Raw genomic sequence first — 56,834 nt, 5'->3', positions numbered from 1 at the left:
GTCCGGGGATGACCCCGGTGCGCCGGGCCGGGCGCAGGCTCCGGGCGATGTCCGGCGGCCCGGGCAGGACGTAGGTGGGGATGGGTGTGCTCATGACTGCGCTCCAGACCGTCAGTCGGCGGTCCGGCCGAGCTGGACGTTCTCCAGGACGCCCGCCGCGTCCGGGACCAGGATGGCCATCGAGTAGTAGGCGGTGACCAGGTAGTTGATGACGGCCTGCTCGTTGACGCCCATGAAGCGGACGTTCAGGCCCGGCTGGAACTCCTCCGGGATGCCGGTCTGGTAGAGGCCGACGACGCCCTGGTCCGCCTCGCCGGTGCGCAGCGCGATGATGCTGCTGGTGTGGTCGTCATTGATCGGGATCTTGCTGCACGGATAGATCGGGACGCCGCGCCAGGCCGGGACCTCGTGCCCGTCGACGCTCGCGGTGCCGGGGACCAGGCCGCGCCGGTTGCACTGGCGGAAGAAGGCCGCGATCGCCTTGGGATGCGCCAGGAACACCTTGGTCTTGCGGCGCATGGACAGCAGTTCGTCCATGTCGTCCGGGGTCGGCGGGCCGGTGAAGGAGCTGATCCGCTGCCCGTAGTCGATGTTGTGCAGCAGCCCGAACTCGCGGTTGTTGACCAGTTCCCACTCCTGGCGCTCGCGGATCTCCTCGACCGTGAGGCGCAGCTGCTGCTGGGTCTGGTCCATCGGGTTGTTGTAGAGGTCGGCGACCCTGGTGTGCACCCGCAGCACGGTCTGGGTGAGCGACAACTCGTATTCCCGCGGGGCGAGTTCGTAGTCCACGAAGCCGCCGGCCAGGGTCTCCTCGCCGACATGGCCGGCCTGCACCGGGACCTCGGCTTCGCCCTTGCGGTTCATCGGCAGCCGCTGCCGGTCGGCGTACGCCCGCAGATGGGCGCCCAGCGACGGCGCCCGGTCCATGACCTCTTCGACGACGGCCCAGGGCAGCGTCAGCACCACGCCCGCGGTCTCCGCCCGGACCGAGGTGAGCCACAGCGGATCCGACTGCCCGACCGCCTCGTCGCCCATCTGGTCGCCGTCGGTGACGACCCCGACGATCTCCTCCTCGCCGTACTTGCCTTCCGCGTACCGGGTGAACCGGCCGTGCACCACCAGATACGCCTCGGTGACCGGCTGACCGGCCTCGAACAGCACCTGCCCGGCGCGCACGTCGCGGCTCTGGAAGCGGCCGGCGATCTCCGTCAGCACGTCCAGGTCGTCGTAGCCGCGCAGGATCGGCAGTTCGGTGAGCGTGCGGGGGATGACCCGGATGTCGTCCCCGCCGTTCTGCTCGAAGCTCACCCGGCCGCGTCCGGTGCGCAGTTGGAGGCGCCGGTTGACCCGATAGGCACCGCCCTTGACGTCCACCCACGGCAGTGTCTTCAGCAGCCACCGGGAAGTGATGGCCTGCATCTGCGGTTCGGTCTTGGTGGTCGTGGCGAGCTGACGTGCCGCTCGCGTGCTCAGGCTGGTGAGCTGCCGGTCGGCGGTCGGATCGGGGTCGGGCTCGTCGACGGCGGAACCGACGACGCTGTCCGGTGTGGACACATTCCCTCCAGCGGAGAGGTGAACAGGGAGGCCTGAAGAGTCGGTGGTGCGCGAGTTGACGGTGCGCAGGGACAAGCCAAACAGCCGAGATGATCTCCGGATACGGCGCAAAGGGGGCGGTTGCGTGCCGTGGTTGCGTAAACCCGTTGTCAGGGGTGGAAAAGGGCGCGTCGCATGATCATGCGCCGGTCGCCCGCTCTTGTGCCCGGCACCGGTGGGGTTGGACTCAGGAAAGGTCGTTCACCAGCACCGCGGCCCCGTCGAAGCGGCCGGCCTTCAGGTCCCGCAGGGCCCGGGGCGCCGCGGAGAGCGGATAGGCGTGCGTGGTCGCGCGGACGGCGTACCGGGCGGCCAGCGCGAGGAACTCCCGCCCGTCCGCCCGGGTGTTGGAGGTGACGCTGCGCAGCTCCTTCTCGTAGAACAGCTCGGTCTCGTAGCGCAGCGGGGGTACGTCGGTCAGATGGATGCCGGCGACGGCCAGTACCCCGCCCCGGTCCAGCGCGCGCAGTGCGACAGGGACCAGCTCACCGGCCGGGGCGAACAGGATCGCGGCGTCCAGCGGCTGCGGGGGCCGGTCCGTGAGGCCGCACGCCGAGGCGGCACCCAGGCCGAGGGCCAGCTCGCGGGCGGCGGGCTCCCGGGTGACCACGTGCACGATGGCGCCCTCGGCGAGCGCCACCTGCGCGCACAGATGGGCGCTGCCGCCGAAGCCGTACAGCCCGAGCCGGCCGCCCGGCGGGAGCGAGGTCCGCCGCAGCGCGCGGAAGCCGATGATCCCGGCGCACAGCAGCGGCGCCGCCGCCACGTCGTCCAGGGCGCCCGGCAGCGGGTAGGCGAAGGCGGCCGGGACGGTGGTGTACTCGGCGTAGCCGCCGTCGGTGTCCCAGCCGGTGTACTCCGAGCGCGGGCACAGGTTCTCGGCGCCCCGCGCGCAGTACGCGCACACCCCGTCCGTGCGCCGCAGCCAGGCCACGCCCACCCGGTCGCCCACGGTGAGGCCCCGCACGCCGGATCCGGCCCCCTCGACCACGCCGACGACCTCGTGCCCGGGGGTCACCCCCGCCCGGCGCGCCGGCAGGTCGCCCTCGGTGACATGCAGGTCGGTCCGGCACACCCCGCAGGCCCGCACCCGCACCAGCAGCTCGTCGGGGCCGGGCACCGGCACCGGCCGCTCCACGAGCCGCAGCGGGTCCTGCGTGACCGGTCCGGGCCGCACCACCGACCAGGCACGCATCGTCGCCCGTGTCATCGCGTCCGCCCTTCAGAAGGCAGCGGTCCCCCGCCTCCAGTGTCCCGGCGGCCGGGCCGCTCGGCGCGCGGGCCGGCGGCGGGATGACTAGCGTGAGCCTCGGGCACTGCGCCCGAGGCGGGGACCATCCGTACGGGACACACACCAGGAGGGCCGCGAGCATGGCCGTGCAACCCGAGGGAACGCCCTGTTGGGCCGATGCGATGTTCAGCGACGTCGAGGGGGCCAAGCGCTTCTACAGCGACGTCCTCGGCTGGACCTTCGGCGAGTCGTCGTCGGAGTACGGCAACTACACGCAGGCCTACGCGGGCGGCAAGGCGGTGGCCGCGGTCGTCCCGCCCATGCCCGGACAGGAGGGCCAGTCGCAGTGGTGCCTGTACTTCGCCTCGCCGGACGCCGCCGCCACCGCCGGGAAGATCCGGGAGAACGGCGGCGAGGTGTTGATGGAGCCGATGCAGGTCGGCGACTTCGGCACGATGTGCCTGGCCCGGGAGCCCAGCGGAGCCGTCTTCGGCGTCTGGCAGGCCGGCACCCACGAGGGCTTCGAGGCCGTCGCGACCCCGGGCGCCTACTGCTGGGCGGAGGTCTTCACCCGGGAGCCCGAGAAGGCTGACACCTTCCTGTCGGCCGTCTTCCCGTACCGGATGAAGCAGATGCAGGACCAGGCCGTCGACTTCCGGATGTTCGACGTGGGTGACGACACCGTTCTCGGCCGGATGAAGATGACCGACGACTTCCCGCCCGAGGTGCCCTCGTACATCAACGTCTATTTCACCGTCGACGACTGCGACCAGGCCGTGGAGCGTGCCGTCAAGCTCGGCGGAGTCCTCCGCTTCGGGCCGATGACCAGCCCCTTCGGCCGGTTCGCGGCCCTGAGCGACCCGCAGGGCGCCGACTTCTCCGTGATCGACATCACGACCACGCAGGGCGAGATGCCGACGGCCACCGACGTCTGACCGGCCGGCCGCGCGGGGGCCGCCCTCCGCGCTGCGCCCGTCGCCGGACGCGGCACGGGCGCCCGCGCGGTCATGGCATGATCGTGGACATGCGTGAACGTGTGGTGGCCGCGTGCGACGGGGCTTCGAAGGGAAACCCCGGACCGGCCGGATGGGCGTGGGTGGTCTCCGACGACGAGCGGACCGCCGCCCGCTGGGAGGCGGGCCCGCTCGGCCGCGCCACCAACAACGTCGCCGAACTGACGGCCCTGGAGCGGCTGCTCACGGCCGTCGCGCCGGATGTGCCGCTGGAGATCCGGATGGACTCCCAGTACGCGATGAAGGCCGTCACCACCTGGCTGCCGGGCTGGAAGCGCAACGGCTGGAAGACCTCGGCCGGCAAGCCGGTCGCCAACCAGGAGCTGGTCGTGCGCATCGACGAGCTGCTCGACGGCCGGTCGGTGGAGTTCCGCTACGTCCCCGCCCACCAGGTCGACGGCGACCCGCTGAACGACTTCGCCGACCGTGCCGCCAGCCAGGCCGCCTCCGTCCAGGAGCCGGCCGGCAGCGCGGTCGGCTCTCCCGAACCGCCCGCGTCGCCCGACACCCCGAAGGCCGGGGCCGCCCCACGCAAGAAGGCGCCCCGCCGCACCGGCGGCGCGGCGTCCTCCCGCACCATCAAGGCGAAGTTCCCCGGCCGCTGCCCGTGCGGCCGCTCCTACGCGGCCGGCGAGTCCATCGCCAAGAACGCGCAGGGCTGGGGCCACCCGGAGTGCCGTACGGCCGAGGCCTGAGGGGCCGTCCTCAGCTGTCGAAGGTGTAGAACTTCGTGTGGTCCAGCAGATCCGCCGGACGCACGTCGTTCCACGGCTTCATCGTCTCGTCCAGGTCGACGACGTCCGGTGTGCCGCCGGTCGGCGCGTAGCCCGCGCCCGGGTGGCGGCGCTGCCACTGCGCCCACAGCTTGTCGACGTAGGCGTGGTGCAGCCAGAACACCGGGTCGTTGGGGGAGACCCCGGTGGCCATCTGCCCGCCGACCCAGACATGGACCCGGTTGTGCAGATTGACCCCGCGCCACCCCTCCAGGTTGTTGCGGAACCCGTCCGAGGCGCTGTTGTACGGCGCCATGTCGTACGTCGGTATCGACAGCACCGACTCCACCTCCGCGGGCGTCGGCAGCTCGCGCACGGCCGTGCCGAGCGAGCGGCGCAGGAACGAACGGCCGTCCACGCGTATGGTCATCGGCCAGTTGCCGGCCGACGCGGAGAACGGGCCGTCCATCACCCGGCCGTCCGCGCTGCGCCCGGTGCCGCCGAGGAAGTCCGGCGCCCACAGCGCGGCACGTGTCGTGCGGTCGGTGCTCCAGTCCCAGTACGGCAGCGCGACCGAGGAGTCCACCGACTGCAGCGCCTGCTCGAAGTCGAGCAGGAATCTGCGGTGCCAGGGCAGGAAGGACGGCGAGCGGTGGCCGGTCCGCTCGCCGCTGTCGGTGTCCGACATGATGAACTCGTTGTGCGTGCGGACGAACTCGTCGTAGCGCCCGTTGCGCTTGAGCTCCAGCACGGCGCCTACGAAGCGCTTCTTCTCGTCGGTGGTCAGGGCGGCCTGGTTCTTGCGTACGGTCATGGTGCGCGATGCTCCGAAAGTCCTTGCGGGGGCGGTCAGTTGGTGGGGAAGGGCAGCAGCGGGGCGCCCTGCAGCTCGTCCACCGCGGCACGGGCGGCGGCGCGCGGGGTGGCCATCGGGTCGTAGTGGCTGACGACGCTGATCCAGCTGCCGTCGGCATTGCGCATCACGTGCAGCGGGACACCGTCGATCAACACCTCGAATCCGCCGCCGTGTTCGTGGTGGTGACCCCCGCCGCTCATCGGACGGCCCTGTATCCGGCGGCCCTTGTAGACCTCGTCGAAGGTCGAGGGGGGCTGCGGCATCGGCATCGGGTGGTCGTGGCCCGCGGCCGAGGCCGCGGGTGCCGCGAGGGCGGCGACGGCGGCCGTCGTGGCGAGGGCGGCCGTCGCGGTGAGCGCGCGGCGGCGGGTGATGTCGGGCATGCGGTCCTCCTGGAGGGTGTTCCGGTGGTGACGACGCATGCCTATCGGGGGCTGGGGGACCGGAAGAAATCGCCCGGAACCGGTTGGCTATGATCCGGACAATTGCCCACATGTCGTACAGTGTTGAACCAAGATGATCTTGCTGGGGGTGAGGGAGGTTTCGCCCCGGAACGGGGAATTCCTTGCCGCGGCGGCCGTGATTCCGGTGATCCTTCTCGCCCGCCGTCCGTTCGAGTGGCCCGGCTCACCACGGCAAACTGGCGCGATCGCGGAACCCGCACGCGCTGCTACCCTGCGGAGCCGTCCGAACACTTTGAGTGACTCTCAGGGGGTTTCTGTTCCATGCCCGTGCCCGACTCGTTCGACCAGAGCTCCTCCGGCTACAGCCTGCAGCGCGCCTACTGGCTGGCCCGCGCGGCCGATCTCGCCTACAAGGACCGTGCCACCATCGAGGACCAGGCCGCGAAGTGGGGCTTCGACCGGGTGCGGCACCACGAGACCCGGTTCACCCCGCCGTTCCCGCTGCAGGACACCCAGGCGTACACGATGGCCGGCGACCGGATGATCGTCATCGCGTTCCGGGGCACCGAACCCGCGCAGATCAAGGACTGGCTCTCCGACGCCACGACCCCGCCGAGCCCCGGGCCCGGCGGGAACGGCTACGTCCACCACGGCTTCGCCGAGGCCCTGCGCTCGGTGTACCCGGAGGTCGTCGACGCCGTCGCGGAACTGCGCGGCGACGGCCAAAGCGTGTATCTCGCCGGACACAGCCTGGGCGGGGCGCTCGCGATGCTGGCCGGCGCCCGGATGTATCTGGAGGACCCGCACCTGGCGGCGGACGGCGTGTACACCTACGGCCAGCCGCGTACCTGCGACCGGCTGCTCGCCGAGGCCTTCCACCAGGGGTTCGGCGGCCGGATGTACCGCTTCGTCAACAACAACGACATCGTTCCCCAGCTGCCGCCCGAGCCCGTGTTCACGCATGTCCGGGCCCTGCGCTACATCGACTCCGGCGGCAGGCTGCACGAGAGCATGCCGATGTTCTCGGCCCTCGCGGACCGGGCCAAGGGGTTGGCCTCCGACGCCTTCGCACCCGCCTCCGACGGCATCCGCGACCACTTCATGCGCAACTACCTGTCCGCCCTGGAGAAGAACCTCGCCTGAGGGGTGCACGGAGGCGCGGGAAACATTGGTGAATGGCGATTCACTCGATAGGGTGAATTGTCATTCACCGAGCAGCCGTGCCGTCCACAGGAGCGCCGATGGACCAGCCCGCCCCGATACCCCAGCCACCAGCCGCGGCGCCCTCGCTGCGGGACCGGCTCACCATCCCGGTGCTGGCGTCGGGCGGCATCCTCATGGCGGTCATGCAGACCGTCGTCGTCCCCCTGCTGCCGGACCTGCCGCGGCTCACCGGCGCGTCCGCCGCGACCGTCTCGTGGACGGTCACCGCCACCCTGCTGTCCGGCGCCGTCCTCACCCCGGTGCTCGGCCGGGCCGGCGACATGTACGGCAAGCGCCGGGTGCTGATCTGCGCGCTCGCCCTCATGACCGTCGGCTCCGTGCTGTGCGCCCTGACCTCGGACATCGGCGTGCTGATCGCCGCCCGCGCGCTGCAGGGCGCCGCCGCCTCCGTCGTACCGCTGTCGATCAGCATCCTGCGTGACGAACTCCCGCCCGAGCGGCGCGGCTCGGCCGTGGCGCTGATGAGTTCCACCGTCGGCATCGGCGCGGCGCTCGGCCTGCCGCTCGCCGCGCTCGTCGTCCAGTACGCCGACTGGCACACCATGTTCTGGCTGACCGGCGCCCTGGGCGCGGCGGGCGTCGCGGCGACCTGGTGGGCGGTCAAGGAGTCGCCCGTGCGCGAGCCCGGCCGCTTCGACGTGCCCGGCGCGCTGGGCCTGACCGCCGGACTGGTCTGCCTGCTGCTCGGCGTGTCGCAGGGCGGCACCTGGGGCTGGGGGAGCGCCCGCGTCCTCGGGCTGTTCCTGGCGGCCGTCGTCGTCCTCGCCCTGTGGTGGTGGCAGCAACTGCGCACCCGGCGGCCGCTGGTCGACCTGCGGCTGGTCTCCCGGCCCCGGGTCGGCCTGTCGCACGTGGCCGCCCTGCTGACCGGGTTCGCCTTCTACGCCAACTCGCTGGTCACCGCCCAGCTGGTGCAGGCGCCGAAGGCGACCGGCTACGGCCTCGGCCTGTCGATCGTCGCCACCGGCCTGTGCCTGCTGCCCGGCGGTGTGACCATGCTGCTGCTCTCGCCGCTGTCGGCCCGCATCTCCGCCGCGCGGGGACCGCGGATCACCCTCGCGCTGGGCGCCGCCGTCATCGCCTGCGGCTACGCCGTCCGCATCGCCGACAGCCGCGACCTGTGGATGATCATCCTGGGGGCCACCGTCGTGGCGACCGGGACCACCCTCGCCTACTCCGCGCTGCCGACCCTCATCCTGCGGGCCGTCCCGGCCGCGCAGACCGCCTCCGCCAACGGCGTCAACGTCCTCATGCGCACCATCGGCCAGGCCACCTCCAGCGCCGCCGTCGCCGCCGTCCTCGTCCACCACAGCAGCCCCGTCGGCGGCGTCCCGATCCCCACCCTGCACGGCTATCGGCTCGCCTTCGCGATGGCGGGCGTCGTCGCCCTCGTGGCCTGCGCGGCCGCGCTGACCATCCCGGGCGACGGCCCCGCGGACGACACCCGCCCTGCCGGCGCCGCCGAGGGCGCCCGCGACGAGGCGCTGGAGGGAGCGTGAACGCGGCGCGCACCCGGCCCGGCACCACCGCCCCGGCACGCCGTGACGCCGAGGAGACGAAGGCCGCCATCCTCACGGCCGCCCGCCATCTGCTGGCCCGGCACGCACACGCCGACATCACGCTCAAGGCGGTCGCCGAACGGGCCGGAGTCAGCCCGCCGTTGATCGTGAAGTACTTCGGCAACAAGGACACCCTGTTCGCCCGCGTGATGTCCTTCGACACCGACGCGGACGCCCTGCTGGACGCGCCGCTCGCCGACCTCGGCCGGCACATGGCCCGGCACGTCGTCGCCAGCCAGCGCGAGCGCGGCACCGACCCGCTGCTGCGCATCGCCTTCGCCCCGCTGCACGGCGACCACGGCGACATCCTGCGCGCCAACTTCCGCGCCCAGGTGACCGATCGCCTCGCCGCCCGGCTCACCGGCGCCGACGCGGGCCTGCGCGCCGAACTCGCCGTCGCCGCGCTCGTCGGCCTCGGCGTGATGTACGGCATCGCCCGCGGCCCGCGCCTGCGCGCGAGCGACATCGACACCATCGCCGACCGCTACGGAGCGCTCGTGCAATCCCAGTTGACCCCCGGGACCTGAGGACTGGTCAGTCCAGGAGCCGGTCCAGGAAGGCGTTGCCGAACACCCGGTGGGGGTCCAGTCGGTCCAGGGTCGCCACCGCCTGCCTCCACACCGAGGGCCCGAAGGCCGCGGGCACGGCAGTGCCGAGCACCTCCTCGTCGCTCCAGGCGGCGTCGGTCGTGTAGCCCCACCCCTTGGACCACTCCACGCGGGTGAGGGCGTGCCCGCCGTCGCAGGTGTCCAGCAGGAACCGCTCCAGCTCGCGCAGGAACGCCTCGGCGTACGGGGTGCCGGGCAGGGTCAGCACGTCCAGCCACACCGCCGAGTCCCACTCGGGGCGGTCCGCGTACGGCCGCAGCGCGGACAGCAGGGGCGCCTGCGCGCCCGGTACGCCGGTGTCGCACGGGTGGTCGAGACCGCTGACCCGGATCTCCACCGGGCCGTTGACCGGGAAGCGGCCCCGTGCCGCGTACGCGGTCAGCAGCTCCCGGTAGTACCGCGTGAACTCGTGCACCACCCGCTGCACTCCGGCCCGCGCGGTGAGCACCGCGTACCCGCTCGCGGTCACCCGCAGCGTGGTCGGCCGCACGTACAGCAGCGTGTTCTTCGACGGTCCCCACAGATCGGCACAGTCCGTGGCCGCGAGCCCCAGCGAGGCCACGGCCAGCTGCGCCGCCCCGAGTTCCGGCGCCAGGTACCAGGCGGCGTCCGCGACCAGGCGCCCCACCAGATCGGCCACGGGCGTCGGCACGCTGTCGGAGAAGGGGTAGTTGTACGGCGCGGTGACGTGCCGTGAGCCGGTCGGCCGCACCGGAGCGAGGCTCCATTCCTTCAGCCACGGGAACTCGGTGAAGGCGAACCAGATCGCCTCGACCCGGCCCGACCGCCGCAGCCGGCTCTCCAGGGTGCGACCGCCGGAGCCGGGCGCCGCGAACAGCTCGCGGGCCGGGATGTCGGTGCGGCTGACACAGCGCAGCGGGGTGTCCGGGCCGACCCGCAGCACCACCTCGGTGACGAGGGCCCGGCCGAGATGCGTGAGCAGCGCGGCGCAGTCCGCCTCCTCGCGGCGGAAGGTCCGCAGGCCGTACGCCCCTTTGCCCGCGTCCCACACCACCGCCGTCAGTTCCAGGACACGATTGCTGAGCGAGCCGTACGTGCTGCCCGGCAGGGGGCGTTCGCCGTCGGCCGGCACGGCGGTGCCGTGCGCGTCGATCGCCAGGGCGCCGCCCAGGGTCAGATCGCCCGGCGCGGGCGTCGCGGTGAGGCCCAGCCCGTGCCCCTCCAGGAACGTCAGCAGCGCCTCCAGGGTGACTCCGGCGCCGGCCCGGACCGCCGAGTCCGACTCCAGCGTCGGCCCGGTCGGATGCGCGGCCATGTCCACCAGCAGGACACGGCTGTCCGCCCCCGTCCCCTCGGTGATCGTCAGCGGCGACCAGCCGTGGGAGCGACCCCGCGCCCGGACCCGCCAGCCGCTGCGCCACGCCCAGTCGACCACGGCGAGCACCTGCTGCGGTCCGGTCGGCGCGCAGGCCCACAGCCCGTCCGCGGTGATCTCACCCGCCCAGTTGCGGTACGCCGAGCGGTACAGCGCCACCCGCGCCGGAAAGCCGGGGAGTTCGGCCGCGGCCACGGCCCGGTCAGCCGTCCCCAGCACCGGTACGGCGGCCAGCCCGGCAGCGCCGCGGAGCAGGCCGCGCCGGCTCAGCGGACCCGAACCGACGCTCAGGGGAGGGGAGTTGTCCATGGAGCGATCGATCACGTGGTCACGCTAGGGGCCGCCGCGCGCTTCCCCCGCGCCGTGTCGACGCATCTCACCCGCGCGGGTGAAAGGCACGCCGGACGCCCGCCGGAGCGGGCCGTTCCGGCGGCCCCGGGCGCCGGGTGACAGACTGACACCATGGACGAACGCGCATTCAGCAGGTCGGGTCAGTGGGCATCGGTGATCGGTCTCGGCACATGGCAGCTGGGCGCCGACTGGGGCGAGGTGGACGACAAGGAGGCCCTGTCCGTCCTCGAGGCGGCGGCCGAGGCCGGGGTCACCTTCTTCGACACGGCCGACGTGTACGGCGACGGACGCAGCGAGGAGACCATCGCCTCGTTCCTGCTGGGCCGGCCCGACCTGCACGTGATGGTGGCGACCAAGATGGGCCGCCGCGTCGACCAGATCCCCGAGAACTACGTGCTGGACAACTTCCGCGCCTGGAACGACCGTTCGCGCCGCAACCTCGGCGTCGACCGCATCGACCTGGTTCAGCTGCACTGCCCGCCCACGTCCGTCTACTCCGACGACGCGGTGTTCGACGCCCTGGACACCCTCGTCGAGGAGGAGCGCGTCGCGGCCTACGGCGTCAGCGTGGAGACCTGCGCCCAGGCACTGACCGCGATCGCCCGGCCGAACGTGGCGAGCGTACAGATCATCCTCAACCCGTTCCGCATGAAGCCCCTGTACGAGGTGGTGCCCGCCGCCCGCGAGGCCGGGGTCGGCATCATCGCGCGCGTGCCGCTCGCCTCCGGCCTGCTGTCCGGCAAGTACACCAGGGACACGGTGTTCGCGGCCGACGACCACCGCACCTTCAACCGGCACGGCGAGGCCTTCGACCAGGGCGAGACCTTCTCCGGCGTCGACTACGGGAGCGGTGTCGAGGCCGCCGCCGAGTTCGCCGCGCTCACCCCCGAGGGATACACCCCGGCCCAGCTGGCGCTGCGCTGGATCGCCGAGCAGGACGGTGTCACCACGGTGATCCCCGGCGCCCGCAACCCGGAGCAGGCCCGTGCGAACGCGGCCGCCGCCAAGCTGCCGCCGCTGCCCCCGCAGACGTTCACCGCGATCCGCGAGCTGTACGAACGGCGGATCAGGGCCCAGGTCGAATCCCGCTGGTAGGCACCCCGACGGGCGCCGTTTGAACGGACGGCCGGAGGGTTACACGCAATCGCATGACGCAGGACGGACGGCGCACGGGGCGTGACGAGACCGAGGAGGAGCGGGCCGACCGGATGTGGGTCGAACTCATCCAGGAGGTCCGCGTCGCCCAGACGGGCGTGCAGATCCTCTTCGGCTTCCTGCTGACCGTCGTCTTCCAGCAGAAGTACGCCCAGCTCGGCCCCGCCGACCAGAGCATCTACATCGGGACCGTCGTGGTGGGCGCGTGCGCGACCGGAGCCCTCATCGGACCGGTGTCCCTGCACCGCCTGGTGGCCGGCCGCCGGGTGAAGCCGCAGGCGGTGCGGCTGGCGTCCCGGATGACGTCCGTCGGCCTGATCATGCTCCTGGTGACGATGGCCTCGTCCGTGCTGCTGATCCTGCGGGTGGCCACGCGCGACGGCTATGTGCCGTATCTGGTGGCGGCCGTCGTCGTCTGGTACCTGGTCTGCTGGTACGGCCTGCCGCTGTGGGCGCGGCGCAGGCACCCGGCGGATGCCAGTGATCGTCAGGAGCGGCGGTGACGCTCCGGCACGACCGGGAAGAAGCCCCGCGTCAGGCGCCCCACGCCGACACGGCGGGGCCGACGGCCCTCACGCCGCCCCGTGGTGGGCCCGGCCGGAGCGCGCGGGCACGAGTACGGCCGCTCAGCCCGCGGCGAGGATCTCGGCCAGCAGCTCGTCGACCGGCACGTGTTCGCGGCCCCGCGGGACGACCCGGTGGGTCTCCCGCAGGAACGCGGCGACCGCGGGCGCCCAGGCGAACACCATCGCGTGGTGCCGGCCGCCGTCCGGCCGGACGGCCCCGAGGAACTCCATGCACAGCTCGTGCCATGCACCGGACCCGGCCGGCCGCAGCCGCACGTCCCCGGTGCCGACCGGCCGCAGCAGACCGTCGGCGAGCATCTCCCGGTCCAGCCGCCAGCAGGCCAGCACCCGCCCGTCGTGGCCGAAGACGGCGGTGACGGCGAACGGGTCGGCGCAGTCGTAGCCGAGATGGGCGAACACCGGACACCCGCCGGTGCCTTCCGCACGCAGCTCCACCACCAGGGTGTGGTGCACGGACGAGTTCACGCGAGGGGCCTCCGGCGACGATCGGCTCAGGATTCTCTCGTACCCAGTGCCGCCCGCAACGAGTACTCCGAGCCGCCCCGAACGCTCACTCCTGCGAAGGATTGCGGCCGGTTCCGCGCAGCGCGGCCAGACAGCCGCCGATGGCCTGCTGGAGTTCCTCCAGCCGCTCGACCATGTCGTCCTCGTAGAAGTCCTGGGCGTCGTCGAAGGTCAGCTCCTCGAACGCCTTGGTCGCCTTCTGCAGGCTGCTGTAGAACTTCGTCCGCCGCTCCTGGACACGCAGTTCGGGGTCGGCCTCGACCGTCTCGACGACGAGCGACTTCATGGTGTCGTAGGCCTCGGCGGCCCACCCGCCGGTGTCCTCGCCGTCCTCCAGCTCGTCGATCAGCGACAGATGGCGCTCGGCCTCCTCGCGCAGCTCCACCGGGGCGTCGACGGTCTGCCCTGCCGGGGTCCTGATCTGCCCGGACTCGGCGATCTGCCGGACGTAGCCGATCCGGTCGGCGGACCGGCTCTCGGTCGCGACGGCCTTCTTCAGGTCGTCGGTCCGTACGACGTCACGCGCCAGCTCCGCCTGCAGCTCGGGGTCCTCGCGCACCCGGTCCAGCAGGGCCGCGCGCGCCGCGCGGGCGGTGGAGGGGTCGGCGAGGATCGCGGCGCGCAGCGCCGTCGGGTTCTCGGCGACCTCCAGCGCCTTGGTGGGGCGGATGCCCTCGGCCTCGGCGGCCTCGGCGATCGCGGTGCCGCGCTCGGAGGTCGCGCTGTTGCGGGAGACGTAGTAGCTCAACCACACGTCCGCGTCCGGCAGTTCCACGTCCTGCCCGGGCTGGAGGGCCTCGAAGTGCGGCACCATCCCGTCGTCGGCGGCCCGGTCCCAGGCCTTGTAGTAGCGCATGACGCGCTCCGGGGAGCAGTCGGCGAGCTGGGCGAACTCCTTCGCCGACACCTTCGGCGTCTCTGCGGCGGCCTGCCCGCCGGGCCGCACACTGCGGGCCACCAGCAGCGCGAAGGCCCAGCTTCCGGCGCGGGCGTAGCCGCCGAACGCACGGGCGTCACGCGCCACCAGGTCGGACAGCGGCGGTGCGGCCGGTGCGGACGTCTCGGACGGGTCGATGACCAGGGTCACGGGTGACTCTCCTGCGAGCATGTTCAGGGGACTGCGAGGATCTTCGAAGGCCCGCCCCCGGGAAGCGGACGCGGACGCGAAAGCCTATCGGGCCTCGGTCAGTCCTCGGGCGCGCGGAACGTCTGCAGGATCGTCTTCAGCGCCAGCCGGTTCGCGGCGTCGTCCCAGGCCGCGGCCGGCGTGGTGAAGCGCAGCGAGAGGCCGTCGCCGCCGCCCGGCAGGAGACCGCGCCCGAGGGTGTGCACCCGCGCGCTCCCCGTCCGGGCCAGCCACTCCAGGTCGGCGGCCCTGTGGCCCTGGTAGGTGGTGGCCCGGACGGTGCCGACGCGCTGATAGCCGGGGAGCCGCGCCAGCTCCGGTTCGACGTCGTCCCGCCAGATCGCGACCGGGTCCGGGCCCACGTGCTCGCTGTGCGTGACGGCGAGGGTGGGGCCGGCGCCGCCGTGGCCGAAGGTGATGCGGTAGGCGCCGGTGACACGGGAGGTGACCAGCCGCCGCCAGCCGTCGGGCAGGGCGACGGAGAAGCCCTCCGGGGCGCTGTAGCGGTGGTAGCCGGCCGGCAGGGCGGGCGCGGTCGGGGCGGTCGGCGTGGGGCTCGCCGAGGGCGTCGGGGCGGCGCCTGTGCCTCGGCCGCCGGGGCCGGCCGAGGCGGTGGCGTGGTCCGGTGGCCGCGCGGCGGTGGTGCCCGGCAGGTGGTGGGTCGCGGCCAGGACGGCGGCGGCGACCGTGACCACGGCCAGTGCGGTCCCGGCCGCCGACGCCCGTCCGCTCCGCTCCCGCCCGGCCGCGCGCACCCTGCGGTACGCGCCGCGCAACCGGGGCACCGGTGCCGGTTCCCGGTCGGCGTCGGGGTCCTCGTCGAGGGTCCGGACCAGCGCCTCGCGGACCACCGGCCGGCTCAACCGCTCCCGTGAGCTCTTGCGCAGCAGACCCTGCACGACCTGGGTGAGCGGACCCGTGCGCAGCGGGGCGCGCAGCGGCAGCCGGTCCACGGCCTCCAGGGTGGCGTCGGGCCGGCCGCGGTCCCGGAACGGCGGGCGCCCCTCCACCGCCGTGTACAGCAGCGCGCCCAGCGCCCACAGGTCGGCCGCCGGTCCGACGCGCTCGTCGCGGGCCTGCTCCGGCGAGGCGTACGACGGAGCCGTGAGCCGCGGCACCAGGGTCGCGCCGGCCAGCCCGAACCCGGTGACGACGACGGGGCCGCCGTCCCGCACGAACACCTGGCCGGGGCTCAGCTCGCCGTGTGTGATGCCCGCGTCGTGCGCGGCCTGGAGCACATCGAGCAGCTGCAGGCCGATCCGGGCCGCCCGTACCGCGTCGAACGCGCCCTCGCGGTCGAGGAGTTCGGCGAGCGGCGTGCCGTCGATCCACTCGGTGACCGTCCACAGGGCGCCGGCCTCCACCACCGCGTCGACGACCGCCGCGACCTGGCCGGGACACAGCAGCCGCATCGTCTCGGACGTCCGTACGACGCGGGCGGTGACCCGGCGTGCGGCGTCGTCCCCGCACGAGTCCGGCAGGGCGGTCCGGGCGACCAGCCGGGGCTGCTCGGCGGCCACGTCCTCGGCGAACCACCACAGGCGGTTCGTCTCGCGGGCGAAGACCTCCAGGAGCCGGTAGCGGCCGGCGACCAACTCGTGTGCGAAGACGTGCGCCTTGACCATGGTCATCCCTCGCTGAGAACCCCTGTCGTGTGTCTCACAGGGGTACGCGGCTCACGCGGGGGTGCGTTCAAAGAATCCGTGACTGGCGCGCCTTCCTGCCTTTCATTCAATTCTCCCAAACGGCCCGCGAGTTGGGGATGGCCGCACAGGCAACCGTTCGACCTGCGGGTAACCGAGGGTAGATGCCCGGATGCGGCCAGGACTCACAGCAGTGCGAACCGGTCGGCCCACCCGGTGAGTTCGCGTGGTGTCGTATTGCCGCCGCACACCACGAGTCCGATCCGGGCGCCGTCGCCGACCCGTGCCGCCACCTGCCGGGCCGCCGACAGCAGACAGCCCGCGGCCGGCTCGGCCCAGACCTTGGCGTGGTCGGCGAGGTCGAGACAGCCCTGCACCGCGTCCCGGTCCGAAACCACCAGCACCTCCTCGACCAGCGCGGACACATGGTCGTACGTCAGCTGGGAGACGGACGGCGCGCTGAGCGTGGTCACCACGGACGACAGCGGCACGGGCACCGGGCCGCCCGCCTTCAGCGCGGCCGACATGGCCTCGGCCCCCTCGGTCTCCACACCCCACACGCGCACCCCGGGACGCCGGGCGGCGAGGGCCGCCGCGACCCCGGCGATCAGCCCGCCGCCCCCGATGCTGACGACGACGTCCGTCAGCCGCGCCCCCTCGATCGTCTCGACGTCCTCGGCCAGCTCCAGCCCGACCGTGCCCTGTCCGGCGATCACCACCGGGTCGTCGAACGGGTGGACCAGGGTCAGCCCCTCGTCCCGCAACCGCGTCACCAGCTGGAACGCGCTGTCCATGCCGTCGGTCAGCCGCACCGACGCCCCCGCCTCCCGGACGAGCGCGAGGGAACGCGCGGGCGCGGTACGGGGCATGACCACGGTCGCCTTCACATCGAGGGCGGCGGCCATCACCGCGAGGGCGATGCCGTGGTTGCCGCCGCTGACCGCGACCACGCCCGCCGCGCGCTCGGCCGCGCCGAGCGAGAGCAGCTTGGCCGTCGCCCCGCGCGCCTTGAACGAGCCGGTGCGCTGGAGCAGTTCGAGCTTGGCGATCACCGGGACCCCGAGCAGCGCGGTCAGACCCGGGCTCGCCACGGTCGGTGTCCGCACGACCTGTCCGGCGATCCGCTCCGCCGCTGCTTCGATCTCCTGGATGCCGATCAAGGTGCTCCACCCTTCCGGCGCGGGGGTGGGAGCCGCGCCGATCGCACCCTGACCCGCGCGCACCGCCGGGGTCAACACGGTTTCACCGGGCGAACGCGCAGGGCCACCGCTCGCGGTCACAGGTCGCGGTCCACCAGATGGTCCAGCAACCGGAACAGGTCCCGGGCTGCCCCGGCGGCCAGGGGCGCCTGTGCCAGCAGGGTCCGGGCGGCGGCCGTGTGCGTCCGGGCCTCGGCCAGTGCCGCGGTTCGGCCGCCCGCCGCCTCGATCAGCGCGGCGGCCTCCTCGGCCCGCTCCGGCGCGTCGAGCAGTTCGGGCAGCCCACGGGCCTCGGGGGAGCCGAGCGCGGCCAGCACGGGGTACGTCCTCTTGCGCTCCCGCAGATCGCCGCCCACGGGCTTGCCGGTGACCGCCGGATCGCCCCACAGCCCCAGTACGTCGTCGACCAGTTGGAAGGCGACGCCGAGATGGCGTCCGGCCCGGTCCAGCGCGTCGGCCGTGGCTTGGTCCGCCCCGCCGAGCACGGCGCCCAGCGCGGCGGCGCAGCCCAGCAGCGCGCCCGTCTTGCCCTCCGCCATCGCCCGGTACTCCCCGGGCGTCACCCGCTCCGGGCCGGTGCACGGACGGGTGGCGAACAGCAGGTCGTCGGCCTGCCCGTGCACCAGATCGGCGAGCGCCGCCGACAGCAGCCGCACGGTGCCGGCGCTCTGCGGAGCGGCGGCGAGGGTCTCCACCGCGAGCGCGAACAGGGCGTCGCCGGCGAGCACGGCCGGGCCCGTGCCGTACGCCTTCCACACGGCGGGGCGACGACGCCGGGTCGGGTCGCCGTCCATGATGTCGTCGTGCAGCAGCGAGAAGGCGTGGACCAGTTCCACCGCCACCGCCGCGGGGACGCCGGCCCGCCCGTCGGCGCCCGCGGCCTCGGCGCCGAGCACCGCCAGCGCCTGCCGTACGCCCTTGCCGCCCGGCGCGACGGCGGGCGCCCCGCCGACCTCGCACCAGCCGAAGGAGTACCCGGCCATCTCGGCCATCCACGGATGCAGCCGGCCCACCGCCTCGCGCAGCGCCGGCCGCACCAGGTCACGGCAGCGGGCGAGGACCTCGGGCGCCGACGGCGGGGCTTCGAGCGCGGTCATCGGGCGACCACGGCCGCGTCGAGGCCGAACTCCTCCTGGGCCCGGGACACCATCTCGCGGGCGTGCTTCAGCCCGCTGCGTTCCAACGTCCGGGCCAGATCGGCGAGTTCGGCCGCCGTCTCGGCGCGGTCCCGGCCCAGCTGCGCCAGCGACTTGGCGAGCCCCAGCCGGGCGAGCGCCTCGCCGCGCGGCTCGCTCATCGCACGGAACTCCTCCAGCGCCCGCTCGTACAGCTCCCGCGCCTGCGCGTAGCGCCCGGCCCGGTACAGGACGTTGCCGCGCATCTTGTGGTTGTAGGCCAGCGCGCTGGAGAGGTTCATCGCCCGGCAGCCGGCCTCCGCCTGCGACAGCAGCTCCAGCGCCCCCTCGGTGTCCTTGTCGCGCACCGAGAGGATGTCGGCGAGTCCGCGCAGCGCCCAGGCGTGCCCGCGCCGGTCCTCCGCCTTCTCGGCTATGCGCGCCGCCTCCTCGAACAGCGCGTACGCCCGGTCGTGGTCGCCGGTGTTGCGGTGCATCTGCGCGATGCCCTCCAGCGCCCACACGGTGTGCCGGGCCTCCCCGCGCCTGCGCGCCTCGGCCAGCAGCTGCTCGTGCAGCCGGCCGACCGCCGCGTAGTCGCCCTGGATCCGGCCGGTCTCCGCGAGCCCGGCCAGTGAGTAGCCGCGGACGACGACGTCCCCGCCGCGCTCGCCGAGTTCCGCCGCGAGCCCGAGCAGCCGCCAGGCCAGCGGGAAGGCCCCGCGCTGGCGGGCGAGGGTGCCGCCGCTCCACAGGGCCCACGCCATCGCCGCCGTGTCGCCGGCCGTACGGGCGGCGCGGTAGCTGGCCTTCCAGGCCCGGTCGGCGTCCTCGACATGACCGAGCCGCCGGTGTGCCTCGGCGACGGCGAGCCCGCAGCGGGCCGCCTCGGCGGGGCGTCCGGACCGTTCGGCCTCACGCAGCTTCTCGATGCCCTCCGCCAGCACATCGACCAGCGAGGAGTTCACGGACAGAGTGGTGAGGGCGCCCTGGTACTCGGGAGCGAAAGCCTTGCCGTACATGCGTGCCTTTCTATGCACGACGTGTATACATCTTGGGTATACATCACGTGTATAGGGTGCGGGGAATACGCCCCGGCCGAATCGACCGGGGCGTGTCGGTCTGTTGTGGATCAAGACGCAGGTACGGCGAGGAGGGTTGCCCGTGCCGTGTGGATCACCCTGTGAAGGTTCAGTGCTGCTGGGTCTTCTGCGGGGTCGCCTCGCTCGGCCGCACCACGACGAAGCCCTCGCCCTGGAGCATCAGCTGCACCGCCTCGCCCGAGCCGCCGCGCAGCATCGAGCCGATGGACTGGGACCGGTGCAGCGAGGTCTGCAGATGTGCGGTCCAGCCGACCACCGCGTCCGTGTCGGCGTACACCGGGGACCCTGCGGTGACCGGGATGACCAGCGGATTGCCCTCGCAGACCAGACCGAGCCGGCCCTGCCCGCCGAACACGCTGTTGAACAGGCCGCCGCCGGCGATGCCCGACCCCTTCACCGTCTTGATCTCGTACGAGAGCGAGGCGTCGAAACACAGGACGTTGCGGCCGTTGACCGTGAACTGGTCGCCGGGCTCGACCTCGACGACGAAGCAGTTCTGCGCCTCGTGCGCGAACCAGGCCTCGCCCTGTCCGCGCACCGTCATGAGAGGCAGCCCCTCGCCGGTGACGGCACGCTTCAGCATGCCGCCGACCCCCTGCCCCTTGCGTTCGAACTGGAGGCTGCCCCGGTAGGCGACCATCGCGCCCTGGCGGGCGTACATGTCGCCGTTCACGGCGTACTTGATGCACTTGGCGTTCTCGACGGACATGCCCGGCTCCACGGCCGGCCGCACCACGTGCGCACTGGAAAAGAGATCACCCTTCATGCAGGGCATGGTGTCCCGGACGGTGCCCTTCCGCCAAGATCGCGGAAAGTGCCCGGTCAGCCACCGAACAGCTGGGTCCAGTAGGTGCCCGCCCGGCCGCCGCCCGCGAAGCCGACGCCGATGTGGCCGAACTCCCGCTTCAGGATGTTGGCGCGATGGCCGGGACTGTTCATCCAGCCGTCCACGACCTCGGCGGGGGAGCGCTGGCCGCAGGCGATGTTCTCGCCGACGGTGCGCAGCCGGGACCCCGCGGCGGCGGCCCGGTCCCAGGGCTGGGAGCCGTCGGGGGCGGTGTGGTCGTAGAAGTCGCGGGCCACCATGTCCGCGCAGTGCGCCTGCGCGGCGACGGTGAGCAGCGGGTCCACCGTCAGCGGCGGGAGCCCGGCCCGGCCGCGCTCGGTGTTCGTGAGCGCGACGACCTCGGCGGCCGTGTGCGACAGCGCGTCCGGGGTGAGCGGAGCGGCCCACAGCGCGGTCCAGTACCGGTCGCCGGCGTCGGCGCGGGCCAGGGCGGCGTGCCGAAAGGCCGGGTCGAGCAGGGTGCGCCGGGGCCGTGGCGAGTCCAGGCAGTACTCCACGAACTCGGCCGGGGAGCGCGGGCCGGACACGAGGTGCTCGCCCACGGCGACGTAGGCGTACCCGGCGGCGGTGATCCGCTGGTGCACCGAGACGCCGTCCCGCCCCTCGGCGCCGAGCCGCCCGGCGTCCGCCATGGCCCGGGCGTGGGACCGCGCGGCGGAGCCGAGCCGCGGATCGGGGCCGACGGCCGGCGAACCGGCCCGCGCTCGGGCCGAGTTGACCAGGCGCAGGAACTCGTCCGCCGGGCCGTCGGCCGAGCCGTCCGCGAGTCGGCCGGAGGCCGGGCCGGGGCGGGGGCCGGTCACGGTGGCCGTGGTGGGTGCGGCGGGTCCGGTGGGTGCAGCGGGTGCGGCGGGTCCGGCGACGGCGGACGTCGTCTGCACGGCATCGTCCAAGACGTCCACCCCGAAGTCCCGGGCGAGCCCGGCCAGTCCGTCCGCGTAGCCCTGCCCGACCGCCCGCAGCTTCCAGCCGATGCCCGGGCGCAGATACAGCTCGGCGAGCAGCAGTACGGTCTCCGGGCCGAGGCGCGGCGGAGTGAACCGGGCGATCGCCCGCCCGGAGCCGTCCGCGACCTCCAGCCGGGGCGCGGGCAGCCGTCCGAGCGGCGTCCCGGGCTCGGCGGCGCTCAGCACCACCGTGACCCGGCCTGCACCCCCGCGCAGTCGGGCCGGTTCCACGACCAGAGCGTCGTCGCGCAGTCGGACACCCGGCGCCCGGGGCTGGTTGTAGAACACGAAGTCGGCGTCGGACCCGACCCTGCCGTCCGCGCCGCCGACGAGCCCGGACACGTCGAAGGGCCCGGCCACGCGCAGCAGTACCGCGCCGGCGGGCAGCGGCACATTGCCCCCGGCGACCAGCTCGGTCGTCACGCAGAGGACAACGCCCGCACCTCGGGAGGAAGTTCCCGCGAACCGGCATGAAAGGGGCGCCGATCCCCGATCGGGGTGCCGAGGGCTCGGCGAACACCCCCCGCGTCGGTGCGATATCGGTCACATTCCGGCCCTGGAACCCGGGGGAATGAGCCAACGTCTCCACAGTCGACACACAGTTGGTCAGCTGGTGATCACTCTGTGGTGCACATTCGTAAAGGATTGTCATAGAAGATCGCGAAATCGATCATTCCGTCTTTACGTGCACATGACGGATCCGTAAAGGTACGCCTCGGGGCCCGACCAGCCCCCGTGACGCCGAACCGCGTCATGTCCCAAGGCGGTTGGTGATCCCCGCTGCCTTCCATCGAAGGAACTCTGATCCTTGCGTAGACCGCACATACGCAGCGTCGCTGTCGCCATCGCGGTGACGACGGCTGCCACGGGCCTTGCCGGTACGGCTTTCGCGGGTCCCGACACGGGGGTGGAGCGGTCCTCGGCCTCCACCACCTCGAACGCCACCGCGGTGGTGGAGGCGGCCCGCACGGCCGCCTTCGCCCACACCGCGGCGACCGGCGTCTCCCAGGGCGACGAACTGCACGCCCAGGACGTGATGGCCGACCCCGAGGGCGCCCGGCACGTCCGGTTCGTCCGCACGCACGACGGCATGCCCGTCCTCGGTGGTGACCTCGTCGTCCACCTCGACCACAAGCTGGCGTACACGGGCGTGACCCGGGCCGCCGACCAGGCCGTCAAGCCGGCCACCACCCGGGCCAAGCTGACCGCGGGCCAGGCCGCCGCCAAGGCCGCCCAGGCGGCGAAGGGCGAGGCCGACAGCGCACAGCTCGTCGTCGACGCGCGCGGCGGCGCCGCCGCCCTGGCCTACCAGGTCACGGTGACCGACGAGCAGGGCACCAACACCGTCGTCGTCGACGCCGTCACCGGCAAGGTGCGCAGCAACACCCCCGACAGCGACGAGTTCCTGTCGCCGAAGCTGCTCGCGAACCTGCGCAAGCACGGTGAGACGCTCGACCCGGCGACCGGCGCCGCCTCGGCCTCCCCCGAGGCCGGCCTGCTCGGATCCGGCGTCTCCGGCGCCACGCGCTACCCGTCGGCGGCGAGCGGCACCGGCAAGACCCTCTTCGTGGGCAGCGTCGGCCTGACCACCACGCAGACCTCGCGCGGCCACTACCAGCTCAAGGACCCGAGCCGGTACGGCACCGAGACGCGCGACGCCAAGGGCAAGACCACCGAGAAGTTCAGCTCGGGCACCGCGTTCACCGGCACCACCAACGTGTGGGGCAACGGCACCACCAGCAACCGGGCCAGCGCCGCCGCGGACGCCCAGTACGGCATCACCAAGACGCTGGACTTCTACAAGAACACCTTCGGCCGCAAGGGCATAGCCAACAACAGCAAGGCTGCCCAGGGCATGGTGCACTGGGGCAACAAGGTCGCCAACGCCTTCTGGGACCCGACCTGCAACTGCATGCTCTACGGCGACGGTGACGGTCAGACCTTCAAGAAGCCGCTCGTCGTCCTCGACGTCACCGGCCACGAGCTGACCCACGGCGTGGTGGACGCCACCGCGAAGCTGGAGCCGACCTACGTCGACTCCGACGGCAACCAGTACGGCGAGCCCGGCGCGCTCAACGAGTCGCTCGCGGACATCTTCGGCTCGAACGTCGAGTTCTACGCCAAGAACGCGAAGGACACGCCGGACTACCTGATCGGCGAGAAGCTGGGCCTCGCGCAGAAGTTCCTGCGCCGCCTCGACCACCCGTCGCTCGACAAGCTCGAGGGCACGATCGACTACTGGTCGTCGGACACGTACTACACCGAGGTGCACGCCGGTTCCGGCGTCTCCTCGCACGCCTACTACCTCCTCGCGGAGGGCAGCGGCAAGAAGACGATCAACGGGGTCGCGTACGACTCGCCGACCTACAACCGCTCCACGGTCACGGGCATCGGCCGCACCAAGGCCACCGCGATCTTCTACCGTGCGCTCACCCGTTACATGGTCTCCACGACCGACTTCCACGACGCGCGCGTCGCGACGCTGAAGGCGGCCAAGGACCTCTACGGCGCGAACAGCACCGAGTACAAGACGGTGGACAAGGCGTGGGGCGCGGTCAACGTCACCGCCGCCAACACGCCGGCTGCCCGTCACTGACGGACCGCCGCACCCCAGGATGCCCCGCCTCGCGCGGGGCATCCGCATGTCCCCGCTCCCGTGCGCCCCGTCCGCCGAGGTGCGTGTCCGCGGTGTCGGCGGGACCATGACCTCCGTGGAGCACACAGGCACGTCCCGGACGGACCGTACGCGCTCCGTCGGGAACGTCTCGCTCGGGGACCTTGCCCGGTGACCGGCCGGACAGGACGCGGCTGCCGCGTCGCCGCCGCCCTGCTCACCGCCGTGGCCTGCGGACCCGCGCCCGCCCGCGCGGCCGCCCCGCCCCCGTCCGCCGAACGCGTCTTCGGGGTCGTGACCTGGGCGGCGAGCGCCGACCGCATGGGCGAGGGCACCGCGGGCCGGGGCTACCGGCTGATCGTGCACCTCAGCGTCGGCGGCACCGGCCTGCGCGTCCGCGTCACCAACGCCTTCGGCGACCGGCCGCTCACCCTGGACAGTGGCTACGCCGGCCTGCGCGGCCGGGGCGCCGCACTGCGCCCCGGCAGCAACCGGCGGCTCACCTTCGGCGGCGCCCGCACGCTCACCGTGCCCGCCGGTGCCGTCGCCTGGAGCGACCCCGTGCCGGGCACCTGGCCGGCCGGCACCGACCTGGCCGTCAGCCTGCACACCCCCGACGCGGCCGGCCCGGCGACCGGACACTGGATGGCGCTGCAGACGTCGTACACCGCCCATGGCGAGCACACCGCCGAGGACGGTGCCCGCAACTGGGCCGGGACGACCGGATCCTGGTGGTACCTCGACGCCGTGTCCGTACGGCCGTCCCGCGCGGGCACCGGGGCCGTGGCCGTGCTCGGCGACTCGCTCACCGACGGCCGGCAGTCCACCCCCGACCGCGACCGTCGCTGGCCCGACGATCTGGCCCGGCGCCTGAACACGTCCCGCACGCACATCAAGGGCGTCGCCGACGAAGGACTCTCCGGCAACAAGGTCCTCGCCGACGACGCCGGGCCGAGCGCCCTCGACCGGCTGCACCGGGACGTGCTGTCCCAGCCCGGGGTGCGCACCGTGTTCCTCTTCGAGGGGGTGAACGACCTCAAGGCGCACACCGGGGTCACCGCGGCCGAACTGATCGCCGGGTACCGAAAGATCGCCCGGCGGGTGCACGGCGCCGGGAAGTGCCTGGTCGTCGCGACCGTAGGCCCGTTCAAGGGCTGGCCGGAGTGGGACACGGCCGCCGAATCGGTGCGGCAGGAGGTCAACCGGTTCCTGCGCACCGGCCGGGACTTCGACGCCGTGACCGACTTCGACCGCGTCCTGCGCAGCCCGGACGACCCCGAGCGGATCCGGCCGGCCTACGACGGCGGCGACCATCTGCACCCCGGCGACAGGGGGATGCGGGCCTTGGCCGACGCCGTCGACCTGGACGACCTGGACTGCACCCGCTGACCCGGCCCGGCGCGTGCGGCCCCGTGCCGTCCCGGCTCAGCGCAGGGTCTCGGCCCAGTCGGCCGGGACCCGGCCCGCCGGGCCCGGTACCGGCTGGTCGACGGGGTGGCAGGCGGGTGGGGCGAGTTCGGGTCCCGAGACGTACATTTCGTCCGTGGCGTAGTTCCAGAACCACTCCTCGCCCGGCTCGAAGCTCCGGATCACCGGGTGCCCCGTGCTGTGGTAGTGGGCGGTGGCGTGCTTGGCGGGGGAGTCGTCGCAGCAGCCGACGTGCCCGCACTGCGCGCACCGGCGCAGATGGAACCACCAGCCGCCGGCCTCCTCGCACTCCACACAGCCGGTGCCGCTGGGCGCGACGTCCGGGTCGATCGCATCGGTTCCGCCGGTGGTGCTCATACGGTCTCCTCCGCTTGCTCCTCGGGCGACTCGGACGGGTCGGCGGTCAGGGGCAGCAGCACCTGGAAGCGGGTGTCGCCGGGCACGGACTGCACACGCAGGGTCCCGTGGTGCTTGTTGACGACGATCCGCCAGGAGATGTCCAGGCCGAGCCCGGTGCCCTCGCCGACCGGTTTCGTGGTGAAGAACGGGTCGAAGATCCGGTCCTTGATCTCGGGCGGCACGCCGGGCCCGGAGTCCCGGAACTCCACCAGCAACCGCTCGTGGTCGAGTGCGGTCCGCACGGTCAACGTGCCCGTGCCGCCCGCGCTGTTGACGGCGGACACCGCGTTGTCGATCAGGTTGGTCCACACCTGGTTCAGCTCCGCCGGATAGGCCGGCACCGGCGGGAGCGTGCGGTCGTAATCCTTCACGACCTCGATACCGGCGCCGATCTTCCCGGACAGCATCAGCAGGGTGCTGTCGAGGAGTTCGTGGACGTCCACCACCCGGTACGGCGCCCGGTCCAGCTGCGAGTACTGCTTGGCCGCGTCGACGAGATGCGAGATACGGGTGGTGGAGTCCTCGATCTCGGACATCAACAGCTCGGTCTCGATGGTGTAGTTGAGCCAGCCGACCGCACCGGCCAGGATCTCCTCGTCCACGGCCGCCGCGACCTGCTCCAGCCAGTCGACGTCGAGCCCGGCCTGCACGAAGGTGGGCGCCAACTGCCAGGCGCGGTCGATGTCGTGGTCGTCGAGCCAGTCGGTGAGGAGGTCCTCCCGGTCGGCGGTCTCCAGCGGACTGAGCACCGGGGCCTTGGCGACCCGTTCGGCGGTGCGCTCCTGGATCTCGATCAGGCTCGCCAGCTGGTCCCGGGAGAAGGGGCCTTCGGCGATCACGGCCAGCTTGTGCCGCATCTTCGCGATCCGCTCCCGCAGCGTCGCCGTGGCCCGGACCGCTGCCGCCGCCGGGTTGTTCAGCTCGTGCGTGAGCCCCGCCGACAGCGAGCCGAGCGCCAGCAGCCGCTCCCGCTGCCCGATCGCCGCCTGAGTGTTCTTCGCCCCGAAGAACAGTCCCTCCAGCAGATGCACGGCCATCGGGAACCACTCGGTCATGACGTCCGCGAAGATGTCCGCCGGCAGCACGAAGAACCGTGTCGGCTCCGTCACCCGCATCGAGTTGTTGTAGACCTGCCGCACCCGGTCGCCGATGTAGGCCTGCATCGCGCCCGCGTACACCCCGCTCTGCGAGGTGCGGGTGACCTCCACATCGTCACCGGCGACCCGGCGGGAGAGCACCACCGTGCCCTCGATCATCACGAAGAAGCAGGTGGCGGCGTCGCCCTCGGTGTACACCGGGCCGGGCTGGAACAGCTCCACCCGCCCTTCGCAGCAGAGCCGCCCCAACTGCTCGGGGCTCAGCTTCTCGAAGAGGAACAGTGAGGCGATCTCCCTGGGACTGCACGGCATGATCTGCCCGCTCATGACTGCTCCAGACCCTTCGGACCGTTCATGACTGCTCCAGATAGCGATGGACGAGCATCACGGCCATGGCTCCCTCGCCGACGGCGGACGCCACGCGCTTGGCGGACTCGGCCCGCGCGTCACCCGCCACGAACACGCCGGGAACGCTGGTCTCCAGATGGTACGGCGGCCGGTCCAGCTCCCAGCCGGCCGGCGGCCGCCCGTCGGCGCTCAGGTCGGGCCCGGCGAGGATGAATCCGCGCTCGTCGCGCAGCACCGCGTCGCCCAGCCAGTCGGTCAGCGGGGCGGCGCCGATGAACACGAACATCCACTGCGCGTCGACCTGTTCGCTCTCCCCGGTCACCGTGTGCCGCAGCGTCAGCTGCTCCAGGTGGTCCGAGCCGTGCGCCGCCTCCACCACCGTGTGCGAGCGCACCGAGATGTTCGGCGCCTCGCTGATCTGCTGGATCAGGTAGTACGACATCGAGGCCGACAGGTCCGAGCCGCGCACCAGCAGCGTCACCGACTTGGCGCCCCGGGACAGGTACATGGCGGCCTGGCCCGCCGAGTTGGCGCCGCCGACGATGTAGATGTCCTGCCCCTGGCAGGAGGCCGCCTCGGTCAGCGCCGAGCCGTAGAACACCCCGCAGCCGGTCAGGTCGTTGCAGCCGGCGGCCTCCAGCTGCCGGTACTGCACACCGGTCGCGAGGATCACGCTGTGCGCGGCGATCGCCGAGCCGTCCGCGAACCGTACGACCCGGGCGGCGCCGTTGACCTCGAGGCCCGTCACCTGACGGGCGGTCAGGATCTCGGCGCCGAACTTGGCCGCCTGCCGGCGTGCCCGGTCGGTGAGCTGGGCGCCGGAGACCCCGTCGGGGAAGCCGAGGTAGTTCTCGATCCGGGAGCTCTGCCCGGCCTGCCCACCGGTCGCCGACCGCTCGACGAGCACGGTCCGAAGGCCCTCCGAAGCGCCGTACACGGCCGCGCCGAGCCCGGCGGGACCGCCGCCGATCACGATGAGGTCGTAGAAGTCGGCCGTCGGGGTCGTCGCGAGTCCCACGCGCGCCGCAAGCTCCGGCGCCTCCGGCTCGACCAGCGTGGTGCCGTCCGGGGTGATCACCAGCGGCAGCCGCTGCCCGTCCTGCCCGGCGGCCGCCAGCAGCCGCTGCCCCTCCGGCTCCTCCACCGAGTACCAGCGGTACGGCACCTGGTTGCGGGCCAGGAACTCACGCACGTCCGACGACCGCGCGGACCAGCGGTGCCCGACGACCTTCGTACTGGCCACGAGCCGGTGGGCGCTGGCACGCCAGGCCTGGAGCAGGTCGTCCAGGACCGGGTAGAGCTTCTCCTCGGGCGGGTCCCAGGGCTTGAGCAGATAGTGGTCCAGGTCCACCACGTTGATCGCGTCGATCGCGGCGTTGGTGTCCGCGTACGCGGTGAGCAGCACCCGCCGCGCCCCCGGATAGACGTCCAGCGCCTGCTCCAGGAACTCGATGCCGTTCATCTGCGGCATCCGGTAGTCGGCCAGGATCACCGCCACGAGGTCACCGCGCAGCTTCAGCTCGCGCAGCGCCTCGAGCGCGGACTGTCCGGACTCCGCGCGCACGATCCGGTACGACTCGCCGTAGCGGCGCCGCAGATCGCGGGCGACGGCACGGGAGACCCCCGGGTCGTCGTCCACGGTCAGGATGACGGTCCGCGCTGCCTCGGCGGCCTGTGCCATACGTCTCCCACCCCGAGCGTCCGGTTCCACGGGACGGTGGCGCGCATGCCACCACCGCACCGGTTCGCAGCCATCGTATGTTCGATCGCCCGGCTTCGCTCCGGATGGCCCGGACCCGGTGATCACCCCCGGTGCTCCCCGTGCGCGCCGGTGCCCGATAGTGGGCAGCAGCACCGGGGGACAGCCGCGACGACGAGGAGGCCCGCGCGATGACACGCCCGATCACGGCAGGGGTGGACGGTACGCAGGAGAGCCTGGCCGCGCTGGACTGGGCCGGCCGGGAGGCCGTACGCCGCGGGCTGCCCCTGCGGGTGCTGCACGCCTGGCGCTACGCCGATTCACTCGCCGGTGCCGACCGGGACACCCAGCACGGGTGGGTGTCGCAGGGCGTGGCGGAAGCCGTGCGCGCCGTCCGCGAGCGGCATCCGCGGCTGGCGGTGAGCGTCGACGTGGTCGAGGGCGAGCCCGTGCACGCGCTGGCCGGTGCGGCGGAGCAGGCCGAGATGCTGGTCCTGGGCTCGCGCGGGCACGGGCCCGTCCTCGGGTTCCTGCTGGGCTCGGTCGGCCAGCAGGTGATCGCCGAGGCGACACGGCCGGTGGTCCTGGTGCGCGCCGGTGACGAGCCGGCGGCGGAGGCGGCCGGCCGGGACGTCGTCGTCGGCCAGCACGGCGACCCCGAGGACTGCGCCTCTACCCTGCGGTTCGCCTTCGAGACGGCGGCGGCCCGCGGCGCCACCGTACGGGCCGTACGGGCGTGGACCCTGCCGCCGGTCTTCGCCTACAGCCCCGGCTCGCTCAAGCTGCTGGACGACGCGGGCGGTCTGGAGCCGTTCGAGCGGCAGGCGCTGGCCGAGGCGCTGCGGCCGTGGCGGGAGCGGTTTCCCGACGTGCCCGTGGCCGAGCACGTCGAGATGGGCAGCGCGGGCCAGGTGCTGCTGTCGGTGGCCGGCCGGGCCCAGCTGACGGTCGTCGGTCGCCGGGCGCACCGCAGTGCCGTGGGCGCCCGCATCGGCTCGGTCACGCACGGGGTGCTGCACCACGCCGACTGCCCGGTCGCCGTGGTCCCGCACGCGTGAGCCGCGTGGGTCGCCCGGTCCGGCCGCCGCTCACTCGGGGTCGGCGGGCTCCAGGGCGGCCCGTGCCCCGGGCAGCACGTTCTCGATGTAGTCCTTGACGGCGGAATCGAGTCCCGTGTCGTGCTGGGCGCGTTCGGACAGGTACCAGCGGTGTTCGAGGAGCTGGTGGTAGATCTCGGCCGGGTCCACGGAGCCGCGCAGCTCCGGGGGCACGGCCCGCACGGTGGGCCGGAAGACGTCCCGCACCCAGCGGTGCGCGAGGACCTCGGGGCGGGCGGCGAGGGGATCGCCGGGCGCGTGGTCGTCCTGGGTGGCCATCCAGCCCTCCAGGTCGTTCAGCAGCCGCCGCGCCTGGTTCTCCTCGGTGTCCAGGCCGGTTAGCCGCAGCAGCTGGCGCTGGTGGTGCCCGGCGTCGACCACCTTCGGCACGAAGGTGACCGTGTCGCCGCCCGCGGAGTGCTCGATCTGCATCTCGGCCACGTCGAAGCCCAGCTCGTTCAGACGGCGGATCCGGCGCTCGATGTAGTGGTACTCGCCCGCCGGGTACACCGAGGTGCGGGTCAGCTCCTGCCACAGCCCCTGGTACCGGGTGCAGATCTCGTGCCCGAACTCCACCGGGTCGACCGACGGGTGCAGCGCACCGGACGCCTCCAGGTCGAGCAGCTCGCCGCTGATGTTCACCCGGGCCAGATCCAGGTCGTATCCGCGTTGCCCGGGGCTCAGGCGGGGGTGCAGTTCCCCGGTCTCGGCGTCGACCAGATACGCGGCGTAGGCGCCCGCGTCCCGCCGGAAGAGCGTGTTGGACAGCGAGCAGTCACCCCAGGCGAACCCGGCCAGGTGCAGCCGGACCAGCAGCACGGCGAGGGCGTCCATCAGCCGGTGCATGGTCGCCGGGCGCATGGTCGTCTCGAACATGGAGCGGTACGGCATCGAGCCGCGCAGATGCCGGGTGATCAGGACCGGCTCCAGCGGGGCCCCGGTCCGGTCGGTGCGGCCGGTGACCACCGCGAGCGGGTCGACGGCGGGAATGCCGAGCCGGTCGAGGTCGCGCAGCAGCCCGTACTCGCGCAGCGCGGGCCGCTCGGCCAGCTCCTTGACGGCGATCACCTCGTCACCGGCGTGCGCGTACCGCACCACGTGCCGCGAGATGCCCCTCGGCAGCGGCACGAGGTACTCCTCGGGCCACTCCTCCAGGGGCACGTCCCAGGGCAGGGCGAGCAGGCGCGCGGGGTGCTCCGGGTTCGTGGCGCTGATCTGCAAGGCCATGGCACGAACCCTAAGGCCCCGCCCCGGTGTTCTAGGAGGCCCGTTCCCGGGCCTGCTCGGCCGCCGCGCGCAGCGGCCCCCGGTGCACCGGACCGTGCCCGGGCAGCAGGGTGTCGCCGTCGAGCGCGCCGATCAGCTCCAGCGAGTCCACGACCCGGGCGCGCTCGTGGTGGAAGAAGTCGGGCAGGATCTGCGGGCCCTTGACCCGGGAGGTCGCGTGCCCGCTGACCAGCGCGTCGCCGGAGATCACGACGCCCGCCTCGGGGAGGTGGTAGACGCAGTGACCGTCGGTGTGGCCGGGGGTGTGCACCGGCACCGGGCGGCCCGGCAGGTCCAGCGGGCCCTCGTTCGGGAACGGCTCGGGCGCGGTGACGGGGTTGTGGTCGGTGCCGCCGACCTGGAGGACGTGCCGCGCCCACGACACGACACCGGGCCGCCAGGCGTTGCGCACCACGTCGCCGATGGTGGCCTGCTGCAGGAACTCCCGCCGCGCGTGCGGCACTTCGGCCGGATGCAGATGGACGGGGGTGCCGTGGGCGGCGCGCAGATACTCGGCCGAGCCCAGATGGTCGTTGTGCGCGTGGGTGATCAGTACGGCGGCGACCGCCTCCGGTGAACTGCCCACCGAGGCCAGGGAGTGAAGGACTCCCTCCCGGTCCCCCGGGTAGCCGGTGTCCACGAGTGTGACGGCGTCGCCGTCCTTGAGGATCACCCAGTTGACGTGGTGGCCGTGCACCAGATAGATGCTGTCGGCGACTTGGTGTACCTCTGCCCGCATGATCTCCCCGAGTGCTGTGCGGCTGACCGTCGGGAACAGCCAACCAGATCTTCGCGCGGCGTGCACCGGGAGGTGGCGGGGAGGCGTCAGCGCACGCCGTGCGGCCGGAACTGGACGCTGATGCGCGGCCCCGCCGCCCGCGCGCTCTTCGGTACGCAGTGCTCCCAGGTGCGCTGGCAGGAGCCGCCCATCACGATCAGGTCGCCGTGCCCGAGCGGCCGCCGCAGCGTCGTACCGCCTCCGCCGGCCGGGCGCAGCAGCAGGTCCCGGGGTGCGCCGACGGAGAGGATCGCGACCATGGTGTCCTCGCGGGCGCCGCGTCCGGTCCGGTCCCCGTGCCAGGCCACGCTGTCCCGGCCGTCACGGTAGAAGCACAGCCCGGCGGTGGTGAACGGCTCACCCAGTTCGGCCGCGTAGTGCCGGGACAGGGCTTCGCGAGCCTGCCCCAGCACCGGGTGGGGGAGCGGGTCCTGCGCCCCGTAGAAGGCCAGCAGGCGCGGTACGGCCACCACGCTGTCGTACATCGTGCGGCGCTCCGCGTGCCAGGGCACGTCCGCCGCCAGCCTCTCGAACAGGGCGTCGGCCCCGCTCAGCCAGCCGGGCAGCACGTCGATCCAGGCGCCGGCGCCCAGCTCGCTCCTGCGCAGCCCGTCGAGGGAGTCGAGCCGCAGCTCGTCGGTCTGGTCGAACAGGGAGCCCTGCAGATGCGTGGACATGGGTCCAGAGTACTCCGTAATCGAAAATGTGTTCCATTGATCTCTGTGGAGCTTTCGGCTTTCGATACATCGCTGTATCGGATACGTTCATGTATCCGAAGGGGAGGTGCGGCGATGGAGGACACTCCCAAGCGCGTGACCAGGCGACGGGCCGCCACCCGGGCCAGGCTGCTGGAGGCCGCGTTCGAGGTCTTCGCGGCCAGGGGCTTCGGGCGCGTGTCCATCGAGGAGATCTGCGAAGCGGCCGGTTTCAGCCGCGGCGCGTTCTACTCCAACTTCGCCACCCTGGACGAGCTGTTCTTCGCGCTCTACCAGGAGCGCGCCGACCTCATCGCCTCCCAGGTGGCCGAGGCGCTCGCGCAGGACGGGCCCGGACTCGACGTACCGGCCTCCGTGGACCGGGTCACCGAGGTGCTGCTGCTCGACGTGGACTGGCTGCTGGTCAAGAGCGACTTCCTGGTCCACGCCGCCCGCGACCCGGAGGTCGCCCGAGCCCTGCTCGAGCACCGCGCCCGGCTCCGGGAGGCGATCGCCGACCGGCTGCGCAGAGCCCGCGGCCACACCGAACTGCCCGCCGTGCTCGGCGACGCGCAGGGCGCCGCGCACGCCGTGGTCGCCGCGTACGACGGCGTCACCGTCCAGCTGCTGCTGGACAGGGACGTCGAGGCCGCACGGGCCTGGCTGGGCCGGCTGCTCACCGCCCTGCTCACGGACGGCAGCCGCATACTCGCATGACCCCCTGAGGACCGTAGGGAAGGACACAGTCAGGATGGACGCGGACGTCATCGTCGTCGGAGCGGGCCTCGCCGGCCTGGTCGCGGCGCACGAACTCACCAGCCGGGGCCGCCGGGTGGCCCTGATCGACCAGGAGAACGCCGCCAACCTCGGCGGACAGGCGTTCTGGTCCTTCGGCGGGCTCTTCCTCGTCGGCTCCCCGGAGCAGCGCCGCCTCGGCATCAAGGACTCCTTCGACCTCGCCTGGAACGACTGGCAGGGCAGCGCGGGGTTCGACCGGCTCGACGACGAGGACTCCTGGGCGGTGCGCTGGGCCCGCGCCTACGTCGACTTCGCGGCCGGTGAGAAGCGGTCCTGGCTGCGGGGCCACGGCATCGACCTGCTGCCGACCGTCGGCTGGGCCGAGCGCGGCGACCTGCGGGCGGGCGGCCACGGCAACTCCGTACCCCGCTTCCACATCGCCTGGGGCACCGGCACCGGCGTGGTCGAGCCGTTCGTGAAGTACGCCCGCCAGGCCGCCCGGGACGGGCTGCTCACCTTCTACCACCGCCACCGGGTCGACGAACTGGTCCTCGAGGACGGCGCGGCGCGCGGGGTGCGCGGCACGGTGCTCGCCGAGGACCGCTCGCCGCGCGGTGCGGCCTCCAACCGCGACCGCGTCGGCGATTTCGCGCTCACCGCCCAGGCGGTCGTCGTCACCACCGGCGGCATCGGCGCCGACCACGACATCGTCCGCCGCTACTGGCCCGCCCGGCTCGGCACCCCGCCGGCCGAGATGGTCACCGGCGTCCCGGCCTACGTCGACGGCCGGATGCTCGACATCAGCGCCGAGGCGGGCGTCCGCCTGGTCAACCGCGACCGCATGTGGCACTACACCGAGGGCCTGCAGAACTGGGACCCGATCTGGCCCGGCCACGGCATCCGCATCCTGCCCGGACCGTCGTCCATCTGGCTGGACGCCCTCGGCCGCCGGCTGCCCGATCCCTGCCTGCCGGGCTACGACACCCTGGGCACCCTCAAGTACCTGCGCACCACCGAGGACATCGCCGGATACGACCACTCCTGGTTCATCCTCACCCGGAAGATCATCGAGAAGGAGTTCGCGCTCTCCGGCTCCGAGCAGAACCCGGACATCACCGCCAAGGACCGGCGGGCCGTGCTGCGCGACCGGGTGCTCGGCACGGGGGCACCCGCACCGGTGCAGGCCTTCGTCGACAAGGGCGCGGACTTCGTCACCGCGGGCAGCCTGGAGCAACTGGTCGGGAAGATGAACGCGCTGACCGACAAGCCGCTCCTGGACCCGGCCGAGGTGCGCCGCCAGATCGAGGCCCGCGACCTGCAGATCGCCAACGCCTACAGCAAGGACTCCCAGATCCAGGGCATCCACAACGCCCGCCGCTACATCGGTGACCGGCTCGGCCGGGTCGCCGCCCCGCACCGCATCCTCGACCCGGCGGCAGGCCCGCTCATCGGCGTCCGGCTGCATGTGCTGACCCGCAAGACCCTCGGCGGCATCCAGACCGACCTCGACTCCCGCGCCCTGGGCGCCGACGGCACGCCGATCGACGGGCTGTACGCGGCGGGCGAGGTGGCCGGCTTCGGCGGCGGCGGTGTGCACGGCTACAACGCGCTGGAGGGCACCTTCCTCGGCGGCTGCCTGTTCTCGGGGCGGGCCGCGGGCCGGCACGCGGCCCGGCACACCGGCTGACCCTCAGCCCGTCAGCAGGTCCTGAAGCACCCGGGCGTGGCTCTCCCCGGGCGTCTTCGACGCCGTGAGCAGGGTCACCGGTCCCTCGCGGGCCGCCTTCCTGAGGCCGTCGAGCAGTTCGGCGGCCTCAGGGACGTCCAGTTCCGCCTCGTACCGGCGGCGGAACTCCTCGTACGCGCCGCCGCCGTGGTACCACGTGCGCAGCTCGGTGGAGGGCGTGAGCCCCTTGGGCCACTCGTCGATCCGCGCCGCCTCCTTGGCGATGCCGCGCGGCCACAGCCGGTCGACCAGCACACGCAGACCGTCGTCGGGCTCGGGCGGTTCGTAGATCCGGCGCACACGCACGCTCACGGTCGGCACTCCAGCTCAGGACGGCGGACGGTGCCGTGAGCGTACTGCGGCGGCCCTGGCCCGGGCGGGGACGACGCGACCAGACTTGACCTGATGGAGGGGGAGCCCGGCAGGCCCGCACGCCTAGTGTGTGGGCCAGTGATCACTGCCGTCCCCCAAGGAGCGCCCGTGAAGCCGTCCCGCAGACAGCCCGCCCGGAGCCGGATATCCGTCCTGCGCCGCGAGGCGGTCATCGCCACCGTCCCCGTCGCGGTGGCGGCACTCCTCGGCGCCGCCGGACCCACGGCGGCGGGCACGACCGGCGCGGCAGGCGCGGGTGACCCCTACTTCCCGCTGAGCGGCAACGGCGGCTACCACGTCCGGCACTACGGTCTGACGCTCCGCTACGACACCTCCTCCCGGCACCTGGACGGCACGGCCGTCCTCAGCGCCCGCGCCACCCAGCGCCTCACCCGCTTCGACCTCGACCTCAAGGGCCTGACGGTCGGCGGCGTCACCGTCGAGGGCACCCGGGCCGCCTTCCGGCGCACCGGCCAGGAACTCGTCGTCACCCCGCGCCGCACCCTGCGCGCGGGGCAGGACTTCCGCGTCACCGTCACGTACCACGGCATCCCGAAGCCGGTCACCGACCCCGACGGCTCCGCCGACGGCTGGATACCCACCGACGACGGCGCGTTCGTCGCGAACGAGCCGCAGGGCGCGATGACCTGGTTCCCGGCGAACGCCCACCCCAAGGACAAGTCGTCGTACGACATCACGATCACCGTCCCCCAGGGACGCACCGCCGTGGCAGGCGGCGTCCTGCTCGGACAGCACACCGCTCACGGTCTCACGACCTTCCGCTGGCGCGAGACCCAGCCGATGGCCGCCTACCTCGCCACCGCCACCGTCGGAAAGTTCCAGGTCCAGCAGTACACCACCCGCGACGGCATCCGTGTGTACAACGCCGTCGACGCGCGCGAGGCGCGCGCGGCAGCGCCGGTGCTGAAGAAGCTGCCGTCCGTCCTGGAATGGGAGAGCAGGCTGTTCGGGCCGTACCCGTTCCGCTCCGCCGGAGCGATCGTCGATCACGCGCCGGACGTCGGCTACGCCCTGGAGACCCAGACCCGGCCGGTCTACGACTCCGCGCCCGACATCAGCACCCTCGTCCACGAGAGCGCCCACCAGTGGTTCGGCGACTCCGTCTCGCTGACCGCCTGGAAGGACATCTGGCTCAACGAGGGCTTCGCCACCTACGCCGAGTGGCTGTACGCCGAACAGCACGGCGGCGACAGCGCCCAGAAGACCTTCGACGCCCTCTACGCCCGACCGGCCGGCAACCACCTGTGGGCCTTCCCTCCCGGCGACCCGGGCAGCGGCAAGAACATCTTCGACACCCCGGTCTACGCCCGCGGCGCGATGACCCTGCACGAGCTGCGCAGGGCCGTCGGGGACCGGGACTTCTTCCGGATCCTGCGCGCCTGGGCCACCGCGCACCGCGGCGGCCACGGAACGACGGCACAGTTCGAGCGGCTGGCCGAGCAGATCTCCGGGAAGCGGCTGGACGGGCTGTTCCAGACCTGGCTGTTCACGAAGGGCAAGCCGGACAGCGCCTGAATCCTGACCGGTTCCACACACGTGTCGGCAAGGGTCGACACCATGATCCGTCGCAGCATGCTTCGAGGGACACGCCGATCGCCCGTGGGGCCCAGCCGCTTAGGATCCGAACTCGTGTGCGCACATGTACTGGTCGCCGAGGACGACGAGAAGCAGGCCGAGCTGATCCGGCGCTCCCTGCTGGCCGAGGGACACACCGCCACGGTGGTGCACGACGGCGCCGCCGCGCTGGACGCCGCCCGGCGCCGCAGACCCGACCTCGTCGTCCTGGACCTGATGCTGCCGGTCCTCGACGGCTTCGGCGTGTGCCGGGCGCTGCGCGGCGGTGAAGACCCCGACATCCCGGTGGTCATGCTCACCGCCCGCTCCGCCGAGGACGATCTGCTGCTCGGCCTCGAACTGGGCGCCGACGACTACATGACCAAGCCGTACAGCCCGCGCGAGCTGATGGCCCGTATCCGCACGGTGCTCAGACGCAGCGGGCGCGGCCTCGGCAGCCGGGACGGCGACCCCGTCGTACGGGCCGCCGGGATCAGCGTCGACCCCGAACGGCACGAGGTGCGCTGCGAGGGCGTACCGGTGGACTGCACACCCGCCGAGTTCCAGATCCTGCTGGCCATGGCCGGCGAGCCGGAACGGGTCTTCACCCGGCGGCAGTTGCTGCAGTGCACCCGCGGCTTCGACCGGGCCTCCACCGAGCGGGCCGTCGACGTGCACATCATGAACCTGCGCCGCAAGATCGAGCCCGATCCGCGCCGCCCGGCACGCCTGCTGACCGTCTTCGGTGTCGGCTACAAGCTGAGCGGCGTGCGGTCGTGAAGCGCCGGATACCACTGCGCAAGCGACTGCTCGTCCGGCTGCTGTCGGTCTCCGCCCTGATCGCCGTCTGCTCGGTCGCCGCCACCGCCTGGCTCGCGGTGACCACCACCACCAGCGCCCTGAAGGAGGAGCAGGGCCAGGACCTCGCGGCCGACAACAGCATCCTGGCCCGGCTCAGCGGATACGCCGCCACCCACGCCGACTGGGCGGGCGTGCGGGGCACGGTGCGGGAGCTGGCCGCCGAGACCGGACGCCGGATCGCGCTCACCACCGCCGACCGCACGCTGCTCGCCGACTCCGCGCCGCGGGGCACCCCGCTGCCGCCCGCGCCCGCGGCCACCGTCGATCCGCTGCGCACCGACACCTACAGCGAGACCGGCGCCCAGCTCAGCGGCATCGACCCGCGCGTGGCGGGACCCTATCGGCTCCCCGCGAAGGAACGCGCCCAGCTGGACGCGCTGGCCGCCCGGCGCAAGCAGTGCTACGAACGCTACGGCCTCCAGGCCGGTGTCGTGCGCACGGCGAGCGGGCGGCCCGTCGTCACGCTCCCGGACGGCACCGCCCCCGCCGGCTACGGCGCGGCCGTCTGCGACGACGGACGGCTCAACACGCCCACCCCGACGGAGAGCAGGGCCCTCGCCGACCTCACCGACCTCGCCCGGCCCTGCCTCGGACAGGCCGGACTGGACCTGGGCGGGCAGCTGTTCCTCACCCTCGACCCCAGCGGCAAGGACCCCTTCGGCGGCGGCTACCTCGTCGCCAAGTACACCCGGGCCGGCCAGCAGGCCACGGCGCGGGCCGCCCAGCGCTGCATCCTGACCGCCCGGCGCACCCAACTGGAGCCCTACGTCGCCCCGGTGGCCGAGCTGTTCCTCGGCATCGGCGACCGGAGCCCCTCCCGCTTCGACATGTCCCCGGGGAACAAGGCCAAGGTGATCGGCGCGGCCGGACTGGTCCTCGCCGTCACCGTGGCCGTGACCGCCGTCGTCGCCGTCCGGCTGGTACGGCCGTTGCGCGCGCTCACCGAGGCCGCGGGGGCGCCCCCCGAACTCCATGTACGGGTGCCGGTGACCACCCGGGACGAGACCGGCATCCTCGCCGAGGCCTTCAACGACCTGACCGAACGCCGCGAACGCATCGAGGCCCAGCGCAGGGCGATGGTCAGCGACATCGCGCACGAGCTGCGCAGCCCGCTCACCAACATCCGCGGCTGGCTGGAGGTCGTCCGCGACGGCGTCGTCGAACCCGACCCGCCCCTGCTGGACTCGCTGCACGAGGAGGCGCTGGTCCTGCAGCGGATCATCGACGATCTGCAGGACCTCGCCGCCGTCGACGCGGGCACCCTGCGGCTGCACCGCGAGCCGCTGCCCGCCGGGGACCTCCTCGCCCAGGTCGCCGCCGCCCACCGGGTCGCCGCCGGCGCCGCCCAGGTCGCCCTGCGCACCGAGGCCGACGCCGCGGCCTGGCTGGACGCCGACCCGGTGCGGATGCGGCAGGCGCTCGGGAACCTGGTCTCCAACGCGCTGCGGCACACCCCGGCCGACGGCACGGTCGCGCTGGGCGCCCGCCGGGACGGCGCGGACGTCGTCCTCACCGTCACCGACACCGGGACGGGCATCGCACCGGAGGATCTGCCGCACGTCTTCGACCGGTTCTGGCGCGCCGAGAAGTCACGCAGCCGGCGCACCGGCGGCAGCGGTCTGGGCCTGCCGATCGTGCGCCATCTGGTCGCCGCCCACGGCGGCACGGCCGACGCCGCGAGCGAGCCCGGCGCGGGCGCGGTCTTCACCCTGCGGCTGCCCGCGGCCGAGCCGCCCGGCGACGAACCCTGAGCGTTCGCGACACCCTTCTGGGTCACAGGGAGCGCGGCCGGACGCGGGCGCGGCGGCTGAGCGCACGCCGCTCCGGCTCGCTCGTCCCGCCCCAGATGCCGATGCTCTCGCCCGTCCGCAGCGCCCAGTGAAGGCACTGTTCCCGGACGGGGCAGTGCCCGCACACCGCCTTGGCCCGCTCGCTCTGCACCTGGGCGGGACCGGTGGTGCCGACGGGGAAGAAGAGGTCGGGGTCTTCGTGACGGCAGGCGGCACGCGCGCGCCAGTTGTCCATCGAAGTCTCCTGGATCGAATGGGACGAACAGATCGAATGGAACGAGTGGGTTGATGGAGCGAGTGGGTTGAAGGGGTCGGGTCGTAGTCGTCCGTGTCGTCGTGCCGGTGGCATGCGCGGTCCGGGTCCGGGTGACCGGCGCGGGCGGTGTGAAACGGCGCGTGCGGCGGCGGATCGCGTGAGGGGCGCCATCCGGCCACGGGCGCGCGCACGGCCCCCGGGGTGAGCCGTCCGCGCTCAACAGGCCGGGAGACGGGGCGAACAGGCCGGTGGGCCGCGGGCACCCGTGCCCGACCGGGCACCGGCGGAGCGGAGTTGGAGAGGAGGACCGGGTCGGACCGCCGTCCACCGCGCCACCGTCCGACCACCGTACTCCGCGAGGAACCGAAGAAGGAGCGAAACGGATGAAACGTGACGGGGCCGTCAGCGGCGCAGCGCCTCGGCCGCCGTCGCCGTCACGGCTTCGGCCAGTACCGCCAGCGCGGGGGAGTCGAGCTTCCACTGCTGCCAGTACAGCGTGACGTCCATCCATGCCTCGGGAGCGAGGAGCACCAGCCGGCCCGCCGCGAGCAGCGGGTCCGCCTGGACCTCCGGCACCATGCCCCAGCCCAGTCCCCGGGCGACCGCGTCCAGGAACCCCTCCGAGGTGGGCACATGGTGCCGGAACGGGCCGGCGGGGCCGCGCCCCAGCCGGCGTACGAAGGCGTCCTGGAAGTCGTCCTTGCGGTCGAAGACCACGACGGGGGCCGTCGGCAGCGCCTCGGTCAGGGGGCGTCCGCCCAGGTGGGCCTCGGTGAACTCCGGTGCGGCGACCGGCAGATAGCGCATCCGGCCGAGCGGTCGGGCGGTGCAGCCCGGCACCGGTTCGGCGGCGGAGGTCACCGCGGCCATCACCAGGCCCTCGCGCAGCAGGGTCACGGTGTGGTCCTCGTCCTCCCGGTGCAGTTCGTAGCAGAGCCCCGCCACCCGGGTCAGCGCCGGCAGGAACCAGGTCGCCAGGGAGTCCGCGTTCACCGCCACCGACACCCGCGTCGGCTCCCCGGCCCCGCTCAGGCCCAGCTCGCCCCAGGCGTCCCGCTCCAGCCGGGCCAGCTGCCGGGCGTAGCGCACCAGCACCGCGCCCGACTCCGTGGCCCGCACCGGTTTGGTGCGCCGCAGCAGCACCCGGCCGGTGCGCTGCTCGAGCGCCTTGACCCGCTGGCTCACCGCCGACGGTGTGAGGTGCAGGGCGGCCGCGGCGGCGTCGAAGGTGCCCTCGTCCACCACGGCGAGCAGCGTCCGCACCTGGTCCAGGGGAAGCTCCGTCATCACGAGCGCTAAGGATACGTAAGAATCCTTAGCTGGACGTGGGGGGACGGTGTTCCTAGCGTCGATGCCATGAATCACGCCCTGACCTCCGCGGCCGCCGGCTTCGGCACCGGTCTCTCCCTGATCGTCGCCATCGGCGCCCAGAACGCCTTCGTCCTGCGGCAGGGGGTGCGCCGGGACGCGGTCCTCGCCGTGGTCGGCATCTGCGCGCTGTCCGACGCGGTGCTCATCGCGCTCGGCGTCGGCGGGGTCGGCGCGCTGGTGGTGGCCTGGCCGGGCGCGGTCCGCGGGGTCGGGATCGTCGGGGGCGTCTTCCTGCTCTGCTACGGCGTCCTCGCCGCCCGCCGGGTGCTCAGGCCGGGCGCCGCCGCCCTGAGCACCGAGGGGGAGGCCGCCGGCTCGCGGCGCCGGGCGGTGCTCACCTGTCTGGCGATGACCTGGCTGAACCCGCACGTCTACCTGGACACCGTGTTCCTGCTGGGCTCCCTCGCCGCCGACCGCGGCGCGCTGCGCTGGACGTTCGGGCTCGGCGCCGTGCTCGCCAGCCTGTGCTGGTTCGCCGCGCTCGGCTTCGGCGCCCGGCTGCTCGGCCGCTTCCTGACCCGTCCGGCGGCCTGGCGGGTCCTCGACGCGTCGGTCGCCGTCACCATGCTGGCCCTCGGGGCCACCCTCCTGGCCGGATCCTGAGCGAACCCGTTCGGCATGTACACGGATCGCTGAGATAGTTAGGCTCTCGAAGCGAAAAGATGTAACGAGCAACCAGGACGCCCGTGGACACGACCGAGAGCAGCACCGCCGAACCCGAGCCCGCCCCACCGGCGCCCGCACCCCGCAGCGGCTGGCGCCGCTGGGCGATGGACACCCGCCCGCTGCGCATCCCCGCCTACCGCCGCCTGTGGACGTCGACGATCGTCACCGCCGTCGGCAGCCAGCTCACCGCGGTCGCCGTGCCGAAGCAGATCTACGACATCACCCACTCCTCGGCCTGGGTCGGCTACGCGAGCCTCGCGGGCCTCGTGCCCATGGTGGCGTTCGCGCTGTGGGGCGGCGCGGTCGCCGACACGGTGGACCGCCGCAAGCTGCTGCTGGTGACCAACGTCGGCATCGCGGTCACCTCGCTGCTCTTCTGGGCGCAGGCCGTGACGGGGACGGACTCCGTCGTCGTCCTCATGGTGCTGCTCGCGTTCCAGCAGGCGTTCTTCGGACTCAACGCACCCGCCCGCAACGCCTCCGTCGCCCGGCTGGTCCCGGCCGGGGAACTGCCCGCCGCCAATGCGCTCGGCTCCACGGTGATGCAGACCGGACTGGTGGCGGGCCCGCTGCTCGCCGGGGTCCTGATCCCGGTCATCGGGCTGCCCGAGCTGTATCTCATCGACGCCGTGGCGCTGTGCGTGACCGTGTGGGCCGTCTTCCGGCTGCCCGCGCTGCCGCCGCTCGGCGAGGTCGCCGCCCGGCGGGCCGGGGTGCGCGAGATAGCCGCCGGATTCCAGTACATCTCCCGGCACAAGGTGCTGCTGCTGTCCTTCCTCGCCGACATCGTCGCCATGGTCCTCGGCATGCCCCGCGCCCTGTTCCCGCAGCTGGCCGCGGAGACCTACCACTCCTGGGGCGAAGGGCTGGCACTCGGCGTGCTGTTCGCCGGCATCCCGGTCGGCGCGGTGCTCGGCGGCCTGTTCTCCGGGGCGTTCTCGCGGGCCCGGCGGCACGGCTGGATGGTCATCGGCGCGGTCGTCGCCTGGGGCGTGGCCGTCGCCGGCTTCGGGCTGAGCGGCAATCTGTGGGTGGCCCTGGCCTTCCTCGCCGCCGCCGGTGTCGCCGACATGGTCTCCATGGTGTTCCGGGGCGCGATCCTGCTGTCGGCGGCGACCGACGAGATGCGCGGCCGGATGCAGGGCGTGTTCACCGTGGTCGTCGCGGGAGGCCCGCGCCTGGCCGATGTGCTGCACGGCACGGCCGGCTCGCTGTTCGGTCCGCGTGCCGCGGTGGCGGGCGGCGGCGCGCTGGTCGTCGTGGTGATGCTGGCCCTGGCGGCCGCCGTACCGGCGCTGCGCCGCTACCGGATCTGAGTCACAGCAGGCCGGTGCGCCGCTGGATCGCGTACTGGTCCATCAGCTTGCCCCGGGTCGTCTCCAGGCGGTTGGCGAGGATCTCGGCCACCGTCCGCACCAGCGAGAGCCCGAGCAGCGGGTCCTCCACGCTCAGCGCGAGCACGGAGGGCCCGTCGAACTCGTAGGCCCGTACGTTGCTGAAGGCCACCGCGCCGAAGTCCCACCGGTACGGAGGGAACAGCCAGGACCAGCCGAGCAGGTCGCCCGCGCCGAGCGAGGCCACCGTCACCCGCTGCCGGGAGGTGACCTGCTGGTCCAGGTGGACCGCGCCCGAACGGATCACCCAGAACCGGTCGGCGGTGCCGCCCGCCTCGAAGATGCGTGTGTCCTCCGGGAACGAGGTCTCCTCGGCCAGCTCCATCAGGCGCTCGCGTTGCGCCTGGGGCAGCGCGGTCAGCAGTTTTATCGCTTTGGTCATGGCGCGGGGCTCCTCGCCGGCGGCGGTTCGGGTGCTTTCCTCTCAGCCCATTTCAGCCGCTGCCGCCCCGCCGGGCACCTCGAAGGACGCGGATCTCCTCGCCGGATCCCCGGTCCGCCGCCGGTTCCGGGCAGCAAAGAGCCCTGGCTGGACGGGGGAGGCCAGCCAGGGCCGTATGCGGTGACGCGGTGGAGGGAGGAAGGACGGTTCCGGTCACCTCCCGCATCACGTATGCATGAACCGTAAACCATCTTGCGGCCGTCCCGGTAACCATAAGCGGGTCACGTGACCTGTTTCACGCCGTCCCGCCCGTGCGGTGTTTGCCCGCTCGTGCCCGGGGCAGGCGAAATCTCGTGCTTCGGACCGGCGCACCCTGACCTCACCGTTCGGGCAGCCCCCGGAACCCCGTTCCGGCCGTGTGCCCCGAAACCACGTTCAGGAGCGATTCCGCATGCTGACCGACCTGCCGACCATCCGTCCCGGCCCGGCCGCCACGACCGGCGACGCCGCACCCACGCGCAGGAACCACGACGACGCCCCGGACACCGCGGAGCTGTTCACCCGGCTCGCGGGCCTGGGCGACGGCCCCGAACGAGACGCCGTGCGCGACGAACTCGTCTCCGCCTGGCTGCCCATGGCCCACCGGATCGCCGGTCGCTTCCGCGACCGGGGCGAGTCCGTCGAGGATCTGCGGCAGGTGGCCGCGCTCGGGCTGGTGAAGGCCGTCGACCGGTTCGACCCCGCCCGCGGGGCCTTCGAGAGCTACGCCGTGCCGACCGTCACCGGCGAGGTCAAACGGCACTTCCGGGACCGGATGTGGGCTCTGAGGGTGCCGCGCCGGATCCAGGAACTGCGCAACCGGGTACGACTGGCCCGCCGTGAACTCGGCCAGCACCCCGGCAGCCCCGAACCCACCCTCGCCGCCCTGGCGTCCCACACCGGCCTCACCGAGGAGGAGGTCGGCGCGGGCATGGCGGCGCTGGACAGCTTCAGCACCCTGTCCCTGGACGCCGAAGCGTCCACCGGGGACGACGGCCAGAGCCTCGCCGAGACCCTCGGCAGCACCGACGCCTCCTACGACGTCGTGATCGACCGCGAGGCCGCCAAGGCGGGGCTGCGCCGGCTGCCCGAGCGGGAACGGGCCATCCTCTACATGCGGTTCTTCGAGGACATGACGCAGAGCCGCATCGCCGACCGGCTGGGCATCTCCCAGATGCATGTCTCCCGGCTGATCAGCCGCAGCTGCGCCCGGGTCCGGGACGAGGCGATGGGCCGGTGCGCGGGCGGCAGGGGCCCGGCGTGAGCGCGCGGCCGACGAATCGTCACTTCTTGGGCTGGGGCACACCGGTGGTGATGCCCAGCGGCCGGGCCAGGCCCGAGACCGCCTCGTCCAGCCGCTGCAGATGGCGCAGCACCCGGTCGGTGACCCGGCCGTAGCGCGGGGTGCGCAGGGTGCCCGGCTCCAGCATCGAGGCGATGCTGGGGCCGCGCTCGATCTCCGCCGTGGCGCGCGGGTCGGCGACATGCGCGGCGATGGCCTCGATGTTGTGCACGATCCGCGCGCCCGCCCCGCGCAGCCGGGGGTCCGCCGCGATCGACGGGTGCGTCGGCAGCAGTTCGGCCGTCGCCGCGAGCGAACGCCCGTGGTAGGCGCACGTCTCCAGCAGCGCCACCACGTACCGCGCGGTGTTCCGGCGTGCGCGCAGCGGCGTGATCGGATGGGTCAGCGGCTGGGTGGCCGCGCGCAGGTCGGCCAGCGCCTGGTCGAGATCGCGGGCCTGCTCGACCAGGTCGGGGCCCGCCCCGCCGCTCAACTGGTCGACGGCGGTCCGTGTGACATCGGCGAGCCGGTTCAGGACCTCGACGAGGAGGTCGTTGGTACGGCGGTCGGTGTGGATGGGCAGCACCAGCGCCGCGGCGATCACCCCGCAGGCCGCGCCGAGCGCCGTCTCCTCCACCCGCAGCACCAGCACGGACGTGCTGTAGGTGTTCAACAGCGTGTACAGCAGACCCAGCATCGCCGTGACGAAGAACGACATCAACGTGTACGACAGCGGCGCCGTGTAGAACATCGCGAAGATGAAGACCAGCACCAGCGCGAACGCCGTCCACGTGTGCTGCCCGACCAGCCCGGCGAGCCCGATGCCGGCCACCACACCGAACACCGTGCCCAGCAGCCGCCGGTAGCCCTTCACCAGGATCTCGCCGGTGGAGGCGGTGTTGATGAACACGATCCAGCAGGTCAGCACCGCCCAGTACCAGCGCTGGCTGGACAGCAGCTCGCCGCCCGCGATGGCCAGTGCGGAGCCCACAGCCACCTGGACCGCGGCCCGCGTGGTGGGCCGGCGCAGACCGGTCGGCTGCGGCTCCTCCGCCTCGGCCTCCTCACCGGCCTCGATCGCGGCGTCCTCCGCGTCCAGCTCCTCGCGCGAGCGGGCCGTCGCCGGGGTGTCGTCGGCCGTCTCCTCCTGAGGCCCGTCCAGCGCCAGCCGCAGCCCCAGGGCGGCGCGGGCGGCCTCGCCGAGCCCCCGGAAGATGTCCTGCACGGCCGGAGACGCCTTGGGCAGGTTCTCCTCCTCGCGGTAGCCGAGCAGCCGGTTGCGCACCTGGGCGAGCGCCGTGCCCCGAGCCTCGCCGAGCGGCCGCAGCATCAGCACGCGCAGCGCCTGCAGGTCCCGGCGCAGCGCCTGCGCGGCCTCGTCCCGTACCGGCAGCTCACCCCCTGACGGCAGCGGAGCGCCCGGCAGATGCAGGGTCAGCGTGTCGGTCCGCTCGGCGCTGCGCGCTCTGAGCAGCAGCAGGCCGAGCCGCTCGGAGGCGATCTCGGCGTCGGCGATCCGGCGCTGCAACAGGCGCGCCGTCGCCGCGTCCGAGGTGCCGTCCTCCAGCCGGCCCTGGATCATCAGCGCCGTCTCGTGCAGCCGCGCGGTGGCGGTGCGCAGATCCTCCAGGACCTTCTCGACGTCGTCGGGGCCGGCGTCCAGCAACTCGGCCTGGACGGCGATCAGCTGGGCGAGCCGGGCGCGGAAGGCCCGTCGCAGCCGGTCCAGGGTGCCGGCCGGGGTCTGCGGCAGCAGCACGAAGCGCGCGGCGGCACTGCACGCGAACGCCACGCAGATGACGCCGTACAGCGCGGGCAGCGTGGCGGCGGTCGCGTGGACGAACAGGGACAGGAAGTAGATCTGAAAGCCGATCAGGCCCAGCGCCGTGCCCCGGTCGCCGAACCGGCGGCTGTAGACCGCGCAGAAGATGAGGGCGACGAAGAACAGGTCCCCGGCGAGGACCTGTCGGTTCAGCAGCGCGCCCAGCGACACCGAGGCCAGCGCCACCGGCAGGCCGAGCGCGAGCGTCACGGCCTGCTGGGAGCGCTGCTTCTCGCTGATGGCGAACGTCGACACCATCGCCGCCATGGCACCGGCGACCAACTGGGGCACCGGCACCCGCAGGGCGGCCAGGACGGCGAGGGCGAGCGCGATGGCGGTGACCGTGCGCAGGCCCGCGGTGAGCCGGAGCAGCCCGGGGTCGGAGGCCGCGAGCCGGTCCCACATCCGTACCCGCCCCGACCGTCCCACTGTGTTCACGCCGCCGCGCTCTCTCCCGTGCCGGAAATGGATCTACGGCCCAGCATCGCACGACGGCCCCGGCCACCTGCCCTCGGCCGGGGCCACCGCCACCGGCGCATCCGCCGGGAGACGATCGGCGGCCCCCGGCGGACCGTGTCACCTCACGGGCTTCCCGCGGCCCGTGCCCTCCACCCGGGCCCGTACCTGTTCCGGCGTCAGATACGAGTCGGTGAACTCGAAGTCCTTGAGCCGGGCCGGCTTGCGGGCCTGGAAGCCGGTGCGCACGAAATCGTCGCCCGCGACCGCGTTCAGCAGCCAGTTGGTCAGCACCCGGGTCTTGGCGACGTTGGTGCGCAGTGCCGACCAGTGGTACCCGCGGGCCACCGCCTGGGCCGGCATCCCGCGCAGTTCGATGCCGAGCGGCTTGGACACCGCGTCCTTGCCGCCCAGGTCGACGACGAGACCCAGGTCGGGGTGCACGTACGGCTGCCGCGACTGACCCCGCAGGGTCGCGATGACGTTGTCGGCGACCTTCTTGCCCTGGCGCATGGCGTGCTGCGCGGTGGGCGGGCAGACAGCGCCCTCCTCGCCCTTGGCCAGATCCGGTACGGCGGCCGAGTCGCCGAGCGAGAACACCCCGTCGTAGCCCGGCAGGGTCATCTCCGGGGTGACCACCAACCGGCCGCGGATCGTCTCCGCCCCGAGCGTGCCGATCAGCGGGCTCGCGACCACACCGGCCGTCCAGATCAGCGTGTGCGTCGGAACCACCCGGCCGTCGGTGAAGGTCACCTCCTCCGCCGCGGCCTTCTCGATCGACACGCCCAGCGACACCTCGATCCCGCGCCGCCCGAGGATCTCCTGCGCGCTGCGGCCGAGTTTGTCGCCCAGCTCCGGCATGAGCCGGGGCGCGATGTCGATCAGATGCCACTTGATCAGGCCGGGGTCCAGGCGCGGGTAGCGGGTGACGGCCGCGTGCGTCAGCCGCTGCAGACAGGCGGCGGTCTCGGTGCCGGCGTATCCGCCGCCGACCACCACGAACTGCAGCCGCGCTGCCCGCTCGGCCGGATCGTCGCTGGCGTCGGCGAGGTCGAGCTGGGTGATGACGTGGTCGCGGATGTAGGCGGCCTCGGCGAGGGTCTTCATCCCGAAGGCGTGCTCCGTCAGCCCCGGGATGTCGAAGGTGCGGGTGACGCTGCCGGGGGCCAGCACGATGTAGTCGTAGGGCTCGTTGACGATCTTTTCGGTTATGGTGCGGACGACGCACACCTTGGCCTTGAGGTCCACCCCGATCGCCCCGCCGGGCAGGATCCGGGTGCGGTACTTCTTGCTGCGGCGCAGGCTCAGGGCGATCGACTGCGGTGTGAGCACACCGGAGGCGACCTGGGGCAGCAGGGGCAGATACAGCTGGTAGGAGTACGGCGTCACCAGGGTGACGTCGGCCTCGGCGGGCGAGAGTTTCCGCTCCAGACGGCGGACACACTCGACTCCGGCGAAGCCTGCGCCAACCACCAGGATCCTGGGTCGTGTCACGGTGTTCATCCCTTTCTGCGGCTCCAGGCGGTCCGACTCGACGCCGTTCGCCCGCCCTGGATCGACGCGCGCCACCTTCGATCCCACCGTGCCCCTGGCCGTCCCGCCAGCTGGGCGCGGCAGGCAGACGAACGCGTGGGCACCAGCATGCCCCCGCTCGGGGCGGTGTAACCGGCCGTCGCACACATACGCGTCGTACGCGTACGCGACGGGCGCATGGCGTCACCGCCGACGCGCATGGCGTCACCAGGGCAGGAACGCGTGGATGTCCTTGCCCTCCTGGTGGACGACGACGCTGACCTGCGTGCACAGCGTGCGCACCAGATGCCAGCCGATGCCGCCGCCGCCCGTGCGCGGCACGAAGGGCCGTGGTCGCGGCTCGGTCGTGCTCGTGTCGCACATCGTCACGTGCACACCGTCGAAGGTGCGGCGCATCCGCAGGCCGAACGGTCCGGGCGCGTACTGGATCACATTGGCGGCCAGTTCCGTCACGACCAGCAGGATGTCGTCCCAGTGCTCGGGCGTGGCCGGTGGTGACCGCGTGGCCAGCGTGTCCAGGAACTCCTCCGCGGCGAGCCGCGCCTGCGTGACGCTGCGCAGCTCACCGGCGAAGGCGAAGGCGCGCTCGTATCCGGCCTCCGTGGCCGACGTGTCGTCCCCGCGCTGCTTCCTCGCCATGTCGCATTCCCCGTCCCGGCCGGGCGGAGCCTCTGCGGCCTCAGGGCCGGTCGTCGCCGTGCACTGTCTCTGTGTCTGCGGGTTCCCCGCAGGCGGGCGGCCTATCCGTCCCTCCCGGTTCGCGGTCGCCACGCGGGCGCACGAGGCGGGCGGAAGACGTCAGCGGAAGACGTCGTCCGGCTCGTCCCAGTCCGCCGGCTCCCGCGAGCCGCGCACCGCCCGGGACCGCGCCTGGTACATCGCCTCGATCTCGGCGGCGTGGTGCCGCACGATCGCGTCCCGGCGCAACTTCATCGACGGGGTGAGCAGTCCGCTCTCCGCGGCGAACGGCTCCGGCAGGACCCGGTGGACCCGGATGGACTCCGCGCGGGAGACGGCGCTGTTCGCGCAGGCCACGGCCCGCGCGATCTCCTCGCGCAGCGCGTTCTCCTCGCGGGTCTCCCGGCCCGCACCGCCGCCCTGGAGCGCCAGGGCGGCCCGCCAGTGCGCGAGGAACTCCGGGTCCAGGGTGATCAGGGCGCCGACGCAGGGCCGGTCGTCGCCGATCACGACCGCCTGATGGACGAGCGGATGCAGCCGCAGCCGCTGCTCCAGCGGGCCCGGGGCGACGCTCGTGCCGCCGCTGGTGACGATGATGTCCTTCTTGCGCCCGGTGATGGTCAGATAGCCCTCGGAGTCCAGCCGCCCGATGTCCCCGGTGGCCAGCCAGCCGCCGCGCAGCGCGGCCCGCGTCGCCCTCTCGTCGCCGACATAGCCCTGGAACACCGACGGACCGCGCAGCAGGATCTCCCCGTCGTCGGCCACCTGGACCTCGGTGCCCGGCAGCGGCCGGCCCACGGTCCCGGACTTCTCCCGGCCGAGCGGCTGCATGGTGATCCCGCCGGAGGACTCGGTGAGGCCGTAGCCGTCGTTGATGCCGACCCCGATGCCCTCGTAGAACAGGGTCAGTTCGCGGCTGAGGGAGGATCCGCCCGAGGTGCCGCGCAGCACCCGCCCGCCGAGCGCCGCGCGCAGCCTGCGGTACACCGTCCGCTCGTACAGGGCGTGCTGCAGCCGGAGATCGAACCCGGGGCCCGGCCCGGTCCCCAGCCGGCGGCGCTCCTCGGCCGCGGCGAAGTCCCGCGCGGTCTGCGCGGCCCGCTCGAACAGGGCGCCCCGTCCCGCCTGCTGCGCGGTCCGCAGAACGTTCTTGTAGAGCTTCTCGAACACCGACGGCACGCCGTACAGATACGTCGGCCGGAAGGTGGCCAGCGCCGACGCCAGCGCCGCCTCGGTCAGCTCCGGCTCGTGCGCCATCAGGACGCCGCCGCGCACACAGGTCAGCATGATCATGATGCCGTACACATGGGAGAACGGCAGGAACGCCAGCACGGACGGCTGTTCGCCCGGCGGGGCCGCGGTGTGCGCCCAGCCGGCCAGCACCGTGTCACAGGGGTAGGCCAGGCCGCGGTGGCTCAGTGCGCAGCCCTGGGGGCGGCCGGAGGTGCCGGAGGTGTAGACGACCGCCGCCGTGGCGTCCGGCAGCACGATCCGGCGCAGCGACTCCACGGTGGTGTACGGCACGTCCGTGCCCCGCCGGACGAGGTCGGCGAGCGCGCCCGCGTCCAGCTGCCACACGTGGCGCAGCCGCGGCAGCCCGGCGCACACCGTGCCGATGGTCATGATGCCCTGCTCGTCCTCGACCACCACCGCGACGCATTCGGCGTCGCGCAGGATCCACTCGGCCTGCTCGCGCGAGGAGGCCGGATGGATCGGCACGACCTCCGCGCCCACCGTCCACAGCGCGAGGCTGAGCACGGTCCACTCGTGGCGGGTGCGGGACATCAGGGCCACCCGCAGGCCGGGGGAGATCCCGACGTCGACCAGGCCCTTGGCCAGGTCGACGACCTCGTCCCGCAGCTCGACGGCCGTCACCTCCTGCCAGACGGTGGCGGCGGGATCCGCGCGGTGCGCGAGCACCGGCAGGGCGGGGGTGCGCTCCGCGGTGTCGAAGACGCTGTCGGCGAGGCCGCCGGTGAGCGGCGGGGTGGCGGTGGGAGCGAGGGCGACGTCGCGCATGCGCTGCTCCAGGGTGTACGGAGGGTGACACCGCCGATCGGCTCTGTATCGGCGGTGCTCGAATGTAGCCGAGGTGAGCGCGTTCGGTGCGAGGAACGGAGAAGTCGTGATCGGTTGAAGACGTGGGAACGTCCCGGAGGTTCGGCAAGGACGCGCTCGGAGGGGCGTCCCGGCCGCGGCCCTCAGCCCTGGGTGTGCCGTACGCACTCGGTGACGACCTCCCGCAGACTGCCCGCCCGCTCCAGCAGCCGTCGCTGCTGACGTGCGCCGTTGCCGCGCCGCAGCAGCTCGGCGACGCCCTGCTCCGCGCGCTCGGCGTCACCGCAGGAGGTGAGGGCGTCACCGGTGTGCTCCAGCAGCGAGCGCAACACGTCCGCCGCGGGCCGGGGCCGCATGGTCACGGGGTCGAGCAGATCCTGGTCCACCCCCGACCGGGCGGCCTGCCAGGCGCTCAGCCGGAGCACGCTCACGCTGTGCTCCGGCGGCGGCCGGCCGGCCCGCCAGTCCCGCGCCGCCGTCTCCACCAGGGCGCGGGTCAGGGTGGCGACGAGCACCGCCGTCTGCGCGCACAGGCAGACGTCCGCCACCCGGATCTCCACGGTCGGGCAGTGGGTGGACAGCCGTGCGTCGAAATAGGCCATGGCCTCGTCCAGGATGACGCCGGTGGCCACCATGTCCCGCACCCTGCGGTGGTACCGCTCGGGGGAGCGGAACAGCTCGGTCGGGCCCGCCGACGGCCAGCGTTCCCAGACCCGGGTGCGGTAGCTGGCGTAGCCGGTGTCACTGCCCTGCCAGAACGGAGAGTTGGCGCTGATCGCGACGAGCGTCGGCAGCCAGGGGCGCAGCCGGTCGAGCACCGCGACACCCTCGTCGTCGGACTCCACCGCGACATGCACATGGCAGCCGCAGACGAGCTGGTCCCGGGTGCCGACCCCGTACCGCTCGGCCAGCCACGTGTAGCGGCGGGTCACGGTCAGAGCGGGGTCGACCGGGAGCGGGCAGGCGGCCAGCGCCGCGACCGCGCAGCCGAACTGCCCGGCGTGCCGGGCCGCCTCCTTGCGGCAGCGCACGATCTCCTCGCCGAGCGCCGCCATGTCCGACTGCGGATGCGTGGCGAACTCCAGCATCTGCCCGAACAGCTCCTGGTCGAACACGTCCTGCCCGGGATCGTCATGCGCGGCATGAGCGAGGACGGCCGCCGCCAGCGCCCTCGGGTCGCCGCTGTCCGGGTCGACCAGAAGGAGTTCCTCCTCCACTCCGACGGTGCGCACCTGGTGCCACCCTTCCGTGTCCGTCCCGTGAGGGGCGATCTCGGCCGGTACGACCCCGATCGCCCCGGTACGACCCCGGCCGCCCGTGGACGGGCCGCCGACACCCGCGGCTCAGTGCTCCGGCGCCAGCCAGACCGTGGCGAGCGGCGGAAGCGTGAGCCCCAGGACATTCTCCTCGCGTTTGACCGGCCCCGCGCTGCCGACCCCGCCGCCGCCGTAGCGCACGTCGTCGGTGTTCAGCACCTCCCGCCAGAGGGGGAAGCCGTCCGGGACCCACAACCGGTAGTCGTGCCGGACGACGGGGGAGAAGTTCGACACCGCGAGCAGCGGCGCGCCGTCGGCGGCGAAGCGCAGGAACGCGAAGACGTTGTCGTCGGCCGCGTCGCACAGCACCCATCGGAAGCCGCCGGGGTCGGTGTCCCGCTGCCACAGCGCCGGTGTCGCCCGGTACCGGGTGTTCAGGTCCCGCACGAGGTCCCGCACCCCCCGGTGATCACCGGCCGAGTGGTAGTCGTCGCCGAGCAGCCACCACTCCGGGCCGTGCGCCTCGGACCACTCGGCTCCCTGGGCGAACTCCTGCCCCATGAAGAGGAGTTGCTTGCCGGGGTGGGCCCACATGAAGCCGAGATAGGTGCGGTGGTTCGCGCGCTGCTGCCACCAGTCGCCGGGCATCTTCGAGACCAGTGCCTGCTTGCCGTGCACGACCTCGTCGTGGGAGATCGGCAGGACGTAGTTCTCGCTGTAGGCGTAGACCATCGAGAAGGTCATCTCGTGGTGGTGGTACCTGCGGTGCACCGGCTCGTGCTGGATGTACTGCAGCGAGTCGTGCATCCAGCCCATGTTCCACTTCAGCCCGAAACCGAGCCCGCCGGTGTCCGTCGGCCGGGTCACCCCGTCCCAGGCCGTGGACTCCTCGGCGATGGTCACCACACCGGGGCAGCGCCGGTAGACGGTGGCGTTCATCTCCTGGAGGAAGGCCACCGCGTCCAGGTCCTCCCGCCCGCCGAAGACGTTCGGCGCCCACTGGCCGGAGTCCCGCGAGTAGTCCAGGTAGAGCATCGAGGCGACGGCGTCCACGCGCAGGCCGTCGACATGGAACTCCTGGCACCAGTAGACCGCGTTGGCGACCAGGAAGTTGCGCACCTCGGTCCGCCCGAAGTCGAACTCGTACGTCCCCCAGTCCGGGTGTTCGGCCCGCCGCCAGTCCCCGGGCTCGTACAGCGGTTCCCCGTCGAACCGGGCCAGCGCCCAGTCGTCCTTGGGGAAGTGCGCCGGCACCCAGTCCATGATCACACCGATGCCGGCCCGGTGCAGCGCGTCGACCAGGTACTTGAAGTCGTCCGGGGAGCCGAGGCGGGGCGTCGGCGCGTAGTACGAGGTGACCTGGTAGCCCCAGGAGCCGCTGAACGGATGTCCGGCGACCGGCATCAGCTCCACATGCGTGAAGCCCATCTCCCGGACATAGACGGGCAGTTCCTCTGCCAGCTGCCGGTAGGTCAGTCCGGGCCGCCAGGAGGGCAGATGCACCTCGTACACGGAGAAGGGCGCCTGGTGCACGGGGGTGTCGCCCCGGTGGGCCATCCACTCGGCGTCGCCCCACTCGTGCCGTGACACCGTGACGACCGACGCCGTGTCGGGCGGTACCTCCGTACCGCGCGCCATCGGGTCGGCCTTGAGGAACCGGTGGCCGTGCCGCGAGGTGATCTCGAACTTGTACCGGGCGCCCTCACCGACGCCGGGCAGGAACAGCTCCCACACCCCGGACGCGCCGAGCGAGCGCATCGGGTACTGCGTGCCGTCCCAGTACGTGAAGTCCCCGGCCACCCGCACCCCCTGGGCATTCGGCGCCCACACGGCGAAGCGGGTCCCGGTCACGCCCTGGTGCGTCATCGGCTCGGCGCCGAGCGCCTGCCACAGCTGCTCGTGGCGGCCCTCCCGGATCAGATGCAGGTCCAGCTCACCGAGCGCGGGCAGGAAGCGGTACGGATCGTCCACCTCCTGCTCGACGTCGTCGTACGCCACCAGCAGTGTGTACGAGGGGACCTCCGGGTACGGCAGGACCGCAGCGAAGAGGCCGTCGCCCTCGGACACGAGCGGGTGGCGGGTGCCGTCGACCATGACGCTCACCGCCCGCGCGTACGGGCGCAGCGCACGGAACAGGGTGCCCGCCGGGACCGTACGGGCGCCCAGCAGGGCGTGCGGATCGTGGTGGGCGCCGCCGAGCAGCCGACCGCGGTCGGCCGGGTCGAGGGGGATCGCCGGAGCCGTCGCCGGGCCGGCGCTCTCGGGGAGCGAGGTGTCGCGCAGAGCCATGACGTCAGCCTCCCCACACGGCGAGTCGCTTGATCGCCGCCATCGGTACCGGCAGCCAGTCCGGCCGGTGTCTTGCCTCGTACAGCACCTCGTAGACCGCCCTGTCCGTCTCGTGCGCGCGCAGCAGCGCGTGCTTCTTGCGTGGATCCCAGCCGGCGCGGGCCGCGTAGCCCGCGCAGAACGCCTCCCGGCAGCGGCGCGCCCACTCGGGTCGCCAGGGGCGGCGCTGCCGGGCCGCGTAGTCGAAGGAGCGCAGCATCCCGGCCACGTCCCGCACCGGGGAGTGCGGGGCCTGCCGCTCGGCGAGGGGCCGGGACGGCTCGCCCTCGAAGTCGATGACGAACCAGTCGCGGCCCGCCTGCAGCACCTGCCCGAGATGGAGATCGCCGTGGATGCGCTGGGCGGGCGGTCCGGTGTCGCAGGTGGCGAGCGCCCCGAACGCGGCCCGCAGCCCCGGCACGAAGGGCCTGAGCCCCGCCACGGCGTGCGCGGCCGCGTCCAGCCGGGCGCACATCGCCTGCGCGGTACGGCCGTTCTCGCCCGGACCGGCCGGGCCGAACGCCTCGGCCAGCGCCAGGTGCACCTCGGCCATGGCCTCGCCCAGTTCACGGGCCTCGGCGGTGAAGTCGTCGCCCGCCGCCAGCGCGCGCAGCGCCAGCGTCCAGCCGTCGGTCGCGTCCGGCAGGAACGGCTGCAGCACGCCCAGCGTGGCCGACTGCGGCCCGGTCGTACCGAACCAGGCCACCGGCGCGGGCACCCGGGTGCAGCCCTGCGCGGCCAGCGCGGCCGTCACCTCCAGGTCCGGGTTGACGCCCGGCTGGATACGGCGGAAGACCTTCAGGATGTACGCGTCGCCGTACACGATCGAGGAGTTGGACTGCTCGGCGTCCAGCAGCCGCGGCGGCAGCCCGCCGGGCACCGGGACGCCCGGGTCGGCCTCGAACCGCAGCGGCCCCGCCGCGCCGGGCTGCCGCAGCCGCTCCAGCAGCAGATGCGCCGAGCGCGGGTCCTGCAGCGCGTCGTACACCGCGAGCCCGGCGAACGGCCCCTGCTCGGCCCGTCCGATGAACGCCCGCTCCAGACGGGGGGTGTGCTGCTCGCGCAGCCCGAGCAGCAGCTGGTAGCAGTCGCCCGGCAGGGGAGTGCCGCCCGGCGTGGGCACGGGCGCGTGCGAGGCGTGCACCAGCAGATGGAGACACCCCGGGAACAGCTCGGTCATGGAGAGCACCGACAGATCGGTGACGGGCCGGTCCTTGCCCGCGAACCAGCGTTGCCTCGGCAGCCATTGGCGCAGCAGTGCGGCCAGCGAGGCCAGGGGCCCGTCGAAGGCGGCCGCGGTTCTCGGCCGAACGGTGATGGTCTTCGGCATGACGCGTCCTTTCCTCGGCGCCGGGCGTCTCAGTGACGGGGGCCGATGCGGGATGCGACTCGGGTGAGCCGGAACCAGTAGAAGCCGTGGCCCTGCAGGGTGAGCAGGTACGGCAGTTCACCGATGGCGGGGAAGCGCACCCCGCCGATCAGCTCGACCGGGTGCCGTCCGTCGTAGGCGCGCAGATCGAGCTCGGTGGGCTGGGCGAACCGGGAGAAGTTGTTGACGCACAGCACCAGGTCGTCGCCGTACTCGCGCAGGAACGCCAGCACCGCCGGGTTGGACGACGTCAGTTCCGTGAACGAGCCGAGTCCGAAGGCGGGGTTCTGCTTGCGGATCTCGATCATGCGGCGGGTCCAGTGGAGCAGTGAGGACGGCGAGGACTT

50 protein-coding genes (1 of these 50 running past the window's edge) are annotated in these 56,834 nt (G+C 73.0%); 18 read left to right on the top strand and 32 right to left on the bottom strand.

Translation table 11 applies throughout. The features are described 5' to 3' along the window. The 3 genes from AQI95_RS13040 to AQI95_RS13030 form a co-directional block, all read right to left on the bottom strand. Positions 1-94, bottom strand: partial view of a family 2 encapsulin nanocompartment cargo protein terpene cyclase gene (locus AQI95_RS13040; protein ID WP_067121757.1) — the beginning only. The gene continues 959 nt to the left of window position 1, outside the view; the window shows 94 of its 1,053 coding nt (coding positions 1-94); the start codon lies at positions 92-94; its stop codon lies beyond the left edge, outside the window. A gap of 17 nt (positions 95-111) precedes the next feature. Beyond that, complete coding sequence (locus tag AQI95_RS13035) at positions 112-1,554, bottom strand: family 2B encapsulin nanocompartment shell protein (protein ID WP_067121754.1); 1,443 nt, start codon at positions 1,552-1,554, stop codon at positions 112-114. A gap of 226 nt (positions 1,555-1,780) precedes the next feature. Then, on the bottom strand, positions 1,781-2,788 hold the full coding sequence (locus AQI95_RS13030) for a zinc-binding alcohol dehydrogenase family protein (RefSeq protein WP_208614181.1): 1,008 nt from the start codon (positions 2,786-2,788) through the stop codon (positions 1,781-1,783). A 176-nt stretch (positions 2,789-2,964) separates the two neighbouring features. Between AQI95_RS13030 and AQI95_RS13025 the strand changes: the two genes are divergently transcribed. Together AQI95_RS13025 and AQI95_RS13020 are read left to right on the top strand one after the other, a co-directional pair. Further along, positions 2,965-3,759, top strand: coding sequence for a VOC family protein (locus AQI95_RS13025; RefSeq protein WP_067121748.1), 795 nt, complete (start codon positions 2,965-2,967; stop codon positions 3,757-3,759). A gap of 77 nt (positions 3,760-3,836) precedes the next feature. Then, positions 3,837-4,532 carry a ribonuclease H family protein gene (locus tag AQI95_RS13020; RefSeq protein ID WP_067121745.1) on the top strand — a complete coding sequence of 232 codons (696 nt, stop codon included), beginning with the start codon at positions 3,837-3,839 and terminating at the stop codon, positions 4,530-4,532. Positions 4,533-4,542: 10 nt separating this feature from the next. On the opposite strand, the gene melC2 is transcribed toward AQI95_RS13020, so the two are convergent. Together melC2 and melC1 are read right to left on the bottom strand one after the other, a co-directional pair. Continuing rightward, positions 4,543-5,364, bottom strand: a complete 822-nt coding sequence (gene melC2, locus AQI95_RS13015) for a tyrosinase MelC2 (RefSeq protein ID WP_067121742.1) — start codon at positions 5,362-5,364, stop codon at positions 4,543-4,545. A 35-nt stretch (positions 5,365-5,399) separates the two neighbouring features. Next, positions 5,400-5,789 carry an apotyrosinase chaperone MelC1 gene (melC1, locus tag AQI95_RS13010; RefSeq protein WP_067121739.1) on the bottom strand — a complete coding sequence of 130 codons (390 nt, stop codon included), beginning with the start codon at positions 5,787-5,789 and terminating at the stop codon, positions 5,400-5,402. 342 nt (positions 5,790-6,131) lie between these two features. On the opposite strand from melC1, the gene AQI95_RS13005 reads away from it, so the two are divergent. From AQI95_RS13005 to AQI95_RS12995, 3 genes are all read left to right on the top strand, one after another. After that, positions 6,132-6,953 carry a lipase family protein gene (locus tag AQI95_RS13005; protein ID WP_208614164.1) on the top strand — a complete coding sequence of 274 codons (822 nt, stop codon included), beginning with the start codon at positions 6,132-6,134 and terminating at the stop codon, positions 6,951-6,953. 98 nt (positions 6,954-7,051) lie between these two features. Then, positions 7,052-8,533: an MFS transporter gene (locus AQI95_RS13000; protein WP_067121736.1), complete on the top strand. Its 1,482-nt coding sequence runs from the start codon at positions 7,052-7,054 to the stop codon at positions 8,531-8,533. After that, the gene (locus tag AQI95_RS12995; protein WP_067121734.1) at positions 8,530-9,120 is read left to right on the top strand and encodes a TetR/AcrR family transcriptional regulator; all 591 of its coding nucleotides are present in this window, start codon (positions 8,530-8,532) and stop codon (positions 9,118-9,120) included. Before AQI95_RS13000 ends, AQI95_RS12995 begins: the two co-directional genes overlap by 4 nt. A 7-nt stretch (positions 9,121-9,127) precedes the next feature. Here AQI95_RS12995 and AQI95_RS12990 read toward each other — a convergent pair whose 3' ends face one another. Next, on the bottom strand, positions 9,128-10,846 hold the full coding sequence (locus AQI95_RS12990; protein ID WP_067123012.1) for a cholesterol oxidase substrate-binding domain-containing protein: 1,719 nt from the start codon (positions 10,844-10,846) through the stop codon (positions 9,128-9,130). Positions 10,847-10,999: 153 nt separating this feature from the next. Between AQI95_RS12990 and AQI95_RS12985 the strand changes: the two genes are divergently transcribed. Beyond that, positions 11,000-11,983, top strand: coding sequence for an aldo/keto reductase (locus AQI95_RS12985; RefSeq protein WP_067121732.1), 984 nt, complete (start codon positions 11,000-11,002; stop codon positions 11,981-11,983). Between the two features lie 53 nt (positions 11,984-12,036). Further along, positions 12,037-12,546 (top strand): DUF6328 family protein, encoded by a 510-nt coding sequence (locus tag AQI95_RS12980; RefSeq protein WP_067121725.1) that lies wholly within the window; start codon positions 12,037-12,039, stop codon positions 12,544-12,546. A 123-nt stretch (positions 12,547-12,669) separates the two neighbouring features. On the opposite strand, the gene AQI95_RS12975 is transcribed toward AQI95_RS12980, so the two are convergent. The 8 genes from AQI95_RS12975 to AQI95_RS12940 all read right to left on the bottom strand — a co-directional run bounded on the left by AQI95_RS12975 (position 12,670) and on the right by AQI95_RS12940 (position 21,537). Further along, the gene (locus tag AQI95_RS12975; RefSeq protein ID WP_067121723.1) at positions 12,670-13,095 is read right to left on the bottom strand and encodes an SsgA family sporulation/cell division regulator; all 426 of its coding nucleotides are present in this window, start codon (positions 13,093-13,095) and stop codon (positions 12,670-12,672) included. 85 nt (positions 13,096-13,180) lie between these two features. Beyond that, positions 13,181-14,221 carry a hypothetical protein gene (locus AQI95_RS12970; protein ID WP_208614163.1) on the bottom strand — a complete coding sequence of 347 codons (1,041 nt, stop codon included), beginning with the start codon at positions 14,219-14,221 and terminating at the stop codon, positions 13,181-13,183. Positions 14,222-14,319: 98 nt separating this feature from the next. Beyond that, positions 14,320-15,891 (bottom strand): serine/threonine-protein kinase, encoded by a 1,572-nt coding sequence (locus tag AQI95_RS12965; protein WP_067121719.1) that lies wholly within the window; start codon positions 15,889-15,891, stop codon positions 14,320-14,322. A gap of 197 nt (positions 15,892-16,088) precedes the next feature. Continuing rightward, positions 16,089-17,063 carry a threonine/serine dehydratase family protein gene (locus AQI95_RS12960; RefSeq protein WP_067121711.1) on the bottom strand — a complete coding sequence of 325 codons (975 nt, stop codon included), beginning with the start codon at positions 17,061-17,063 and terminating at the stop codon, positions 16,089-16,091. A gap of 116 nt (positions 17,064-17,179) precedes the next feature. Next, entirely contained in the window at positions 17,180-18,199 is a 1,020-nt protein-coding gene (locus AQI95_RS12955) for a polyprenyl synthetase family protein (protein WP_067121708.1), read from the bottom strand. Beyond that, the gene (locus AQI95_RS12950; RefSeq protein WP_067121706.1) at positions 18,196-19,239 is read right to left on the bottom strand and encodes a tetratricopeptide repeat protein; all 1,044 of its coding nucleotides are present in this window, start codon (positions 19,237-19,239) and stop codon (positions 18,196-18,198) included. The genes AQI95_RS12955 and AQI95_RS12950 overlap by 4 nt, the downstream gene beginning before the upstream one ends. A 169-nt stretch (positions 19,240-19,408) precedes the next feature. After that, complete coding sequence (locus tag AQI95_RS12945; protein WP_067121704.1) at positions 19,409-20,086, bottom strand: AIM24 family protein; 678 nt, start codon at positions 20,084-20,086, stop codon at positions 19,409-19,411. Between the two features lie 56 nt (positions 20,087-20,142). Beyond that, on the bottom strand, positions 20,143-21,537 hold the full coding sequence (locus AQI95_RS12940) for a CAP domain-containing protein (RefSeq protein WP_244188725.1): 1,395 nt from the start codon (positions 21,535-21,537) through the stop codon (positions 20,143-20,145). Positions 21,538-21,922: 385 nt separating this feature from the next. Here AQI95_RS12940 and AQI95_RS12935 point away from each other — a divergent pair, with 385 nt between their 5' ends. Next, a complete protein-coding gene (locus tag AQI95_RS12935; RefSeq protein WP_067121701.1) occupies positions 21,923-23,710 on the top strand; it encodes a M4 family metallopeptidase in 1,788 nt (595 codons plus the stop codon). A gap of 189 nt (positions 23,711-23,899) precedes the next feature. Beyond that, a complete protein-coding gene (locus AQI95_RS12930) occupies positions 23,900-25,117 on the top strand; it encodes an SGNH/GDSL hydrolase family protein (RefSeq protein WP_067121697.1) in 1,218 nt (405 codons plus the stop codon). 36 nt (positions 25,118-25,153) lie between these two features. Here the strand turns inward: AQI95_RS12930 and AQI95_RS12925 are convergent, their stop codons facing one another. Genes AQI95_RS12925 through AQI95_RS12915 form a run of 3 tightly spaced genes read right to left on the bottom strand, consistent with a single transcriptional unit; the run spans position 25,154 to position 28,681 of the window. Continuing rightward, positions 25,154-25,513, bottom strand: coding sequence for a UBP-type zinc finger domain-containing protein (locus AQI95_RS12925; protein ID WP_067121695.1), 360 nt, complete (start codon positions 25,511-25,513; stop codon positions 25,154-25,156). Continuing rightward, complete coding sequence (locus AQI95_RS12920) at positions 25,510-26,979, bottom strand: ATP-binding protein (protein ID WP_067121693.1); 1,470 nt, start codon at positions 26,977-26,979, stop codon at positions 25,510-25,512. Before AQI95_RS12920 ends, AQI95_RS12925 begins: the two co-directional genes overlap by 4 nt. A 25-nt stretch (positions 26,980-27,004) precedes the next feature. Beyond that, positions 27,005-28,681, bottom strand: coding sequence for an NAD(P)/FAD-dependent oxidoreductase (locus tag AQI95_RS12915; RefSeq protein ID WP_067121691.1), 1,677 nt, complete (start codon positions 28,679-28,681; stop codon positions 27,005-27,007). Between the two features lie 209 nt (positions 28,682-28,890). Here AQI95_RS12915 and AQI95_RS12910 point away from each other — a divergent pair, with 209 nt between their 5' ends. Beyond that, positions 28,891-29,757 (top strand): universal stress protein, encoded by an 867-nt coding sequence (locus AQI95_RS12910; RefSeq protein ID WP_067121688.1) that lies wholly within the window; start codon positions 28,891-28,893, stop codon positions 29,755-29,757. Between the two features lie 30 nt (positions 29,758-29,787). On the opposite strand, the gene AQI95_RS12905 is transcribed toward AQI95_RS12910, so the two are convergent. From AQI95_RS12905 to AQI95_RS12895, 3 genes are all read right to left on the bottom strand, one after another. Then, positions 29,788-31,023, bottom strand: a complete 1,236-nt coding sequence (locus AQI95_RS12905; protein WP_067121685.1) for a DUF4032 domain-containing protein — start codon at positions 31,021-31,023, stop codon at positions 29,788-29,790. Positions 31,024-31,054: 31 nt separating this feature from the next. Next, the gene (locus AQI95_RS12900; protein WP_067121682.1) at positions 31,055-31,801 is read right to left on the bottom strand and encodes an MBL fold metallo-hydrolase; all 747 of its coding nucleotides are present in this window, start codon (positions 31,799-31,801) and stop codon (positions 31,055-31,057) included. 86 nt (positions 31,802-31,887) lie between these two features. Further along, positions 31,888-32,517, bottom strand: a complete 630-nt coding sequence (locus tag AQI95_RS12895; RefSeq protein ID WP_067121679.1) for an alpha-ketoglutarate-dependent dioxygenase AlkB — start codon at positions 32,515-32,517, stop codon at positions 31,888-31,890. 114 nt (positions 32,518-32,631) lie between these two features. On the opposite strand from AQI95_RS12895, the gene AQI95_RS12890 reads away from it, so the two are divergent. Together AQI95_RS12890 and AQI95_RS12885 are read left to right on the top strand one after the other, a co-directional pair. Further along, positions 32,632-33,252: a TetR/AcrR family transcriptional regulator gene (locus AQI95_RS12890; protein ID WP_067121676.1), complete on the top strand. Its 621-nt coding sequence runs from the start codon at positions 32,632-32,634 to the stop codon at positions 33,250-33,252. A gap of 34 nt (positions 33,253-33,286) precedes the next feature. After that, entirely contained in the window at positions 33,287-34,960 is a 1,674-nt protein-coding gene (locus tag AQI95_RS12885) for an FAD-binding dehydrogenase (protein ID WP_067121673.1), read from the top strand. Between the two features lie 3 nt (positions 34,961-34,963). Here the strand turns inward: AQI95_RS12885 and AQI95_RS12880 are convergent, their stop codons facing one another. Continuing rightward, the gene (locus tag AQI95_RS12880; protein WP_208614162.1) at positions 34,964-35,311 is read right to left on the bottom strand and encodes a DUF488 domain-containing protein; all 348 of its coding nucleotides are present in this window, start codon (positions 35,309-35,311) and stop codon (positions 34,964-34,966) included. A gap of 168 nt (positions 35,312-35,479) precedes the next feature. On the opposite strand from AQI95_RS12880, the gene AQI95_RS12875 reads away from it, so the two are divergent. The 3 genes from AQI95_RS12875 to AQI95_RS12865 all read left to right on the top strand — a co-directional run bounded on the left by AQI95_RS12875 (position 35,480) and on the right by AQI95_RS12865 (position 39,558). Further along, positions 35,480-36,907, top strand: a complete 1,428-nt coding sequence (locus AQI95_RS12875) for a M1 family metallopeptidase (RefSeq protein ID WP_067121672.1) — start codon at positions 35,480-35,482, stop codon at positions 36,905-36,907. Positions 36,908-37,021: 114 nt separating this feature from the next. Next, positions 37,022-37,726, top strand: coding sequence for a response regulator transcription factor (locus AQI95_RS12870; protein ID WP_067121669.1), 705 nt, complete (start codon positions 37,022-37,024; stop codon positions 37,724-37,726). Continuing rightward, positions 37,723-39,558, top strand: a complete 1,836-nt coding sequence (locus tag AQI95_RS12865) for a sensor histidine kinase (protein ID WP_067121666.1) — start codon at positions 37,723-37,725, stop codon at positions 39,556-39,558. The genes AQI95_RS12870 and AQI95_RS12865 overlap by 4 nt, the downstream gene beginning before the upstream one ends. Before the next feature lie 22 nt (positions 39,559-39,580). Here the strand turns inward: AQI95_RS12865 and AQI95_RS12860 are convergent, their stop codons facing one another. Both AQI95_RS12860 and AQI95_RS12855 read right to left on the bottom strand, forming a co-directional pair. Then, positions 39,581-39,832 carry a WhiB family transcriptional regulator gene (locus AQI95_RS12860; RefSeq protein ID WP_067121664.1) on the bottom strand — a complete coding sequence of 84 codons (252 nt, stop codon included), beginning with the start codon at positions 39,830-39,832 and terminating at the stop codon, positions 39,581-39,583. A 423-nt stretch (positions 39,833-40,255) separates the two neighbouring features. Continuing rightward, positions 40,256-41,143, bottom strand: a complete 888-nt coding sequence (locus AQI95_RS12855; RefSeq protein WP_067121661.1) for a LysR family transcriptional regulator ArgP — start codon at positions 41,141-41,143, stop codon at positions 40,256-40,258. Between the two features lie 66 nt (positions 41,144-41,209). On the opposite strand from AQI95_RS12855, the gene AQI95_RS12850 reads away from it, so the two are divergent. Together AQI95_RS12850 and AQI95_RS12845 are read left to right on the top strand one after the other, a co-directional pair. Continuing rightward, positions 41,210-41,827, top strand: a complete 618-nt coding sequence (locus tag AQI95_RS12850) for a LysE/ArgO family amino acid transporter (protein ID WP_067121658.1) — start codon at positions 41,210-41,212, stop codon at positions 41,825-41,827. An 83-nt stretch (positions 41,828-41,910) separates the two neighbouring features. Then, positions 41,911-43,206 carry an MFS transporter gene (locus AQI95_RS12845; protein ID WP_067121655.1) on the top strand — a complete coding sequence of 432 codons (1,296 nt, stop codon included), beginning with the start codon at positions 41,911-41,913 and terminating at the stop codon, positions 43,204-43,206. Position 43,207: 1 nt separating this feature from the next. Here the strand turns inward: AQI95_RS12845 and AQI95_RS12840 are convergent, their stop codons facing one another. Next, positions 43,208-43,666, bottom strand: a complete 459-nt coding sequence (locus AQI95_RS12840) for a cyclic nucleotide-binding domain-containing protein (protein WP_067121653.1) — start codon at positions 43,664-43,666, stop codon at positions 43,208-43,210. A 451-nt stretch (positions 43,667-44,117) separates the two neighbouring features. Between AQI95_RS12840 and AQI95_RS12835 the strand changes: the two genes are divergently transcribed. Continuing rightward, positions 44,118-44,969: a SigB/SigF/SigG family RNA polymerase sigma factor gene (locus tag AQI95_RS12835; RefSeq protein ID WP_067121650.1), complete on the top strand. Its 852-nt coding sequence runs from the start codon at positions 44,118-44,120 to the stop codon at positions 44,967-44,969. Positions 44,970-44,988: 19 nt separating this feature from the next. Here the strand turns inward: AQI95_RS12835 and AQI95_RS12830 are convergent, their stop codons facing one another. The 8 genes from AQI95_RS12830 to AQI95_RS12795 form a co-directional block, all read right to left on the bottom strand. Next, positions 44,989-47,214, bottom strand: coding sequence for an FUSC family protein (locus AQI95_RS12830; RefSeq protein ID WP_067121648.1), 2,226 nt, complete (start codon positions 47,212-47,214; stop codon positions 44,989-44,991). A gap of 171 nt (positions 47,215-47,385) precedes the next feature. After that, positions 47,386-48,768, bottom strand: coding sequence for an NAD(P)/FAD-dependent oxidoreductase (locus AQI95_RS12825; protein ID WP_067121646.1), 1,383 nt, complete (start codon positions 48,766-48,768; stop codon positions 47,386-47,388). Positions 48,769-49,002: 234 nt separating this feature from the next. Beyond that, complete coding sequence (locus AQI95_RS12820) at positions 49,003-49,437, bottom strand: ATP-binding protein (RefSeq protein WP_067121644.1); 435 nt, start codon at positions 49,435-49,437, stop codon at positions 49,003-49,005. A 159-nt stretch (positions 49,438-49,596) separates the two neighbouring features. Further along, positions 49,597-51,495, bottom strand: a complete 1,899-nt coding sequence (locus AQI95_RS12815; protein ID WP_067121643.1) for an AMP-dependent synthetase/ligase — start codon at positions 51,493-51,495, stop codon at positions 49,597-49,599. 182 nt (positions 51,496-51,677) lie between these two features. Continuing rightward, positions 51,678-52,766 (bottom strand): glutamate--cysteine ligase 2, encoded by a 1,089-nt coding sequence (locus AQI95_RS12810; protein WP_067121641.1) that lies wholly within the window; start codon positions 52,764-52,766, stop codon positions 51,678-51,680. A 111-nt stretch (positions 52,767-52,877) separates the two neighbouring features. Beyond that, positions 52,878-55,079 carry a 1,4-alpha-glucan branching enzyme gene (gene glgB, locus AQI95_RS12805; protein ID WP_067121638.1) on the bottom strand — a complete coding sequence of 734 codons (2,202 nt, stop codon included), beginning with the start codon at positions 55,077-55,079 and terminating at the stop codon, positions 52,878-52,880. 4 nt (positions 55,080-55,083) lie between these two features. Next, entirely contained in the window at positions 55,084-56,448 is a 1,365-nt protein-coding gene (locus tag AQI95_RS12800; protein ID WP_067121637.1) for a maltokinase N-terminal cap-like domain-containing protein, read from the bottom strand. Positions 56,449-56,477: 29 nt separating this feature from the next. Beyond that, on the bottom strand, positions 56,478-56,834 hold a 357-nt coding region (locus tag AQI95_RS12795; RefSeq protein ID WP_208614160.1), incomplete at its 5' end, for an alpha-glucosidase C-terminal domain-containing protein.

The organism is Streptomyces yokosukanensis (assembly GCF_001514035.1).
Taxonomy (GTDB): Bacteria; Actinomycetota; Actinomycetes; order Streptomycetales; family Streptomycetaceae; genus Streptomyces; species Streptomyces yokosukanensis.
Note: the sequence above shows the minus strand (reverse complement) of the source record. Positions and strands in the feature narration are given on the sequence as shown.

What these genes read in the sequence shown, in the direction of transcription:
- glgB (WP_067121638.1), bottom strand. Translation starts at nt 55,079, where the DNA reads ATGGCTCTGCGCGACACCTCGCTCCCCGAGAGCGCCGGCCCGGCGACG.
- AQI95_RS13000 (WP_067121736.1), top strand. Translation starts at nt 7,052, where the DNA reads ATGGACCAGCCCGCCCCGATACCCCAGCCACCAGCCGCGGCGCCCTCG.
- AQI95_RS12895 (WP_067121679.1), bottom strand. Translation starts at nt 32,517, where the DNA reads ATGTCCACGCATCTGCAGGGCTCCCTGTTCGACCAGACCGACGAGCTG.
- AQI95_RS12980 (WP_067121725.1), top strand. Translation starts at nt 12,037, where the DNA reads ATGACGCAGGACGGACGGCGCACGGGGCGTGACGAGACCGAGGAGGAG.
- melC1 (WP_067121739.1), bottom strand. Translation starts at nt 5,789, where the DNA reads ATGCCCGACATCACCCGCCGCCGCGCGCTCACCGCGACGGCCGCCCTC.
- AQI95_RS12990 (WP_067123012.1), bottom strand. Translation starts at nt 10,846, where the DNA reads ATGGACAACTCCCCTCCCCTGAGCGTCGGTTCGGGTCCGCTGAGCCGG.
- AQI95_RS12910 (WP_067121688.1), top strand. Translation starts at nt 28,891, where the DNA reads ATGACACGCCCGATCACGGCAGGGGTGGACGGTACGCAGGAGAGCCTG.
- AQI95_RS12955 (WP_067121708.1), bottom strand. Translation starts at nt 18,199, where the DNA reads ATGACCGCGCTCGAAGCCCCGCCGTCGGCGCCCGAGGTCCTCGCCCGC.
- AQI95_RS12860 (WP_067121664.1), bottom strand. Translation starts at nt 39,832, where the DNA reads ATGGACAACTGGCGCGCGCGTGCCGCCTGCCGTCACGAAGACCCCGAC.
- AQI95_RS12965 (WP_067121719.1), bottom strand. Translation starts at nt 15,891, where the DNA reads ATGACCATGGTCAAGGCGCACGTCTTCGCACACGAGTTGGTCGCCGGC.
- AQI95_RS12890 (WP_067121676.1), top strand. Translation starts at nt 32,632, where the DNA reads ATGGAGGACACTCCCAAGCGCGTGACCAGGCGACGGGCCGCCACCCGG.
- AQI95_RS12820 (WP_067121644.1), bottom strand. Translation starts at nt 49,437, where the DNA reads ATGGCGAGGAAGCAGCGCGGGGACGACACGTCGGCCACGGAGGCCGGA.
- AQI95_RS12830 (WP_067121648.1), bottom strand. Translation starts at nt 47,214, where the DNA reads ATGTGGGACCGGCTCGCGGCCTCCGACCCCGGGCTGCTCCGGCTCACC.
- AQI95_RS12850 (WP_067121658.1), top strand. Translation starts at nt 41,210, where the DNA reads ATGAATCACGCCCTGACCTCCGCGGCCGCCGGCTTCGGCACCGGTCTC.
- AQI95_RS12915 (WP_067121691.1), bottom strand. Translation starts at nt 28,681, where the DNA reads ATGGCACAGGCCGCCGAGGCAGCGCGGACCGTCATCCTGACCGTGGAC.
- AQI95_RS13020 (WP_067121745.1), top strand. Translation starts at nt 3,837, where the DNA reads ATGATCGTGGACATGCGTGAACGTGTGGTGGCCGCGTGCGACGGGGCT.
- AQI95_RS13005 (WP_208614164.1), top strand. Translation starts at nt 6,132, where the DNA reads ATGCCCGTGCCCGACTCGTTCGACCAGAGCTCCTCCGGCTACAGCCTG.
- AQI95_RS13030 (WP_208614181.1), bottom strand. Translation starts at nt 2,788, where the DNA reads ATGCGTGCCTGGTCGGTGGTGCGGCCCGGACCGGTCACGCAGGACCCG.
- AQI95_RS12925 (WP_067121695.1), bottom strand. Translation starts at nt 25,513, where the DNA reads ATGAGCACCACCGGCGGAACCGATGCGATCGACCCGGACGTCGCGCCC.
- AQI95_RS12835 (WP_067121650.1), top strand. Translation starts at nt 44,118, where the DNA reads ATGCTGACCGACCTGCCGACCATCCGTCCCGGCCCGGCCGCCACGACC.
- AQI95_RS12950 (WP_067121706.1), bottom strand. Translation starts at nt 19,239, where the DNA reads ATGTACGGCAAGGCTTTCGCTCCCGAGTACCAGGGCGCCCTCACCACT.
- AQI95_RS12825 (WP_067121646.1), bottom strand. Translation starts at nt 48,768, where the DNA reads ATGAACACCGTGACACGACCCAGGATCCTGGTGGTTGGCGCAGGCTTC.
- AQI95_RS12800 (WP_067121637.1), bottom strand. Translation starts at nt 56,448, where the DNA reads ATGCCGAAGACCATCACCGTTCGGCCGAGAACCGCGGCCGCCTTCGAC.
- melC2 (WP_067121742.1), bottom strand. Translation starts at nt 5,364, where the DNA reads ATGACCGTACGCAAGAACCAGGCCGCCCTGACCACCGACGAGAAGAAG.
- AQI95_RS12920 (WP_067121693.1), bottom strand. Translation starts at nt 26,979, where the DNA reads ATGAGCGGGCAGATCATGCCGTGCAGTCCCAGGGAGATCGCCTCACTG.
- AQI95_RS12945 (WP_067121704.1), bottom strand. Translation starts at nt 20,086, where the DNA reads ATGAAGGGTGATCTCTTTTCCAGTGCGCACGTGGTGCGGCCGGCCGTG.
- AQI95_RS12900 (WP_067121682.1), bottom strand. Translation starts at nt 31,801, where the DNA reads ATGCGGGCAGAGGTACACCAAGTCGCCGACAGCATCTATCTGGTGCAC.
- AQI95_RS12905 (WP_067121685.1), bottom strand. Translation starts at nt 31,023, where the DNA reads ATGGCCTTGCAGATCAGCGCCACGAACCCGGAGCACCCCGCGCGCCTG.
- AQI95_RS13025 (WP_067121748.1), top strand. Translation starts at nt 2,965, where the DNA reads ATGGCCGTGCAACCCGAGGGAACGCCCTGTTGGGCCGATGCGATGTTC.
- AQI95_RS12885 (WP_067121673.1), top strand. Translation starts at nt 33,287, where the DNA reads ATGGACGCGGACGTCATCGTCGTCGGAGCGGGCCTCGCCGGCCTGGTC.
- AQI95_RS12985 (WP_067121732.1), top strand. Translation starts at nt 11,000, where the DNA reads ATGGACGAACGCGCATTCAGCAGGTCGGGTCAGTGGGCATCGGTGATC.
- AQI95_RS12815 (WP_067121643.1), bottom strand. Translation starts at nt 51,495, where the DNA reads ATGCGCGACGTCGCCCTCGCTCCCACCGCCACCCCGCCGCTCACCGGC.
- AQI95_RS12840 (WP_067121653.1), bottom strand. Translation starts at nt 43,666, where the DNA reads ATGACCAAAGCGATAAAACTGCTGACCGCGCTGCCCCAGGCGCAACGC.